Source organism: Spiroplasma endosymbiont of Danaus chrysippus, from assembly GCF_902809815.1.
Taxonomy (GTDB): domain Bacteria; phylum Bacillota_I; class Bacilli_A; order Mycoplasmatales; family VBWQ01; genus Spiroplasma_E.
Window position 1 is genome coordinate 1 of sequence record NZ_CADDIL010000001.1, and the last position, 57,671, is coordinate 57,671.

General features: G+C 23.7%; 62 protein-coding genes and 6 pseudogenes (1 of these 68 running past the window's edge). 31 read left to right on the forward strand and 37 right to left on the reverse strand.

Annotated elements, in window-relative coordinates; translation table 4 throughout:
- Together SPIRDC1_RS00005 and SPIRDC1_RS00010 are read left to right on the forward strand one after the other, a co-directional pair.
- On the forward strand, positions 1-1,857 hold a 1,857-nt coding region (locus tag SPIRDC1_RS00005; RefSeq protein WP_174479898.1), incomplete at its 5' end, for a hypothetical protein.
- A 54-nt stretch (positions 1,858-1,911) separates the two neighbouring features.
- Positions 1,912-2,163, forward strand: a complete 252-nt coding sequence (locus SPIRDC1_RS00010; protein WP_174479899.1) for a hypothetical protein — start codon at positions 1,912-1,914, stop codon at positions 2,161-2,163.
- A 168-nt stretch (positions 2,164-2,331) separates the two neighbouring features.
- On the opposite strand, the gene SPIRDC1_RS00015 is transcribed toward SPIRDC1_RS00010, so the two are convergent.
- From SPIRDC1_RS00015 to SPIRDC1_RS00025, 3 genes are all read right to left on the reverse strand, one after another.
- The gene (locus SPIRDC1_RS00015; RefSeq protein ID WP_174479900.1) at positions 2,332-4,641 is read right to left on the reverse strand and encodes a ribosome-inactivating family protein; all 2,310 of its coding nucleotides are present in this window, start codon (positions 4,639-4,641) and stop codon (positions 2,332-2,334) included.
- 197 nt (positions 4,642-4,838) lie between these two features.
- Complete coding sequence (locus SPIRDC1_RS00020) at positions 4,839-5,015, reverse strand: hypothetical protein (RefSeq protein ID WP_174479901.1); 177 nt, start codon at positions 5,013-5,015, stop codon at positions 4,839-4,841.
- 3 nt (positions 5,016-5,018) lie between these two features.
- The gene (locus SPIRDC1_RS00025; protein ID WP_174479902.1) at positions 5,019-5,666 is read right to left on the reverse strand and encodes a hypothetical protein; all 648 of its coding nucleotides are present in this window, start codon (positions 5,664-5,666) and stop codon (positions 5,019-5,021) included.
- 210 nt (positions 5,667-5,876) lie between these two features.
- On the opposite strand from SPIRDC1_RS00025, the gene SPIRDC1_RS00030 reads away from it, so the two are divergent.
- Complete coding sequence (locus SPIRDC1_RS00030) at positions 5,877-7,115, forward strand: IS256 family transposase (protein WP_174479903.1); 1,239 nt, start codon at positions 5,877-5,879, stop codon at positions 7,113-7,115.
- Here the strand turns inward: SPIRDC1_RS00030 and SPIRDC1_RS00035 are convergent.
- The 6 genes from SPIRDC1_RS00035 to SPIRDC1_RS00055 all read right to left on the reverse strand — a co-directional run bounded on the left by SPIRDC1_RS00035 (position 7,102) and on the right by SPIRDC1_RS00055 (position 9,091).
- Complete coding sequence (locus SPIRDC1_RS00035; RefSeq protein WP_174479904.1) at positions 7,102-7,764, reverse strand: ERF family protein; 663 nt, start codon at positions 7,762-7,764, stop codon at positions 7,102-7,104. The genes SPIRDC1_RS00030 and SPIRDC1_RS00035 overlap by 14 nt on opposite strands.
- Positions 7,765-7,778: 14 nt before the next feature.
- On the reverse strand, positions 7,779-7,949 hold the full coding sequence (locus SPIRDC1_RS00040) for a hypothetical protein (protein WP_174479905.1): 171 nt from the start codon (positions 7,947-7,949) through the stop codon (positions 7,779-7,781).
- A 65-nt stretch (positions 7,950-8,014) separates the two neighbouring features.
- A complete protein-coding gene (locus SPIRDC1_RS00045) occupies positions 8,015-8,170 on the reverse strand; it encodes a hypothetical protein (RefSeq protein ID WP_174479906.1) in 156 nt (51 codons plus the stop codon).
- Between the two features lie 2 nt (positions 8,171-8,172).
- Positions 8,173-8,355 carry a hypothetical protein gene (locus SPIRDC1_RS00050; protein ID WP_174479907.1) on the reverse strand — a complete coding sequence of 61 codons (183 nt, stop codon included), beginning with the start codon at positions 8,353-8,355 and terminating at the stop codon, positions 8,173-8,175.
- Positions 8,345-8,467: a hypothetical protein gene (locus SPIRDC1_RS10120; RefSeq protein WP_255495881.1), complete on the reverse strand. Its 123-nt coding sequence runs from the start codon at positions 8,465-8,467 to the stop codon at positions 8,345-8,347. Before SPIRDC1_RS10120 ends, SPIRDC1_RS00050 begins: the two co-directional genes overlap by 11 nt.
- Positions 8,468-8,602: 135 nt before the next feature.
- Positions 8,603-9,091, reverse strand: a complete 489-nt coding sequence (locus tag SPIRDC1_RS00055; RefSeq protein ID WP_174479908.1) for a hypothetical protein — start codon at positions 9,089-9,091, stop codon at positions 8,603-8,605.
- Between the two features lie 364 nt (positions 9,092-9,455).
- Between SPIRDC1_RS00055 and SPIRDC1_RS00060 the strand changes: the two genes are divergently transcribed.
- Entirely contained in the window at positions 9,456-10,382 is a 927-nt protein-coding gene (locus tag SPIRDC1_RS00060; RefSeq protein ID WP_174479909.1) for an IS3 family transposase, read from the forward strand.
- 138 nt (positions 10,383-10,520) lie between these two features.
- On the opposite strand, the gene SPIRDC1_RS00065 is transcribed toward SPIRDC1_RS00060, so the two are convergent.
- Positions 10,521-11,429, reverse strand: coding sequence for an ATP-binding cassette domain-containing protein (locus tag SPIRDC1_RS00065; protein ID WP_174479910.1), 909 nt, complete (start codon positions 11,427-11,429; stop codon positions 10,521-10,523).
- A gap of 13 nt (positions 11,430-11,442) precedes the next feature.
- A complete protein-coding gene (locus SPIRDC1_RS00070) occupies positions 11,443-13,164 on the reverse strand; it encodes an ABC transporter permease (protein WP_174479911.1) in 1,722 nt (573 codons plus the stop codon).
- A gap of 337 nt (positions 13,165-13,501) precedes the next feature.
- Between SPIRDC1_RS00070 and SPIRDC1_RS00075 the strand changes: the two genes are divergently transcribed.
- The 4 genes from SPIRDC1_RS00075 (at position 13,502) to SPIRDC1_RS00090 (ending at position 18,037) form a co-directional block, all read left to right on the forward strand.
- Positions 13,502-13,714: a hypothetical protein gene (locus tag SPIRDC1_RS00075; RefSeq protein WP_174479912.1), complete on the forward strand. Its 213-nt coding sequence runs from the start codon at positions 13,502-13,504 to the stop codon at positions 13,712-13,714.
- Between the two features lie 198 nt (positions 13,715-13,912).
- A complete protein-coding gene (locus tag SPIRDC1_RS00080; RefSeq protein ID WP_174479913.1) occupies positions 13,913-14,194 on the forward strand; it encodes a hypothetical protein in 282 nt (93 codons plus the stop codon).
- A 533-nt stretch (positions 14,195-14,727) separates the two neighbouring features.
- A complete protein-coding gene (locus SPIRDC1_RS00085) occupies positions 14,728-16,338 on the forward strand; it encodes a hypothetical protein (protein ID WP_174479914.1) in 1,611 nt (536 codons plus the stop codon).
- 457 nt (positions 16,339-16,795) lie between these two features.
- Complete coding sequence (locus tag SPIRDC1_RS00090) at positions 16,796-18,037, forward strand: DEAD/DEAH box helicase (RefSeq protein ID WP_174479915.1); 1,242 nt, start codon at positions 16,796-16,798, stop codon at positions 18,035-18,037.
- Positions 18,038-18,100: 63 nt separating this feature from the next.
- Here SPIRDC1_RS00090 and SPIRDC1_RS00095 read toward each other — a convergent pair whose 3' ends face one another.
- The 3 genes from SPIRDC1_RS00095 to SPIRDC1_RS00105 form a co-directional block, all read right to left on the reverse strand.
- On the reverse strand, positions 18,101-18,256 hold the full coding sequence (locus SPIRDC1_RS00095; protein WP_174479916.1) for a hypothetical protein: 156 nt from the start codon (positions 18,254-18,256) through the stop codon (positions 18,101-18,103).
- 159 nt (positions 18,257-18,415) lie between these two features.
- Positions 18,416-20,587: a hypothetical protein gene (locus SPIRDC1_RS00100; RefSeq protein ID WP_174479917.1), complete on the reverse strand. Its 2,172-nt coding sequence runs from the start codon at positions 20,585-20,587 to the stop codon at positions 18,416-18,418.
- Between the two features lie 196 nt (positions 20,588-20,783).
- Positions 20,784-21,644: a ribonuclease HIII gene (locus SPIRDC1_RS00105; protein ID WP_174479918.1), complete on the reverse strand. Its 861-nt coding sequence runs from the start codon at positions 21,642-21,644 to the stop codon at positions 20,784-20,786.
- 131 nt (positions 21,645-21,775) lie between these two features.
- Here SPIRDC1_RS00105 and acpS point away from each other — a divergent pair, with 131 nt between their 5' ends.
- The 6 genes from acpS (at position 21,776) to SPIRDC1_RS00135 (ending at position 27,040) form a co-directional block, all read left to right on the forward strand.
- A complete protein-coding gene (gene acpS / locus SPIRDC1_RS00110) occupies positions 21,776-22,096 on the forward strand; it encodes a holo-ACP synthase (RefSeq protein ID WP_174479919.1) in 321 nt (106 codons plus the stop codon).
- A 28-nt stretch (positions 22,097-22,124) separates the two neighbouring features.
- On the forward strand, positions 22,125-23,432 hold the full coding sequence (locus tag SPIRDC1_RS00115) for a thymidine phosphorylase (RefSeq protein WP_174479920.1): 1,308 nt from the start codon (positions 22,125-22,127) through the stop codon (positions 23,430-23,432).
- 74 nt (positions 23,433-23,506) lie between these two features.
- Positions 23,507-24,823: a hypothetical protein gene (locus SPIRDC1_RS00120; protein ID WP_174479921.1), complete on the forward strand. Its 1,317-nt coding sequence runs from the start codon at positions 23,507-23,509 to the stop codon at positions 24,821-24,823.
- 160 nt (positions 24,824-24,983) lie between these two features.
- Positions 24,984-25,736: a segregation/condensation protein A gene (locus SPIRDC1_RS00125; protein WP_174479922.1), complete on the forward strand. Its 753-nt coding sequence runs from the start codon at positions 24,984-24,986 to the stop codon at positions 25,734-25,736.
- Positions 25,729-26,310, forward strand: a complete 582-nt coding sequence (gene scpB, locus SPIRDC1_RS00130; protein ID WP_174479923.1) for an SMC-Scp complex subunit ScpB — start codon at positions 25,729-25,731, stop codon at positions 26,308-26,310. Before SPIRDC1_RS00125 ends, scpB begins: the two co-directional genes overlap by 8 nt.
- A complete protein-coding gene (locus tag SPIRDC1_RS00135; RefSeq protein WP_174479924.1) occupies positions 26,303-27,040 on the forward strand; it encodes a pseudouridine synthase in 738 nt (245 codons plus the stop codon). The genes scpB and SPIRDC1_RS00135 overlap by 8 nt, the downstream gene beginning before the upstream one ends.
- A 21-nt stretch (positions 27,041-27,061) precedes the next feature.
- Here SPIRDC1_RS00135 and SPIRDC1_RS00140 read toward each other — a convergent pair whose 3' ends face one another.
- On the reverse strand, positions 27,062-28,198 hold the full coding sequence (locus SPIRDC1_RS00140; protein WP_174479925.1) for a ribosome-inactivating family protein: 1,137 nt from the start codon (positions 28,196-28,198) through the stop codon (positions 27,062-27,064).
- A 410-nt stretch (positions 28,199-28,608) separates the two neighbouring features.
- Between SPIRDC1_RS00140 and SPIRDC1_RS00145 the strand changes: the two genes are divergently transcribed.
- The 7 genes and pseudogenes from SPIRDC1_RS00145 to SPIRDC1_RS00175 form a co-directional block, all read left to right on the forward strand.
- The gene (locus SPIRDC1_RS00145; protein WP_174479926.1) at positions 28,609-28,977 is read left to right on the forward strand and encodes a hypothetical protein; all 369 of its coding nucleotides are present in this window, start codon (positions 28,609-28,611) and stop codon (positions 28,975-28,977) included.
- Positions 28,978-29,191: 214 nt separating this feature from the next.
- Positions 29,192-30,148, forward strand: coding sequence for a rolling circle replication-associated protein (locus tag SPIRDC1_RS00150; protein ID WP_174479927.1), 957 nt, complete (start codon positions 29,192-29,194; stop codon positions 30,146-30,148).
- A gap of 222 nt (positions 30,149-30,370) precedes the next feature.
- Complete coding sequence (locus tag SPIRDC1_RS00155; protein WP_174479928.1) at positions 30,371-30,646, forward strand: hypothetical protein; 276 nt, start codon at positions 30,371-30,373, stop codon at positions 30,644-30,646.
- A 60-nt stretch (positions 30,647-30,706) separates the two neighbouring features.
- Positions 30,707-30,910 (forward strand): hypothetical protein, encoded by a 204-nt coding sequence (locus tag SPIRDC1_RS00160; RefSeq protein WP_174479929.1) that lies wholly within the window; start codon positions 30,707-30,709, stop codon positions 30,908-30,910.
- Between the two features lie 217 nt (positions 30,911-31,127).
- Positions 31,128-31,991 carry a hypothetical protein gene (locus SPIRDC1_RS00165; RefSeq protein ID WP_174479930.1) on the forward strand — a complete coding sequence of 288 codons (864 nt, stop codon included), beginning with the start codon at positions 31,128-31,130 and terminating at the stop codon, positions 31,989-31,991.
- A gap of 1 nt (position 31,992) precedes the next feature.
- Positions 31,993-32,226, forward strand: coding sequence for a hypothetical protein (locus SPIRDC1_RS00170; protein WP_174479931.1), 234 nt, complete (start codon positions 31,993-31,995; stop codon positions 32,224-32,226).
- A 94-nt stretch (positions 32,227-32,320) separates the two neighbouring features.
- Positions 32,321-33,127, forward strand: a pseudogene (locus SPIRDC1_RS00175) (IS256 family transposase); the annotation flags it as partial.
- 22 nt (positions 33,128-33,149) lie between these two features.
- On the opposite strand, the pseudogene SPIRDC1_RS10125 reads toward SPIRDC1_RS00175, so the two are convergent.
- Positions 33,150-33,299 (reverse strand): annotated as a pseudogene (locus SPIRDC1_RS10125) (IS256 family transposase); the annotation flags it as partial.
- Positions 33,300-33,510: 211 nt separating this feature from the next.
- Here SPIRDC1_RS10125 and SPIRDC1_RS00185 point away from each other — a divergent pair.
- The 7 genes from SPIRDC1_RS00185 (at position 33,511) to SPIRDC1_RS00215 (ending at position 36,995) form a co-directional block, all read left to right on the forward strand.
- The gene (locus SPIRDC1_RS00185; RefSeq protein WP_174479933.1) at positions 33,511-33,798 is read left to right on the forward strand and encodes a hypothetical protein; all 288 of its coding nucleotides are present in this window, start codon (positions 33,511-33,513) and stop codon (positions 33,796-33,798) included.
- Between the two features lie 209 nt (positions 33,799-34,007).
- Positions 34,008-34,199, forward strand: coding sequence for a hypothetical protein (locus SPIRDC1_RS00190; protein ID WP_174479934.1), 192 nt, complete (start codon positions 34,008-34,010; stop codon positions 34,197-34,199).
- Positions 34,200-34,201: 2 nt separating this feature from the next.
- Positions 34,202-35,053, forward strand: coding sequence for a hypothetical protein (locus SPIRDC1_RS00195; RefSeq protein ID WP_174479935.1), 852 nt, complete (start codon positions 34,202-34,204; stop codon positions 35,051-35,053).
- Entirely contained in the window at positions 35,028-35,261 is a 234-nt protein-coding gene (locus SPIRDC1_RS00200; protein ID WP_233214947.1) for a hypothetical protein, read from the forward strand. The genes SPIRDC1_RS00195 and SPIRDC1_RS00200 overlap by 26 nt, the downstream gene beginning before the upstream one ends.
- A 13-nt stretch (positions 35,262-35,274) precedes the next feature.
- Positions 35,275-36,186: a hypothetical protein gene (locus tag SPIRDC1_RS00205; protein WP_174479937.1), complete on the forward strand. Its 912-nt coding sequence runs from the start codon at positions 35,275-35,277 to the stop codon at positions 36,184-36,186.
- A 76-nt stretch (positions 36,187-36,262) separates the two neighbouring features.
- A complete protein-coding gene (locus SPIRDC1_RS00210; protein ID WP_174479938.1) occupies positions 36,263-36,733 on the forward strand; it encodes a hypothetical protein in 471 nt (156 codons plus the stop codon).
- 22 nt (positions 36,734-36,755) lie between these two features.
- Positions 36,756-36,995, forward strand: a complete 240-nt coding sequence (locus tag SPIRDC1_RS00215; protein WP_174479939.1) for a hypothetical protein — start codon at positions 36,756-36,758, stop codon at positions 36,993-36,995.
- 354 nt (positions 36,996-37,349) lie between these two features.
- Here the strand turns inward: SPIRDC1_RS00215 and SPIRDC1_RS00220 are convergent, their stop codons facing one another.
- On the reverse strand, positions 37,350-38,588 hold the full coding sequence (locus SPIRDC1_RS00220) for an IS256 family transposase (RefSeq protein WP_174479940.1): 1,239 nt from the start codon (positions 38,586-38,588) through the stop codon (positions 37,350-37,352).
- A gap of 94 nt (positions 38,589-38,682) precedes the next feature.
- On the opposite strand from SPIRDC1_RS00220, the pseudogene SPIRDC1_RS00225 reads away from it, so the two are divergent.
- A pseudogene (locus SPIRDC1_RS00225) lies at positions 38,683-39,428 on the forward strand (IS256 family transposase); the annotation flags it as partial.
- Positions 39,429-39,473: 45 nt separating this feature from the next.
- Here SPIRDC1_RS00225 and SPIRDC1_RS00230 read toward each other — a convergent pair.
- Positions 39,474-40,711: pseudogene (locus SPIRDC1_RS00230) on the reverse strand (IS256 family transposase).
- A 96-nt stretch (positions 40,712-40,807) separates the two neighbouring features.
- Here SPIRDC1_RS00230 and SPIRDC1_RS10130 point away from each other — a divergent pair.
- Positions 40,808-40,957: pseudogene (locus SPIRDC1_RS10130) on the forward strand (IS256 family transposase); the annotation flags it as partial.
- 43 nt (positions 40,958-41,000) lie between these two features.
- Here SPIRDC1_RS10130 and SPIRDC1_RS00235 read toward each other — a convergent pair.
- The 8 genes and pseudogenes from SPIRDC1_RS00235 to SPIRDC1_RS00270 all read right to left on the reverse strand — a co-directional run.
- Positions 41,001-41,336: pseudogene (locus SPIRDC1_RS00235) on the reverse strand (transposase); the annotation flags it as partial.
- A 126-nt stretch (positions 41,337-41,462) separates the two neighbouring features.
- Positions 41,463-41,774: a TraM recognition domain-containing protein gene (locus SPIRDC1_RS00240; protein WP_174479942.1), complete on the reverse strand. Its 312-nt coding sequence runs from the start codon at positions 41,772-41,774 to the stop codon at positions 41,463-41,465.
- A 150-nt stretch (positions 41,775-41,924) separates the two neighbouring features.
- Entirely contained in the window at positions 41,925-42,686 is a 762-nt protein-coding gene (locus SPIRDC1_RS00245) for a WD40/YVTN/BNR-like repeat-containing protein (RefSeq protein WP_174479943.1), read from the reverse strand.
- The gene (locus SPIRDC1_RS00250; RefSeq protein ID WP_174479944.1) at positions 42,686-43,057 is read right to left on the reverse strand and encodes a hypothetical protein; all 372 of its coding nucleotides are present in this window, start codon (positions 43,055-43,057) and stop codon (positions 42,686-42,688) included. Before SPIRDC1_RS00250 ends, SPIRDC1_RS00245 begins: the two co-directional genes overlap by 1 nt.
- Positions 43,050-43,331, reverse strand: a complete 282-nt coding sequence (locus SPIRDC1_RS00255) for a S1 RNA-binding domain-containing protein (protein ID WP_174479945.1) — start codon at positions 43,329-43,331, stop codon at positions 43,050-43,052. Before SPIRDC1_RS00255 ends, SPIRDC1_RS00250 begins: the two co-directional genes overlap by 8 nt.
- 88 nt (positions 43,332-43,419) lie before the next feature.
- Entirely contained in the window at positions 43,420-43,641 is a 222-nt protein-coding gene (locus SPIRDC1_RS00260; RefSeq protein ID WP_174479946.1) for a hypothetical protein, read from the reverse strand.
- The gene (locus SPIRDC1_RS00265) at positions 43,641-44,642 is read right to left on the reverse strand and encodes a P-loop NTPase fold protein (RefSeq protein ID WP_174479947.1); all 1,002 of its coding nucleotides are present in this window, start codon (positions 44,640-44,642) and stop codon (positions 43,641-43,643) included. The genes SPIRDC1_RS00260 and SPIRDC1_RS00265 overlap by 1 nt, the downstream gene beginning before the upstream one ends.
- 67 nt (positions 44,643-44,709) lie before the next feature.
- Entirely contained in the window at positions 44,710-45,525 is an 816-nt protein-coding gene (locus SPIRDC1_RS00270; protein WP_174479948.1) for a replication initiation protein, read from the reverse strand.
- 366 nt (positions 45,526-45,891) lie between these two features.
- Between SPIRDC1_RS00270 and SPIRDC1_RS00275 the strand changes: the two genes are divergently transcribed.
- Positions 45,892-47,166 (forward strand): hypothetical protein, encoded by a 1,275-nt coding sequence (locus SPIRDC1_RS00275; protein ID WP_174479949.1) that lies wholly within the window; start codon positions 45,892-45,894, stop codon positions 47,164-47,166.
- Here the strand turns inward: SPIRDC1_RS00275 and SPIRDC1_RS00280 are convergent.
- From SPIRDC1_RS00280 to SPIRDC1_RS00330, 11 genes are all read right to left on the reverse strand, one after another.
- Positions 47,156-47,764, reverse strand: coding sequence for a hypothetical protein (locus SPIRDC1_RS00280; protein ID WP_174479950.1), 609 nt, complete (start codon positions 47,762-47,764; stop codon positions 47,156-47,158). The genes SPIRDC1_RS00275 and SPIRDC1_RS00280 overlap by 11 nt on opposite strands.
- Before the next feature lie 241 nt (positions 47,765-48,005).
- Entirely contained in the window at positions 48,006-49,505 is a 1,500-nt protein-coding gene (locus tag SPIRDC1_RS00285) for a type IV secretory system conjugative DNA transfer family protein (RefSeq protein ID WP_174479951.1), read from the reverse strand.
- 106 nt (positions 49,506-49,611) lie between these two features.
- Positions 49,612-49,989, reverse strand: coding sequence for a hypothetical protein (locus SPIRDC1_RS00290; protein ID WP_174479952.1), 378 nt, complete (start codon positions 49,987-49,989; stop codon positions 49,612-49,614).
- A gap of 1 nt (position 49,990) precedes the next feature.
- Positions 49,991-50,179, reverse strand: coding sequence for a hypothetical protein (locus SPIRDC1_RS00295; protein WP_174479953.1), 189 nt, complete (start codon positions 50,177-50,179; stop codon positions 49,991-49,993).
- Between the two features lie 22 nt (positions 50,180-50,201).
- Positions 50,202-52,754, reverse strand: coding sequence for an Mbov_0397 family ICE element conjugal transfer ATPase (locus SPIRDC1_RS00300; RefSeq protein ID WP_174479954.1), 2,553 nt, complete (start codon positions 52,752-52,754; stop codon positions 50,202-50,204).
- Positions 52,755-52,769: 15 nt separating this feature from the next.
- Positions 52,770-54,137 carry an Mbov_0396 family ICE element transmembrane protein gene (locus SPIRDC1_RS00305; RefSeq protein ID WP_174479955.1) on the reverse strand — a complete coding sequence of 456 codons (1,368 nt, stop codon included), beginning with the start codon at positions 54,135-54,137 and terminating at the stop codon, positions 52,770-52,772.
- Positions 54,138-54,187: 50 nt separating this feature from the next.
- The gene (locus SPIRDC1_RS00310; protein ID WP_174479956.1) at positions 54,188-54,331 is read right to left on the reverse strand and encodes a hypothetical protein; all 144 of its coding nucleotides are present in this window, start codon (positions 54,329-54,331) and stop codon (positions 54,188-54,190) included.
- Positions 54,332-54,396: 65 nt separating this feature from the next.
- Positions 54,397-54,549, reverse strand: coding sequence for a hypothetical protein (locus SPIRDC1_RS00315; protein WP_174479957.1), 153 nt, complete (start codon positions 54,547-54,549; stop codon positions 54,397-54,399).
- Positions 54,549-54,827, reverse strand: coding sequence for a hypothetical protein (locus SPIRDC1_RS00320; protein ID WP_174479958.1), 279 nt, complete (start codon positions 54,825-54,827; stop codon positions 54,549-54,551). The genes SPIRDC1_RS00315 and SPIRDC1_RS00320 overlap by 1 nt, the downstream gene beginning before the upstream one ends.
- Positions 54,828-55,322: 495 nt before the next feature.
- On the reverse strand, positions 55,323-56,096 hold the full coding sequence (locus SPIRDC1_RS00325) for a hypothetical protein (RefSeq protein ID WP_174479959.1): 774 nt from the start codon (positions 56,094-56,096) through the stop codon (positions 55,323-55,325).
- A 2-nt stretch (positions 56,097-56,098) separates the two neighbouring features.
- Positions 56,099-57,671, reverse strand: partial view of a ligand-binding sensor domain-containing protein gene (locus SPIRDC1_RS00330; RefSeq protein WP_174479960.1) — the 3' portion only. It continues 1,208 nt past the right edge of the window; 1,573 of the gene's 2,781 nt are visible here — the last part of the coding sequence; its start codon lies off the right edge, out of view; its stop codon occupies positions 56,099-56,101.

Below are 57,671 nucleotides of genomic sequence, written 5' to 3' on the forward strand. Positions count from 1 at the left end.
ACTGGATTTACTCATTATGATACATGACAAAAATTTTTAGAAGCAAGAAAATTTGATATGTTAGCTCAAAAAGATTTTCAAGGAATATTAACATGTAATAAAGAATTAGCAATTAAAAGTAATGGTGATGCTATTGGTAAAGCAAAATTCTTTTGAGATAGTGAATGAAATATAAATAATTTACAAGGTGAATATAATGTTGATATGAGTAGTAATTTTAAATATAAAGACCCAGATACTGGATTAGTTATTGGTTCACCAACTGTTGATTATAAAAAAATATCACAAAAATATATGTCAGCAATATTAAATTTTAATAGTGTAGTATTTAGTTCATTAATTCAAATGCCTTATGATAGTGTACAATGATTACCATTTGCTTTAAGTTCAATTCCATTAGTAGGTAAATTATTAAATGCTTTAACATTAGGTATTCCAGTAGGATTTATTATTACTCAAAATTCTCAACAATATAAAAATATGCCATTTTTTAATGGTTTTATGTCAGCATTTTTTGCTTCAAATTTATCAAGTATTATTGGTAATAATGATACAAATTGATTTATACCTTTAAATGTATTTAGTAATTCAAGTGAGTTTGCATTAGGTAAAATGTTAGGTTCACATGTTAGTACAACTGCTATGACTATGAAATTAAGTGATAGAGTATCAGTTTATCCATGAGACCCTAGTTCTGGTAAGAAATTAACTGTAAAAGAACAAATAAGTACCGTTGATTTATCACAAAAGAAAAATAATAAAGTATATATTTTAGCAGAAGATACTGAGTTTTTAGATATAGCAAGTCCTTTTACAAATGAAGATAAAGATTGTCAATGAAATCCGACAAGTAATGGAGTTATTGATGGTTCAAATTATGCTTATATTATTGATACAATTGTAACTCAATCATTACATCAAGGTGAAGAAAGACATACATTTTATAGTGATAATCCTTTTACTTATCAAGGTGATTATAATGAAATATCAGTTGCTCAATTTCGTTATAATAATATGGGTGCTTTAACTGGTAATGCTTTTAATTGAACAACTTTATATAAATTAAATCATGATGAATATGAAGAAAGTGAAGAAACTACTTTTAGTTATCCAACAAAAATATTACCACCAAGTCCTCAAAATATTGCAAAATCAATAATTATTATTCCAGATTTAAAAGTAGAATTAAATTATAAAGATATACCATTAGTCACAACTCCTAATAAATCTATTACTGATAATACTGATGAATGATTTAATAATAATAGTGCAGTTTCTAAAAACATAGATATTGATATTAAATCAAAACTAGATCCTACATTACTAATTAATACTTTTAATGATTTAAAAAGATTTTATAAATCAGTAACTATTTATTATAATTATAATGTAAACTCTGTAAGTGATAAACATGGTGGTGGTTATGATACCAAAGAAAGTTTTAATCCAGCAAAAGAATTAAATAGTTCAATTGAGATTAATTTAAATGATTTAATATTTTCAAAGTCAATACCTAATATTGATAAAAAGAAACATTTTGAAAAAGGTAAAATTGGTAGTCATTCTTCTGGATATGCTTATGCTTATTATCAAGGTAATAAATCACAATATAATTTAGTAACTTATGAATTCACAGTAATTGCTGGTACTGAAGCAAAAATTAGTAATAATAATCCGATTGGATTTGATATATTAAGTAATTCAAACGATAATTTAAATTGAAAAATTAATATATTTGTTACACCTTGTAAAGGTCATGTAGAAACTATTATAGATTTTGGTGAAAATTCTTATGCTAAAATATATACAAATCAAGAAGTAGCAAGTATTTATAAAATAATTTTAAATGCAAGATAAAAATAGTATATAATTATAGTAATTTAAAATATTATGATATGGAGAAGTTTAAATATGATTGAACTATGATTAGCAGATGTAATAATACTTTCAGTAATGTTTGGATTAGTATTTTTATTATTAATTACATGTAAAGGTCATGATTTATGTCATAGACAAAAAAAAATGGGCGTACTTCTTATGTTCATATCTTTAAACTTTTTTGGTTTATTTTGAGCAAATAAAATATTTAAAAAAGAAAATCCACATTTTAAATTTTTAGATATTTTCAAAACAAAACCTAAACAAAATAATATTTCTCCATAATCTTAAATATTAATGTATTTTCTATTAAATTAAGATATAATAATGTGACTTACTTATGTAAGTATATGAAATAAAAAAAGTTCTCAAACTTATATTGTTGTTAGGTTGGCACCTAATTAAAAAGTTACCATTTAGGTAACTTTTTTTATTTATATTTTTAAAATTTAATTATAAACTTGTTATATTATTTGTAGAAAAATTAGATTTATTATCAATTGGTAAATGTTGTTCATAGTTTATATCTTTTGTAAATTCATCAGTTCATTTAGTAATATTTTTTAAATCATTTTTTTCTTTTAAATCTTTTATATTAAATATTTCTCTTTTATTTATATTTAATTTATAACTTTCACAATCTTGAATATAATCATATAATTTAATTCCCTTGCCAACTCCAATAAATCCAGAACCACTGCCAGAAATACTATAATGTTTATAAAATTGATCATATAAAAATTGTAAGTAAAATTCATAATTTTCTTCATATCAAGTTAAACCAAAATATTGTTTTCCTTCAACATATTGGGTTCCAAGATAATACTGTGTTGGAAGATTTTGAACATTAAGATTACTATATTTACGTATATAATCTTTATTTGATTCAAAAATCTTATAGTTACCAGCTATATCTTTAAAATTTGATTTATTTCAATCAGTTAGTAATTTTCTACCTTCAGTAAATTTTCAACTTCCTCAACTTGTTCTTGTTCAATCAAAATGTTCACCAATAAAATCTATTTTTTTATAACATAAAGGATTCAGTTTTTTTAACATAATTGTTTTTCAAAGGTGAACATTTGTGTTTCTATCTCCAAAAAATCAATTATTTTCAATTCAAAGATTATCATGATTATCTTCATAATAAATTTTTATTTCTTCTTCTAAATTAAAACTTTCAATATTTTTTAATTTTTCAGAACCTCAACCTACTAAATTTAAGTGATAAATTTCAGATCTGTCATTAGTTACATAAGCACTACCTTTTCCATCTAATTTAATATTAGTTATTGGGAAATTTAAATTATCAAATCGATGAACTTCATCTTCAGGGTAAATTAAATATACACCGTTTTCAGTTCCAACATATATAGTACCTTCTTTTAAATTGCTACTTTTATTATTTTCATCTAAAATTTTTATTGCAGTTATTTTTCCTTGAATTTTATCAATTTGTGGTTTTAAATCACAAAATTTTTCATGTCAAAATTTATTTATTAGTTCTCTTTTTCCTCTACGACAATTTACATTTCCTCCATTATTTCTTAATCTAAAATTAATATAGCCAAGTAAAACTTGAACTGACGGTGAATTTAATTCTGTTATAAGATCTAACATTGTGAAACCATTTCAGTTTGGATTATTAACATTATTAATAGCTTCTATTAGTCTTTGTTGAAGAATATTATTTCTTGATCTTTGACTTCAACTAACTAAAATTCTATAAATTTCACTTCTTCGGTTAAACTCTAAATTTTCATTTCTATTAATTAAATGTGTTACAATACGGGCATAAATATCTGGAAATCTTATTGCTTCTGCACTCATAAAAACAACTTGTCCCAAAGATATGGCTAAATTTCCTAAACTATGCTCTTCAGAAACATTAATATCATTAGTTAATACTATAAAAGAATTAACAACACTATTCCAATTAATATTGTTATTTTGAGTTGGTATCATATCTCTATAATCTGGACTAATTCCAGTTAACTGTCTACTTTGCATTCCGTCAATGTTTAATAAATGTGGAACTGTTCCATCTTGAACAGCTCTGGGTTGCATATTTGGATTAATATTGTCAAAATTAAAATGATAATAAGTAGAAATTTCTCCTATATGAGAACCTCTTTCAGTAACTATAAAACCTTGAATATATAAATTATCGGTTCTTAAAACTAATTCAAAATTTCTTTGAAGACTTTGTTCATTTTGTTGTCATCTAATTACAACTGGAAGCCGAAAATAACCATAATTTTCAGTATTTAAAGTAAATATTCTATTAATTTCTCCTCAATTTGCATTTTCGGTATTATCAAAAACAACTCTTAATATATTATTTCTTACTAATGATGCAAGAACTGATTGAAAACTATTTCTATATTGTTGGCGATTATTACTATCAATAGTTAATTGTTCAGTTAATTGAAAAATTGCTCTTCGATTTGGATTTGGTTGTCTTTTATGTCTGTTTCTACTTTTTTCATGTCTATGTTTATGATTACTTGTTTCTAATTCTGTTTGATAAAAAGGGTTTATATTTTGATTTGTTGGACTTAAATTATATGGTTGATAATTACTAGTTGAATTTGTAAAACTTATTTCTTGATTTATTAAATCTAAACTGGTATTGTTGCTAGCTCAATCTTTAATCTTTTTATTATTAATTGACATAGCATTAATACCTTTAGTTTCATCATTAAATAATGGTGCACTTAATAATCATAATTTAAATCAATAACTTGGACTAAAATATTTCATAAATATTTCCTTTCATTAATAAATATGTGTTAAAAACAAAAAAGAAGAAAACTACTCTAATTTCAACGAATTAAAAAGGCTCTTCTTTTTATCTTACTTTTCTATTTAGATAAAAATAATTTCATTTAGTTTTTAACAATTTAATTATACATATAAAAATTTTAAAATGTGAAAATATATTTTTTTATTTAATTTAATTATTTTTTAATTTCTTTTACTTTATTTTTAAATTGTTTTTTATGAAAATAACACATATTAAAAAATTGAATTACACTATCTTCAATATTTAAAGTTTTTAAAGTAACTAATACTTTAGTATTACAATCTTTAACAATACATTTTAATAATACTTTTTCTTGCTTTTCTTTTTGCATTATTTACTCCTTATTTAAATAATATCAACCAATTAATAAACTATCTGCTTCATCATGATTTGATATTGTTATATTTCAATTATTTTGTTTAATTAAAAAATTACATAGTAATATTGATAGTTCTTTACTTCATTTAACAGTAATATAAGTCATATCAGTTTTTAATTCAATTTTAAGTAATTTTATTAAATCATCTTTATATTCTTTTAAATATCAATTTTGTCATTGTTTTGGTAATACTCCATGTTTTTCTGGATTATAATATTGATATAATAAACTAAAAATATGGCCTCTTAATGCTTGCATTTTTTCTGAACTACGAGCATTTAAATTATTATTAAATCCACGTTCTATAATTACATCAAAATCTTCTAATCAATATCTATATTTAGAGCATTTATAATGAAAATCATCTTCACTTGCTTTTAAAGTTAATGGTTCTATAACTTTCTCTATAAAATCATAATGTTGATATTTATTAAAATCATAACTAATAATTAAAACTGGAATAGCAATATTTGGTAAACATTCTTTATCAATTAAAACATTACATTCTTCATTTCAAGATTTATTATGTTTACAGCAAGGTTTTCATAAAGTAAATCCAGTATTTTTTATACTTGGGTCAATTGAAAGTAAATAATTATTCATAATTTATATACTCATTTTTATTATTATTTTTTAAATTTTTAAATCTTTCACGAATTTCTTTAAATTTATCAAATAATACTTTTAAATAATTTTCACCCATTAATATTAAAAAATCGGGAATGTTTAGTAATCTGTGTGACTTACAAAAATAACTATGTTTAATTAATTCTAGTAAATATAATTTATATATCTAGAAAGAGTGAGTTACAGATGGCTAAAAAAGATAATCTTAATAACAATGATCCAATATCAAAAGCAGTAGATTTATTATTAGAAAATACTGAGGATTTAACAACACTTTTTAAAGAGGGAGGCTTATATAAAGAATTAACTAAACGATTGGTAGAAAAAATGTTGAATTCTGAGATGCAAAATTATTTAGGACACGAAAGAAATCAACGCAGTAATAATGACAATGTTCGTAATGGTACAACATCAAAAAAATTAATAACTCAACAAGGTAAAATTGAAATTGATGTACCAAGAGATCGTAATAGTAATTTTGAACCAGTAATAATCACAAAAAGACAGAGAAGATTTGATGGTTTTGATCAACAAGTTCTTTCACTATATGCAAAAGGTATGACTTTATCAGATATTAGAATGCAGTTGCAAGAGTTATATGATGGCGCAGATATTAGCGAAAGCGTAATTAGTCAAATTACTGATGATGTCATTGATGATGTCAAAGCATGGCAAAATCGTCCATTAGATAGTGTTTATCCAATCATTTATTTTGATTGTATCGTAGTTAAAGTACGTCAGGATAAACGTATTATTAACAAATCAGTTTATATAGCTTTAGGAGTTGATTTAGAAGGTAAAAAAGATGTTTTAGGTTTATGAATTAGTGAAAATGAAGGTGCTAAATTCTGATTAAATAATTTTACAGAAATGAAAAATCGAGGCTTAAATGATATTCTTATTGCTTGTAGTGATAATTTAACAGGCATGTCAGAGGCAATACAATCAGTTTATCCTAAAACTGAACATCAATTATGCATAGTTCATCAAATTAGAAATAGCTTAAAATATGTTTCATACAAACATCGAAAGTCTCTAGTTATCGATTTAAAGCCAATTTATACAGCATGTAGTGAAGAACAAGCAATGCAAGCTTTAGAATCATTTGAAAGTAAATGAAATAAACAATATCCACAAATTGCTAAATCTTGATATAAAAATTGAGAAAATTTAATGGTTTTTATTAGTTATCCAGCAGAAATTAAAAGGGTAATTTATACTACAAATGCTATTGAATCTGTTAATAGCCAATTACGAAAAGTTATTAGAAATAAAAAAGTTTTTCCTAATGATATGGCAGTTTTTAAAATTTTTTACTTAGCAATTGAAAATATCACAAAAAAATGAATATTGCCTATTCAAAATTGAAATACAGCAATTGCTCATTTTATGATAAAATTTGAAGACAGAATTAATCTGAACTAGTACTTTGTAAAACAAAGAAACACAGATTACTAAAAAGCCTCAAAAAATCTTTATTATTATTTGGATTTAATCTTTCCATATCTTCTCTTATACATTCATCAAATAAAACTGTATTTGTAATCATATATTTTTCAAAATAATCTAATTGTTTTTCACTTGGTTCTCATTTTTCATTTTGTATTTTTACATTATTAATATAATTATTTTGTTGTTTATTATTTTGTATTAAATTAACATTATCATTATCTGGGTCAAGTTCATCTTCACTTAATAATAATAAATTCATTAAAAAATATCTATAAGCATAAGTTTCTGCACTACCTTTTGCTTTTGCTATATCTGTATTTTTAGCACAAGCCAGTATATCAAAATATTTTATTTCTTTATCATTATCTAAATCAATAATTGTATATCTTTTAAAATAAGTTATTTCTACTTCTTTAGTATCTAAATAATTTATTTTTCTATCAGTTGTTAATATATCTTCATGTGTAATAACAATATTTAATTCTTTACATAATAATTTAAATTTATTAAAAATATCACTTAATAATCAATATTTATAATTTCCAAATTTATTAAAACCATTTTTAGGTGTACTACCAATTTCTAATTGTAATTTAAGTATTTTTTTATATAAATTATTCATTATAATCACTCTTTCTATTTATTTATTGCTTTTTTAATTAAACTTCTTATAAATCCATTAATTTTCATATTTTTTTCTTCACAAATTTCTTTTAATTTTTCATAATCTTTTTCAGTAAATCTTAAATGAATAATAATTTGTTTAATCATTAAATCTTCTGGTTTCTTTTTAGGTGCTGCTACCATATTTATTCATCTCCTTTAACCTTTAAAAATTCTTTTATAATCAATAATTACTTGTTCTAATTGATTTACATTTTTATAATTAAATAATCACAACTAATTTTTAAATCACCATCATTATCAATTTCAATTTCTAAATCTTCATATTTACTATTAAATTCTTCTTGTAATTCTTCAAATTTTTCTATTAATTTCATTGCATTTTGTAATTCTAATTGATTCATTTTTACACTCCTTTAAAATTTTCTAATTGTAATTCATTAATATAATATTCATATAAGTAATCTCAATTATTTGATGTTAAATACATATCTTCTTCAATCATGTCATTAATACATTTATTACAATAATAACTATTATCTAATTCACTAATTCAAATATATTTTTCATTATGAATATTACATTTCATTTTTTTCACCTATTAATTTATAAAAACATTTATTACAAGTTCTGTTTCCATATGATGAATTTTTATGACAAATATCACATGAACCTTTAATTCTATATTCTCTACATTCCATAATTATTAATCCCTTTCTATAATTTTTAATATTTCTTGTATTTCAATATATTTTTTATTTTTAAGTAATTTTTCATTACATAAATTTTTAATTAATTCTATTTTTTCAACATTAAGTAACATAATTTATTCTTTTTTAATAATTTAAATAAAATATTTTTTCATTATGAGTTTCTATATTTTTCATTGGTGTAACAATATAATTAATTGCTAAATCATTATGTTTATATGGATTATTGATTTTAAAACTTTTCATATCTTGTTCTCATGTAATGTTATATTTAAAACATTCTTGATTTTTATCATTTTTAAAAATATAATAACCATTATATTGTTTATAAAATTCACAAGATATTAATTCATTTTCATTTCTAGTAATATTTGGAATATTTTTAATATATTTTAAAATATCACTACCTTTAACACTTTCAATATCTTTTGTTATTGATTTTTTACCTAATTTATAATTAAAATCTTCAATTATTTTTAATGCTATTTTTTTATTTTTTTCATCAATAATAGTATCTTTAATAGGAAATCATGTTTCATATTCACCAATTTCTAATAACATACCTTTAGTTGTTTCTTTAATTTTATTTTTAATATCTAAATTAACATTAATCATTACGTATCCTTTCTATGTATAAGCCTTATCACCTACAGTGATAAAAGGCTTATATACTACTAACTAAATACTTACCTACTACTTACTATACGTATAGGCTTATTGCTACTATAGGTAGCAAAAGCCTTGGGGGTAGGAGGTCTGGAGGGAGGGGGAGAAAAAAATCTTAAATTTTTAAAGACCAGCAGAAAAATTACTATTTGCAAATTCCTATACAATAGCTTTTATAATTTTTATTAAATTTGGAATAATTAATTACTTTAATAAAGTATAGGTTTAATAAAATAATTAATTATAATTGTTTAACAATTAAAAATGAGAGTATTATCTCTCATTTAAGTTCTTATTAAATCTAACCATTAACTTGATACGCCCAATTATTGATGATAGCAAAAACCAATATTCAATTAGATATCTTTGCCAACATCTTCAACTAAACCGATCAACATATTATTTTGTAAAAAACAAACAAAACCCTATTAAAAAAGAAAAAAATCAAATTAGTAATTGTACACATAAATATCAAGAATTATGCCAACTTTTACTTGAATTTCATTTTACAAGAAAAGGACAAATTTATGGCTATTTACGAATTTTTTCAGCATTTAAAGAATGATTAAAACAATACAAACATATTATTTTAAATCTAGAATTATCAACAAAACAAATGCGAAAAATTATGAAAGATCACAATCTTCAAGGATTAAAACAAACTAAAAATAACTATCCTAAAAACAAAAAAAATCCAAATAAGTGAATACCTACAATGGATAAAGTAAACAAAGATTATAAAAGTACAACCTCTTCAAATCAAATTTGATCAATGGACACTAAACAAATAAATACTAAAGAAGGTTGATTATATCTTTTTGTAATTATTGATTTTTATTCAAATAATATTGTAAGCTATAATACATGTTCAAACAAATCCTATCAAGATTTAATCCTTCCTGCACTTGAAAAAATAAATCAACAATTCTCTTGAAACCAAGTAAAAAACGTTATTTTACACTCAGATAACGCCAACGAATTTTATTGTCAAGACATCACAAATTGAGCTGCTGATAAGCAAATAATTTTAAGCAAAAAACAACCTTATGATATTGGTGGCAATGTAATATCTGAAAACTGATTTTCTCATTTATCTCAAGAATGACTACCTAAAGGTTCAAATCAATATTTTTCTCTCAATGAAGCTATAAATGATGTAAACCAATATATTATGTTTTATAATTACGAAAGAATACATTCTAAATTTCTAAAACCACCAATTTCACAAATAAAAATTTAAAACTGTCTATCCAAAAGTGGTCCAGTATTTAGGGCTAACCACCAAAATAATTAAACTTATATTAAGTTTATAAATAATTATACTATGAGAAATTAAAAAGATTAGAAATTTTATAGTTAAATTTTTGTTTTTTTTATTTTATAAAAAATTTTTTAAATGTGATAAATCTATTTCTTTTTCATAAAGATTTTTAATACCAATTTTATATTTATTTAAAATTGAACTAAGATTATCAATTTTTTCTTGTGTATCTAAGCGAATTAAGATTTCATTTAAATCTTTAAGATATTTAAATTGATATTGATATTTTGTTAATATAGTGGCTGTTAATGGTAAATTGTTGGTAGTTAAAATAAAAATTTTGCCAACATCAAATTTTGCTATTGGTCCACTATAAAGCATTTTTCCCAAATCAATAATAGTACAATCATCAATAATATCTTTAACCTCGTTAATCATATGAGTTGTTAAGAAAATAGTTTTACCTTCTGCTTTTAATCTTTTTAATACATTTGTAAAATATTTTCGTGACTCTGAATCTAAGTTTGCACCAGGTTCATCAAGAATTACTAGTTCTGGATCATGTGCTAAGGCTTGAATTAGCATAATTCTATTTTTCATTCCTGAAGAGAAAGAATTTAAACCCTTATTACGATGTTCTCATAAATTAAAATTATTTAATAATTTTTGTAAATTAACTTCTAAAGCACTATCGGTAATAGTAGTTGTTTGTCCTAAATATTTTAGAAAATTATAAGCTGTTAAACCTTGTGGAAAGTTTTCTAAATTTAAGGAATAACCTAAGCTTAATTTTGATTTTGCACTTCCTGCTTTGTAATCATTAACCTTAATTGTACCACTGTATCTGTTACTGGGCATTGCACCAATGATAGACTTTAATAAAACGGATTTTCCGCTACCAGATTGACCAACCAAAGCATGGATAGTTCCTTTAAATACAGTAAAATTTATATTACTAATATTAAACTTTTTAAATTTTTTGTTATAGTTTCTGACACTAATCATAATGTCTTCTGTAGTTCCCATAATAAGTTTTCTCCTAACTAACAATTTTTCGATTATACATTAAATAAGAAAGTAAGAATAAAAAGATAGAAAATCCACAATATATTTCAAGAACTGATTTATTATTTTGAAAATAATCAATGTTATCGGTTTTTATTTTTTTATTATTTAATGTTAGTTTAAAATCAGGATAACTAAATAAAGTATTTTTTTGTGTATCAAAATCGATACTAGATATTGCATAAGGTTCAAATCAAAAATCACCATAGTAGTCCATAAAATAAGTCCAAATTTGATTTCAATGTTCAATAAAATTTATTGCATTGATAAATTGATAACTATTTGTAATACTAATGTAATTTTTATAATTTTTATCATTAGTAACAGAATTATTAGTAATCTGACGATAAATATAAATTTGATTATAAATATATTCTTCGGTTGTTCTAACTAAAAAATAAACAGGATTATAAAAAATTTTATTAAATTCATTACGAAAATCGAATTTATATGCATATGTATCAATAAAAATATTTTTAATTTCCTTGGGTGATAGTGGAACGGGTTGTTCTAATATTGGACCTGTAATTTGTATATAAGTATTATTAATGTCAGTATCGTATGTTAATAGTGAAGGTGCTTTACCACTTTGCAGATCCATAAATGAATCAATATTATATTTGTTATCATAATCATTAATTATATTAATTAAGTCTTCTGTAATTTGATTATTATCAACATTGTTTTTTAATTCATCTAAGTTTTTAAAATAACTATTAAAAGTAATTTTCATAAATATATTTTTATTTTGAAATTCAGGTGGTTTTCAAGAAGTTGTTTTGCCAATAAGAGTTTTAACAGTAGGATTTGTTTTAATAAATCCTAATTTTTGATAAAAATCAATACGCTTATTAATAACATTATTTTCTTTAATATCCTTTAATTCTTGATCACTAAGATTAGAATAAAAATCAAAAATAGCTTTTGTTAAATTTGGATATTTAATTAATCCTTTTTCTAAATTTTGTTTAAATAAAATTGCTTCTTTGATTTCACTAACAGTATATTGGATATTATTTTCAAAATTAATTTTAATAATGTCACTATTTATTTTGGTTAATGAGTAAGGCAAACCACCTAATAAAAATAGACTACAGAAAATAACAAAAATTAAAAAAACTGTTTGTGATGGAGTAAAAGCTAACATTGTTACTACACCAACAGTAACTAAAACAGCAAATAAAGAGCAAAAACCAAAAAACTTTAGGATCGTTAATACGTAAAAAGTTAAATAAGAAACTTTTATAATAATTCCGCAAATCCCGCCAAAGATTAATAAAGCAATAATATTTATGAAAATAAAAGTTAAACTCATAAAAAATAAAGCAGCGTATTGAGTTAAAATAATAACATTTCTTGTATAAGGTTTAGTAAGTAATAATAAGAAAGAACTATCTTCAAATTGAGTACCAAAAATTTTTATAGCATTTAATAAAATAAAAATAAATAAAAATATACTATAAAAAATCATAATATAATATTCTAAATTAATAATAAAATCTTCTATTGATAAATTTAAAAAAAACAAAACACTAATGCTCAATACCGAAATTACTATTGAAAATAAAAATAAAAATGCTGTAATAAAACTGTAACTAATTTTAATTATAATTAATCTAAATAATTTAAATCAACTTGCCTTTTTGGTTTTAGTTTTTTCTATAGTTTTCGGTGTGGTTTCTAGTAATCTGTCCATTATTTTTTCTCCTTTACATATTATCAATTATAATCAATTATTTTTTTTGTTTATAAAATATAATTTAATGAAAATGAAAAATTATTGAAAAAAGATTCTAAACACTAATATTTATGTTAGTAGTATATTACCTAAATATTAGTGTTTAACCTATTTACTTTAAAATGAAAGTAAATAGGTTTTATATTTTAAAGTAGAAAGTGAGAAAAAATATGCGAAGTGGAAATAAACAAGAAAAATCAAAAAAAAACAAATAATTAAAAAATATGCGAAAAATGGTGTTGTTGCTGGTGGTGCTATCGGCGCTGGTGTTGGGTTTGTTGCTGGTATTGGTTGTGTGGTTATCTCACCACCTAGTCCAGGTGAGGTTATTGCTGGTGCCACTATTCTTGGTGTTGGTTATGGTGTTGGTGCTGTAAAAGTAGTCATAGATGAGATAAAACAAAAAGCAGTAAGACAACAAAGAGAACCATTTAACTCTTTTCAAGTAAATGCTATGGATTTACAAAATCCAATTTCAACAAGCAGAAATCAACCACCAACATTATAAAAACTAAACATTACCGATTAATGTTCTAAACAGGTTCTAAGAAGTATGAGTTTTAAGGAATAAAATTAATAAAATTTAAAAGATATGTTGAAAAAATTGATTAATTTTATTTAATTATTTTAGGATTTTATTTTTTTAATCACAAAAATACCTATTGTTAGGTGTTTTTTTATGTTTTAATTGAAAGGATGGAAAATTATGAATAATATTTTTAACTATTCCATTGATTACGAATTTAAGGATTCCTATAATGGATTACATTCTAATTTTACAGATAGTTCTAATACATATAAATTACTAAAATGAAGTACTTTTTCTAATTCCTGAGATAATTTTACAGAAAAATATAAAACATTTCATTTTAATAAATCTCTTAATAATTTTTCTGTTAGATTAGCAAACGACACAAATAGTATTGCAAACTTAGAAAAATCCATTAATACAAAAAAAATTGCAAAATATGGGGACAGGAAACGGTAATAGTATATATAATATAAAAATATACACAATTGATAGTGCTGGTCGTGGAAATAGTATAAATGTTTCTTTAAATATTTGACACGATAAGGATTATATTTATTTTAGATGATTTTTATCAAATTATGCAAATTTTGGAATTGATTCATTTTTTCACATCAAAATTTTTTCTATCATTTTAAATTAAAGTATATTGTTTTAGTAATAATGCCTATTTATTCAATATTTTAATTAACTAAAATATTTTAAAACTACTCAATTTGAGTAGTTTATTTTTTCTTTTTAAAAATTTAAATATTACAAAAATTATAATAAATTAATTTATATATAGAATATGAATAGTTTAGGTTCTTATAATATATTATTAATACTTATAATATATTATAATTAGAAAAATAATCAAATTATTAGTTTACATAAATATTAAAATTAATATATTCACAACATTTTAATTATAAATATTATACAATGTACTAAAACTTTAATAAAAGATATTAAATAAAAGATATTAAAAGAAATTTTAGGAGGATACTAGAGTGAAGGGAATATTAAAATTATTAGCAATTTTTGGATTAACAGCACCATTAGCAGTAAATGTAGTGGCATGTGGAAATGGTAATAGTTCTGATACTGATGATGAAGTATCGGAAAATGCTGATGTACAAGAATTATTAAAAAAAGCTAAAGAGCAAATTAGTTTAGGACTTGCAAATTTAATTAGTGAATATAAGAATTTAACTTTTGAAGATGAATTTGGTGAATCTGGAAAAGATATTACTAATAATTTAAATATTTTATCTAAAGATAGTGACACTCTGGTTGATAGTAAAATAAAAGATATATTTTTAACTAGGCTTCAAAAAGATATTACAAATCTTATTATTGAGGATTATTTATTACAACCATCTGATTTAAAACCATTATTTAATAATATAACTACTAGTGAAATTTTAAAAATTGATTTTAATGAAACAACAATGACAAATAAACAATTCAATTGAACTAAGGAAAATGCTGATTTTGGTATTGAAAATTATGATCCAGCAACGTATAACATAACAATGTGATATAAACTTACTGCAGATTTAAAATTAAAATTATCTTATAAAGATGAAAGTAACAAAAAGACAGAAATTGAAGTATCTAATATTATTTTTGATTTTAATTACGCTAATACTGGTGCTAATTTAAAGGCTTTAGTTGAAGTTTCAACTGGTAATGTAACAAAAGTATTAAAAGATTTTATGATACAAATGGAAAACACCACTACTGATAGTGAAAGTTTATTACAAAAAGCAAAAGAATTAATTACTGGAAAACTTAATAACAATAAAGTTAATATTACTAAAGTTGATATTAATGCTCAATCAGAAGTTCTTCAAAAAAATGATGTTTATGCTAGTGGTGATCATATGTATGAAGCGCTTACTAAGCCTACAATTGATGAAGCAATTGATTCTTTGAAAAATTATTTATCACCAACAGCAACAGCTTTTTCAGATAAGATTACTAAGTGACTTGTTGGAAAACAAGGAGTGCCTGAAGAAAGTAAAAAGAAAATTAATGTTTTTGGAAAAATCACTATTAGTGATTGAAGCATTTCAGGCTTAAGATTAACACCAATGTCTTTAGATTTTATTAATACTAGCCCTAATCAAACGCAAGGTGAATGAGCAGAGGAAACAGCAACAGCATTAGGTAAAATATTTTATACAAAAAGTGCATTTGCTGAAGGGCGTATTGATATAACTACTGATGATAACTTAACAATATATATGAATCCTAGCGATTTTGATGATTTTGTTCAAAATAATAAAACAATGAGTGATATTAGTGACTATATTAGTTCAAAAATAAATTCTAAAGCTACAACCGAAGCTCTTATTAAAGGTAATATTTCAGTTGCTTTAAATGGTCTTTGAAGAGGAGCAAAAAATCCGACTTTAAGTGATAGAACTAGTGTGGAAAAAGTAAATGATAATACATTTAAAGTTAAAAGAAATGCGGGTGGTATGCATGGTTATAATTATTTAACTATTCGTTATGCAAACACTAGTTTTTTAACTGGAATGATTAAGAATCATAAAAATAATCATATTTTATTTGAAAATTGAATTATTAAAAAAGCAGATACTGATGTTTGATAATTTATATTATTTTTCAAATTTTTTTGTTATGATAAAAAATTTCTAATATAATTTAAATTTTTAAATTGATTAAAATTAAAAATTTGTATAGTATTTTAATTATTATTTTTATATTTTCATTTCTAAAAATTTATCTTTACATTTAATTAAAAATAGTGTATTATATTTAAGTTGTTGATTAATTCGCAATTTTCTTTTAAGATATGATTGATAAAAAAATATCAAAAAGTTGTTAATGATGTCAAAGAAATAAATAATATCATGAAATTATTTGACAACTTTTAATTTTAGAAAAATTAGATGAATTAATACTTTAAAATGTAAGTAAGTATATTATATATAAATAATAAATAAAACTAATCCTTTTTTAAAATAATCCTCTTTTAGAGGTTATTTTTCAGGTTATAATTATCATTTTTTCTAAATTTATTCAAAATTTATTTTTAAGGAGAAATATATGAGTTTTACAGAACTAAATTTAAAACAAGAATTAACTGCTGCTATTGCTAAATGAGGTTATACTACCCCAACACCAATTCAAAAGAAGACAATTCCAGTTTCTTTACAAAAAAAAGATATTATTGGAAAAAGTCATACCGGAAGCGGAAAAACTGCTGCTTTTGTCTTACCTATATTACATAATTTAGATATAAAATTATATCGTAATCAAGCCATTATTGTTTGTCCAACTAGAGAATTGGCAATCCAAGTTGCTAAACAAGTAAAAAAATATGCTTATTTTTTAAATGGTGTTAATGTTGCTTTATTATGTGGTGGTGTTAATATTAGAAATCAATTATATGATTTAAGAACTAGTAATATAGTTGTTGGAACACCAGGAAGAATTACTGATCATATTAATCGTGGTAGTTTAAGATTAAATTCAATTAAAACATTAGTTTTAGATGAAGCAGATGAAATGTTAAAAATGGGATTTAAAAAAGATATTGATTTCTTATTTGAGAATTCACCACAAAATATTCAAACTGTCCTTTTTTCAGCAACAATGTCAAAACCAGTTTTAAAAATTGCTGATGATTATCAAAATAATCCAGTTAGTATTACTGTTGAAGATGAAAGTCAAAAATTACAACAAGCAAATATTAAACAATATTATTTTGATTGTCGTAATATAACAAAAGAAACTGCATTAGTTACTTTATATCAAAAATTACAACCACAATTAAGTATTGTTTTTTCAAATACAAAAGCTTTTACTAACAAAATTGCACAATTATTAGAACAAAATAATATTAAATGTGCTGTTATTAACGGTGATAAAAGTCAAAGAGAACGTATGGAAGCAATGAGACAATTTAAAAATGGTAAGGTTAAAGTATTAATTGCTACTGATGTTGTTGCTAGAGGAATTGACATTAATGGCATTGATTATGTTTTTAATTATGATATTCCACGTGAATATGAATACTATACTCATCGTATTGGTAGAACAGCTCGTGCTGGAGCACAAGGAACTGCTATTACTTTAGTAAGTAATAGAGTTCAATATAATGAAATTCAAGAAATTCAATATTATCAAAATCATGAAATTACTTTACTAGATACTACAGGTTGAGATTTACCTAAAAATGTTGTTAAAGTACCAACTAAATTAAATTTTTCATCTCATAATAATAGAAATGATTTTAAACGTAATGTTGATAATAATTCAAAATGAAAAAGAAAACCAAAATATTAAAATTAATCATTTTTATAAAAAAATCACTTAATAATTAAGTGATTTTTTCTTTAAATATTAATTTTATAAAGTTTTTTTATTTTCATTTTTTTTCTTATTTTCGATTTCTTGTTGTTGTCTTTCTTTTTCAGCTTTTTCGGATTCTTTTTTTAATTTATTAGCTGCAATTTTTTCTTTTATTCTTGCTATTTCTTTTTCTCTTTTATTTTTTTCATCCATAAAAATCCCTTTCTTACTACTTTTTTTGGCATATTTATTCTTATACATCTAAAATAACCAAAATAAGTGTACATTTTTTAGAAAAAAAATAAATATAAAATATTAAAAAAGTCACTCTTTTTAAAAGAGTCACTAAAAAATTAAATTTAAATAGAGCTTTTAATTGAATGGCATTGGAGGGTATATTCCTGTACTTGTTGATGGTTGATTATTTATATCATTTGCAAATTGATATGGATTGTCAATAGGAAATTCTTCTATTGATGTTTTGTCATCAGTTTCTTTTTCATTTGATGATTTTTCTGATTCTATTTGTTGTGATAAAACTTCTTCAATACCAGAATCTTCAAATTCTTCTTCCTGATATTTTTTAAACAATTCATCAAAAGTTGTGAATTTCCCATTGTTTTCTAATTTTTCTAAATGTTTTTCAAGAAAAACTGCTTCTTTTTTAGTAAAACCACAACAACTAGTTAATATTTCTGTTATTTTTTTTATAGTTATTGGTTGATTAAATACATCTTTATAAAAATCAGAAATAGCAAAAGCAATCATATCAATTGCTGTTACACCAATTGAAAATCCTAATGTTGTTCATCTAACAAATTTTTCATAAAATAATTTTGTGGCTTTTTGAAATCCATATTCAGTAACTAATGCAGCTTCTGTTTTAACAGCATTAACAGTACAAGTGACTGATAAAAATAAAGGGATTGCCATTAATATTTTTTTATATCTAGTTTGTTTTTCAACTCATTTTGAAAGTTTTTCAGGACAAAGATTAGTTGGAATTCCTAAGTTTGTTAAACCCGATTTAAAAATATTATTAATTGGTCTCATAACAAAATAACGACTTATATTTGCTGCTAAAGCACCTGTAGTAAAAATGTCTTTCGTGATTCAATCATGTAAATTAAAATCTTCTTTAGAAGTATTTTCTGATGAACCAGTTAGAATAATATGACTACCTGCCCATGTTAGTGTTTCTAAAGTTAAATTAACTAAAAGATTACGTCCTCAATTAGTTACTAATGTTATTGGTTTATTATTTTGTTGTTCCATAGTTTTAATTGTTTTATTTGCTAAAGATATTACTTGTTTAATTTCAATATCATTATTAGCATTATTATTTTCATTTTGTGAATTAATAATTAGTTTTTTAATTCGTTCAATTTCTTTTTTAAAATTTGGATGATATTCAAATTCTGTTTCTACACAATTTTCAATTTGATTAAATTTTTGTATTAAATCATTAAGTATGGAAATATTTGAAGAATATTTCATTAATTTTTGATGGTCTTCTTCAAATAAAAGTGTTTCAAATATTTCTTTATATTTTTCAAAGTCACTGGTATTAAATTGATTGATTTCAATGGGATTTGTTTTGTTTTTTTTATTAAAAAAAACATCTCGTGATCAACTTGAAGCTGCTGAAGTAAAAAATGTGCCAAGTGCAGTATCAAGTAATACCATAACATAATTTTGTCAATTTCAAAATATAGCATCAATATAATCTTGGGATGTGTGTTCTTTACCATCAATGGGAAAATTAGAAACTACTCTTTGTAAATTTTTACCAGTAAGTCCAATATAAATTTCTAATAATCCTAAAAATTTATATGCAATATTTCTTATTATTTCTGGTTTTGTTTGATCAATAAAATTTTGTATTATTGTTAAATATTTATATAGTTTTAATAAAACATTTAAATCTCTATTATTAGAATTTTCTTTAAATAATTTTAATTGTTCATTAAGTGAGTTGGTATTTGTTATAAATTTATTAAGATTATTAATAGTTTTTATAGTAATACCTTCTAAGAATTGATCTTCAAGTGATAATTTTCTTTCTTTTTTTTGAAAAGTTTTTAAATCTAAATTATCATCAATATATTCATCAACATCATTGTATTCTTTTTTATATATTTCTATTGTATTTCTATTAAAGTTTATTTTTAATAATTCTAAAATCACTATAATTACTGTTCCATTTTTTTCAACAAATGTTACTTTTTGTCAGTATTGATTGTTATTAATGGTAATAGTGCTTTCATTAAAAAAAGTTAAACTATCAAAGTTATTTCTAATTTGGGTTTCATATTTTCAATTTCCATTATCATCGAGTTTTTTTTGTGTTGTTCCTCCATAACGACTACTACAATTTATTCAATTATTTTCTTCACTATCTTCTATTTCGATGATTGTACTTGAACTATTAAGACTTTCAGTGCTACTTGAATTACTATTATTTATAGAAGGTTGTTGCTGGGTAATTCCATAATTAGTATGTTTATTTTTTTCTAATAAAGGTTTTTTTTCTTCTTTTGGCATTTTATTTTCTCCTTTAAGTATAAAAGTCCTATTTTGTTTTTATAAACAAATAGGACTTAAAAATATATTTAAACTAAAAATATATTTAAACATATATTTAAACATATATCTGATTTGGATTATATCATTTATTTAATAGTTTTTAAATAAAAAATATCTTTTTATATATAGTTAATAAAAATTAAGTTCTAATTATTTATTTAAAAAATTCAGTAAATGATTTTTTGCTATGACGTTCAAGAAATTTATTAAATTCAATTGTTTTTTCATTTTTAATTTTTTCTAAAAATATATTAACTTCTTTTCCAGTACCTAATGGAATTGTATTAGTGTCAATACCTTTTATTTTTTTAATTTCTTCTAAAAATAAATAACGACTAATAATAGTACTACAAGCGATAGCTAAATACTTATTTTCTGCATTAGTAACAAATTGAACTTTATCTTTAATAATTTTATTACGATTATCTTTCATATTTTCAATGTATTTGTAATATGTATCTTCATTAATATATTGATCAATAACTATAGTATCATATTGAATTCTATGTTGTAACATACGAACTAATGCTTGATTTTCTCCTCAGGTTTTAATAATATTGGGGCTATAACCCGCATCAATTCATTGATTATATTTACGATTGTTAATGATTACTGACTCAAAAATAATTGTTTTCATAATATCTTGTGCTAATTCAATAAATTTACTTTGTGATAAGTCTTTATAATCGCGAATGTTAAGTAAACGTAATTTTTCTAAATTACCCGAACCAATATAAGAACTAATAATAACAAGTGGACCAAAAAAATTATTAATACCAAATTCAGCATTGCCAATGACTGGTGATTGATTTTCATCAAGTTGATTTCAAATTCTACGATATTCTGCAATAATATCCTCTTTAGTACCTTTAAAAATAACTTTTTCTTGATAAATTTCAATTGTTATATTATGATATTGAAATAATTCATAACTACTATTTTTATTATCAACTTTATAGTTTTGGTAGTGTTCTTTAATTAATGATTTTTGTTTTTGATTTAAGTAAAATGTCATTAATATACCACCATCTTTTCAAAATTTATTTGATTTATTGAAATTAATATCACACTTTCTTTCATATTAATTATATAATAAAAACAAGGATTTTAGGGTTTTAACCTTTTATTTTATATAAGGAGTTAACAATGCGTAGTGTAGGTATAGATATTATTGAAGTAAATCGAATAGAAAATATTGAAGAATTTGCTAAAAGAATTTTAAGTAAGAAAGAAATTATACTTTTTAATCAATATTCTTTACAACGTCAACAGGAATTTTTGGCAGGAAGATGAGCATTAAAAGAAGCAATTTTTAAGGCATTACCACAAGAAAAGTTAACATTTAAAAATATTGATATTAGTTATAATCAATATAATCAACCAATAACTATCATTAAGAATTATCAATTACTTTTATCTTTATCACATAATGAAACTAATGCAATTGCAATTGCAATTGTTATTTAATAAAAAGAAAGTAAGGTGTTTTATTAAAATGTATATGATTGATTTAATCTCTAAAAAGAAATTAGGACAAAGTTTAAATAAAGAAGAACTAAAATTTTTAACAGAAGGTATTGTCAATGAAACAATACCAGACTATCAAATTAGTGCTTGAGCAATGGCTGTTTATTTTCAGGGAATGACTAATGATGAATTAGTAGAATATACAAAAGCTGTTATTAATAGTGGTGAAACCATGGATTTATCACAAATTACTAGTTTTAGTGTTGATAAACATTCAACTGGTGGTGTTGGTGATAAAACTAGTTTAGTATTTGGTCCATTAGCTGCTGCTTGTGGATTAAAGGTTGCAAAAATTTCAGGAAGAGGATTGGGTATTACTGGTGGTACTATTGATAAACTGGAAATAATTCCAAATTTTAAATGTGATTTGGCAATATCAGATTTTATTAAAGTTGTTAATAAAGTTGGTATGAGTATTATTAGTCAAACTAGTAATTTAGTGCCTGCTGATAAAAAATTATATGCACTACGTGATGTTTCAGGAACGGTTGATTCATTACCATTAATTGCTGCTAGTGTTATGTCTAAAAAAATAGCGATGGGTGCTGATTTAATTTTACTAGACATTAAATGTGGAAAAGGTGCCTTTGTTCAGGATATAGTAACTGCAAGAAAGTTAGCAAAATTAATGGTACATATTGGTAAAGCTTTTAATAAAAAAATTTATGCTATTATTAGTGATATGAATAAGCCTTTAGGACAAACAATTGGTAATGCACTAGAATTACAAGAAGTTATTTTAAGCTTAAAAAATAAAGGGCCAGAAGATTTGAAAATTCTTGTTAGTAATTTAGTAGCTTTAGCCTTATTGGGAGCTAAAAACGTAAAAACCTTAAAAGAGGGTATTGATAAAGCTAATGCTATGTTTACTAGTGAAAAACCACTACAAATTTTTTATGATTTTGTTAAAAGTCAAGGTGGAGATACTAAATATCTTGATAATATTTATAAATTACCACCAGCTAAATATATTATTAAAGTTAAGGCACAATTATCGGGCTATTTAGATGTTACTAATAATTATGCTTTAGGTGAATTATCAGTAATATTAGGAGCAGGAAGAACTACTAAAACTGATATCATTGATCCAGTGGCAGGAATTTATTTAAAACAAATTCATGGTCAAAAAGTTGAAAAAAATAGTGTAATTATGGAACTCCATACTAATAAAGATCAACATTTTCATCAACAATTTTTAGATTTGGCAATTTCTACATTTCAGATTACTAATAAAAAATACGATATTAAACCAATAATTTTAGAAATAATAATGTAATTTAGTTTAAAATTGTTTATAATGTTACAGTATTTTAAAAATATTAATTAAATGAAATGATAAGGAGCGTTTTTGTGAAATCTTTATTAAAATTACTGGGCACACTTGCTTTAGCAACAACACCAGTTGTAACAGTTGTTGCTTGTGGTAGTGAAAATAATCAAATGACTCCAAGTGATATTCTTAATTTTGCTGCCTCTTTTGTTACTGATAGTAGTGTGCAAATTAAGGCTGATCTTAATTTATCAAATGATACCAATATAGGAGAAATGAAAGGTAAAATTTTTAGCGAATTAGATACTTCTGTGAAAACAGCTATTGGTAACTTTTTCTCTAGTAAACTTAAAGAAAGTACCAATGAACATCCAACAAATTGATATCACCCTGATGCACATGTCAAAATTATGGACTATGTTCCAAAAAAAGATAATGATAATGATGAAAAAGACAAACCTAAGTTTGTTTTACCAACTGGTAGTGAATTAGTCAATGGTTATTTATGAGTAAAAGCAGAAATCTCTTATTTAAATTTACCATCAGTTACTAAAGATATTAAAATTACAATTAATAATGATACAAGTCATACTAGTGATCAAAAAAAAGCTGTTGCAATTAGAGACTTTATTAAAGAAGAAATTACTAAAGGTAATTTAAATATTAATGTTGAAAATTTACCAATTGATGGAAAAATTGATGCACCTTCAAAAGAAGAAATTGCTAGAACTCAGTTATCATATATTAAACAAAATTTAAATGTTGCCATTAAAGATAAAGTTCAATATTCTGGTTTAAGTTTAAGTTTTGAATTTTCAGGTGATTTTTCAAATGATGCTAAATCAACTTTATTTAAAATGACAGATCCAACGGTGACCAATAATGATGATAAATCAATTGTATTTAATGGTAATGTTAGTAATATTACTATTGATTTCTTAGTTGGTAATGATGGTAAATCTACTTTTAATACTGGTGATATTGAAAGTACTACTGCTATTAAGATTAACCAAACTTTTGTTGATGCAACAACACAAATTTCAAAAATATTTTCTGAGTGAACAGTTGATACAGTAAAGGAATTACCAAAAGCTTCAGATAAGTATTCAGATTATGACAAAGATGGAAAAATAAAAGAACAAGTTATAACAAATGGTTATTTTGCTAAAATTAATAAAATTTATACTATTCTTGCTTCTAAATGAAATGATAGTGTAATAACTATTACTAATCCTGAAAGTGGATTTAATCTTAATCCTAATGAAAAAAATGGTTATTTTAATTTAAACTTTAAATTAGAATATGATCTAAGTAAAGACTTTCCAGATATAAAGACAGCTTCAAAATTTGAAATATCTGCCGAAAATATTCATATTACGTTACGTGAAGTTAAATAATAATATTTAAATATATAATAACTTTTAAAACTTATTTTAATCATTAAAAAATTAAAAATAAGTTTTTTTTATTTATTAAAGATTAATCAAGTACTATACTATTAAATTAAGTTATAATTAATATTAATAAGTATAAAATGATATTGAGGGAACGAGAATAATGTTACAACCAGTAATTACAATTGAATCTTTTCAAGGACCAATGGATTTGCTTTTGCATTTAATTAAAGAAAAAAATATTGATATTTTAGATTTAAATCTAAATGATGTTACTAACCAATATGTTCATTTTATTAATGAAGAATTAATTAAAAACATTGATTTAGTAAGTGAATATTTACCGATTGCTGCTTATTTATTAGAATTGCAATCAAAACAATTATTACCAAAACAAGAACTAGTAGTAGATAGTGCTTATGAAAATGAAGTTAATCGTCAAAAATTAATTGCTCGTTTATTAGAATATAAAAAATTTAAAGAAATAAGTAATTATTTTAAAGAACAGGCTGTATATAGAACCCAATTATTAACAAAAGCACCTAGTGATTTAAAAACATATTTAGTTGATGAAATTACACCAATTTTGGTAAAAAATAATGTTAATAAACTAACACAAGCAATGTTAAACTTATTTAATAGACTGCAAAATGAAAATAAATTACCAGTTAATTTAGCATTAAACTTAATTTCAGCTGAAGATCGAGCTAAAGAAATTAAACAGTTACTGAAAAAAAATCCCAAGCAACACTTTACTTTAGAACAATTATTTTTTACTAAAATATTAACTTTACATTATTTTATTATTACTTTTATTGCAATTTTAGACCTTGCAAATCATCAAATGTTACATATTATACAAACTAATACTTTTACTGAAATTACAGTAATTTATCGAGGTGAGAAAAATGAATAATAGCAATTGAAAAACAAACGAAAGATTAGCAGTTTTACAAGGTTTATTATTTATTGCTGGTAATGAAGGCCTTGATTTATTAACACTTGCTGAATATTTAGAATTAACAAAAAAACCAAAAACTGTTGAAAATTTAATTGCATCTTTACAAATGAAATTAAATGATGATGATACCAGTGGTTTAAGTTTAATTAAAGTTGGTAATATTTATAAATTAACAACAAAACCTATTCATTATAATCACTATCAAGTATTAAAACAACAACCTTTAATACGTTTATCACAAGCAGCTTTAGAAACATTAGCTATTATTGCTTATAATCATCCAGTTACTAAACCACAAATTGAAGATATTCGTGGTGTAAATTGTGATTCTATTATTTTTAAACTAAAAAGTTTAAATTTAATTACCGAGATCGGTCGTAGTGAATTACCAGGAAAACCAATTTTATATGATTTAACTGATGAATTTATGGATCATTTTAATATCGAATCTTTAACTCAATTACCAACTTTGCCCCAATTTAATAACCAAAATGATGAACAAGAAATCTACAACTTTACTAATGAATAATGATTTAGAACGCTTGCAAAAAGTTATTGCTAATTCTGGAGTATGTTCACGAAGAAAAGCAGAATTACTAATTATTAATGGGCAAGTAACAGTTAATGGGCAAATTATTACAACGTTAGGTTTTAAAGTTACAAGTAGTGATGTTATTAAAGTTAATAATCAAATTATTAAGAAATCTAATCATATTTATTTAGTATTTTATAAACCACCCAATTGTTTAACAACAGTAAGTGATCCTAAAAATCGACCAACGGTAATGAATTATTTTACTAATATTAATAGTAGAATTTACCCAGTCGGTCGTTTAGATTTTGATACTTCAGGTTTGTTGTTAATGACTAATGATGGTGAATTTACTAATGCTATTATTCATCCTCGTTATAAAATAGATAAGGTATATGAATTATTGGCAAGTGGTATTTTGTCATCAAATGCTATTAAAAAACTACAAGACGGTATTATTTTATCAACTTCATTTACAACTTCTCCTGCTGTTGTTAAAATAATTTATAAAAATATAAAAAAAGAAAATACTTTACTACATCTCACTATTCATGAAGGACAAAATCAACAAGTTAAACGTATGATTAAAGCAGTAGGAAGTAGAGTAATTACTTTAAAGCGTTTACAAGTTGCTAATATTACTTTAAAAGGTTTAGCAATGGGTGAATATCGTTATTTGACAGAAGAAGAAGTAACAACATTGATGAAATTGAGTCAAAAGAGTTAAAATAAAAGAATAATTTATTTTTTAAATATAACAACTTTTTATATTTTCTGGGTTTGTCTTTATATCAAAAACCTTATTTATTTCAATAATATTATCAGCAAAATCTTTTGCTGTTTTTATTTCGTCTTGTAATTTTTTATTTGTAATAATATCATTTTTAAAATTTTTCAGTATTTCAATAAGATTATTTAAGTTTTGAAATTTATTTGTTTCTTTAGCAATAGCGTATTTTTGTTTTTCACAGATTTTAATACCGGTATCTATTCAATCTTGTAATTTTTTTATTTTTCATTTTTGTTTTGGAGTTATTAATGGTGGATTTTGATAATTGTTAATTGCATGATACATGCTTGTGTTAAAAACCATTATTCTTAATCCATTATTACTTAATTCTTGGTGAAAATATTTATTTAAGTTACCTTTATTATTTAAAAGATAATTAATAGCATTATGTGTTCCGCGATCTCAATTTCTTATGATTTTTTGAAAAAAAACTCAACTTTGTATTATTGGATTTATAGATCTTTGACTTTGAAGAATAAAATATTTAACACTTCTGAAACGAATACTTTCTGATGTAGCTAGAATTACTCCTATTAATGAGCATTTAATTTGATTTTCATTTAAGTTAGAATTTGTTAATAATAAAAAATCATTATGTATTGTTTGTCAAGAATAATTATTATGTGCCTGGAGTCCATTACTTGCTACATAACTTCCTACAAAATATAAAGATTGGTAAATAATATTTTTTATATTAGGATTTATTAATGTGCTATCTTCAAAATAATAATAAGTTGTTTCAAAAGTAAATCCTTGTAGGTATAAACTTTTTGAACAAAAAAATAATTTTAACGTTTTTTGTTCAATATTTACAGTAATTGAAAAGTAATCATATTGTGCTTTTTGATTTATATAATAAAACTCTGAGTTAGCATTTGAACCATATGTATTTGGCATTTTTAATAAAATAGTTTCTATATATAATTCTTTAATAATATGATTTAATTTTTTAAAAAATATTATAGGATTATCATTTAAAACTTCTAAAATTGTTATTGTATGAAAAATACTTGAGTGGATTATTTCTTCTTCATCAAATTTTTCTTTTTCTTTTTCTTTTCAATCTTTTTTTTCAAAATTTGATTTTTTTGGCATATTTAATTTCCCTTTCAAAATAAAAACCCATTTACTTTTTATGAAAGTAAATGGGTTAAAAACTAATATTTAGTTATATACAGTATAGAAAATAAAAAAATTTGTCAACTTTAGAATCTTTTATATTATTTCAAAATAAGTCAAATTTCAAAAAAAGTAATAATAAAAACTTTAATAGTGTTAAAAGCATTTTTTATGTTTTTTAGATAATCATTTATTATTATTATTTATAGTTTATTTTAAAAATTAAAATAAATGAATTTTTTTTGAAAGGAAAAAAATGAAAGAAGAACATTTAAAAGAGATAAATGAAAAAATATTAAATATAAAAAAAATTATATAAACGTAATAATGAAATTTTAAATGAAATCATATTTAATAGAAATAACTATTGTGACGAAGAGATAGATATGATAAAAGATTCAATTTTAGAACAAAATTATAATTTTCAAGAAATAAAAATTCAACTTTTAGAACATCAAAACTTTTTATTAAGTAAAAATATAAATAATGAATTCTTAGTTAATAATCTCGAGTTAGAATTATCAATCAATAAATTCTGATATAAATTTTCTATTAAACTTTATAAAAAAGAAAAAGAAATAGTTAAATATTGAAAAGAACAGTATTTTGAATGTTATAAAAAACAATTTTTTGTAAAGAAAAACTTAGAAAATGATAACAAAATATCAAATTTTGTTATTAAAAAAATTAATAAAGATGTACAAAATATTTCGGTTTCAACTCCTTCATTAAAAGTACATACATTAAAAATGTAAAATATATAACACGCTATTTTTTAATAAAATCATTTAAAAATCTAGAATTTAATTTTTTTTAAATTATGATATAATCACTTTAAATTAATTAAATTAAATTAATTAAGTATCATTTTTGTTTTGTGTTTGCTTTTATAATTTTTTATGTTAAGATTTGTTTGTTATTAAAATGTATAAAATTAGTTTTTAAAAGCTAGATTGTGAAGTTTTATATATGGATATTCAACAAGATTTTTATATCAAAAAGCTTTTTTATGCTTCTTATGTTAAAAACGTTGTTTTACCTATTTCTTTTTTAAATAATGTTGGAAATATTAGGGGTAAATCTTATGTTGGTAATAAACAGAAATTAAGAAATAATACTTCTCGTACTAAAACTAATTTGATACAAAAAGCTTTACATAATTTTTGTGATAGTCAAATGTTAAGTTTTCTTACTTTAACTTATAAAGATAATATGCAAGATATTAGGAAAGCAAAAAAAGATATTCGTTTATTTTTTCTTAAATTAAAGAAATGATGAAATGACCCTAAACGTTCTAAATATTTAGGTGAATTAAAACATTTTTATGTTTATGAATATCAAACTCGTGGAGCAGTTCATTTTCATATATTGTTTAATCGTAAAATACCTTACAGTATGATAATTGATTGATGACCACATGCTGAAAAACAAGGAATTAAGTTAATTGTTGTTAAAAAAGGTACAAATGAGTTTGTTATTAAATATTTAGGTAAATATGTTACAAAAGCATTAGATGATGTTAAGTCTTTAAATCAAGCAGATATAGGTATAAAAGCTTATGCTTTTAGTCGTAATTGTAAAAATCCTATTGTAGTTCGTGGAATTAAAAAAATGAGAATTCAAGATATAATTAAAGCAAGTTTTAATGCAACAAATGTATTTTATTTTAAATCTCAAAGAGATAGTAGTGGTGATACTGTTATGATTGGTGGTATTATTGAAAGTACTGTTGTAAATGATTGTTTTAAAGATTATGAAGATTATGAAAAATATGTATATTTAAGTGCTTTATCGCATAATCATTATTTACGGACTAGTGAAATAGGTTATTTAATTCAAAGAGATAAAGATGTTTTGACTTGGATTGATAAAGTTTTTGGTAACAAAGTTGAGATAATAGATTTTAAGAAAAAAGTTTTACATTAGAAGAAAAACTTAATTTTTTTATAATTTTACTTGTATATATATATATATATATATATAATGGTTAATGAACATTAGTAATTTTCACAATCATTACTGATGTTCATTTTTTTATTTTTATTGTATTTTTATTTTTTTATGATATATTATTATTAAGCGTAGGTTACCCTACTATGCTTAACTTATTAAATTAATTTTTAATGATTGTGAAGGTTAAGTTTTTTTATGTTTAAAACTCAATTAGTTAATATTGAAAAAGATAAGATGATACCCGATAAAAATAATAAAGGTCAAACATTAAAGTTTGATGTTTTGAAGTTTGTAGAAATAAATAAACAAACAAGCGTGCCAACTGGTCAAACACGTGATAAATGATATAATCCAGAATTTGCTAGTGATTTTAATAATTGTTTATCTACTGTTGATTTAAAAGTTGGCAATTTTTATTCACTTGAACTTGATTTAAGCGGTAATATTAAAAAACTTTCTAATTGAAAATAGTTATTTATTAAAAGGGTAATTTTAAATAATTATTAATATGTTAGGACTTAAGTTTAAATTATGGCTAAAAATGATAATTGTTCATGTGAGCAAGCATTTCATTTAGCGATTTATATATGTAAACTTTGTGACCAAGTTATTTGTCCTAAAAGAGTTTTACAAAACTTATATACTAGAAAATATTATTGTCCAAATTGTATATTAGATATTGCTTTAAATAAGGCAATGAGACAGCAAGAAAGTAAGTTAAATTATGAGACATAAGTGTAGTGATTGAACTTATGAACGAGTATGTGGTTGTGAAATGTGTTACAGAGTTGCTAATGAAATGGAACGAATAAGAAAAGAGAATAAAAGAAACAAGTAAAAATTGAATAAGGGGCTTATATATGGATTATATATTTTTCATTAAGCCCCAATGGATTAGATTATAATTCATAAATAAGCTCCTTATTGCTATATAAAGTAAGGAGTTTTATTTATGCCTAATGAGTTAGAACAAACTAGTAATTATACTTTAACTAAAATTTTAAGAACTGGAATAAGTCCATTAAGTGCTATGGTAGGTGTTAGTGCTTATTATGGTCAATATTTAAAAGACCCAGTATTAGGTTCTATAAATTCTTTGTTATTTAGTAAAAAGTTAGGAATTGATATATGGAATATTAATCAAAGACCAACTACTAGAAATAAAGTTATTAATAGTTATAAAAAGATATTTTTAGGTTTAGGAACAATTGGATTAATTAATTATGCTAAGTTTGTTCAGTATGTAAATAAGTCAGTTTCTTTATTAAGAGATGAACCTTGTTTTTGGCCACCTTGTCCTACTGAACCACCTAAACCAACGTATCCACCATTTACAACTGTTAAACCTATAATTGATGTTCCTTTTGTAGATTGAGATACTTATATATCTTTAAATAGTTTTGGTATAGCAAATGTTATTAGTGGTTTAACTGAATTAATACCTAATAGATTTGAAACTATACGTAAAATAGCGAATATGTGGACTGGTGGTTGTTTGATTAGTAGTGGGGTTGCTATGGGAATTAATAATAATTTTAATAATTATTTTGCTATTCCTACGATTATTGCCGGAGCAAGTGAGATTATAAATACTTTATTGTTACCGTTAGGAAATACAGATAATAATACAGAATTACAAGAAGTATTTACAGATGAAAGAGCAAGATTGATTAATGGTAGTGTTAATGATTATCAAAGTACAGATGACGGTATGGTTGATGTTGATTTAAATGATGATAGTATGTCTGAGATTAATTTAGATAGAGCAAGTTTAAATTGGGATTATTCTTATGCTTATACGTTAGGTGGTGTTTAAAATGGATTTTAAGGAGATTATAAAATATGCTTTATATATTGGTGGGTTTTGTCTTATACTTTGATTTTGTCGTAATTGAATACATGAGGGTATACAGAAATTCAAACATAAAAAACATGTAAAGGAAAAAGAAAATGACCCTGATTGTACTTTTTGTCGTAAAGATTTTGAAAAAAAGAAACGTAAATTAGAAATGGAAAAACAACAAAAAGAATTAGAGAAAGGGGGTGATTAGGGAATGTTTAGTAATCTGTGTGACTTACAAAAATAACTATGTTTAATTAATTCTAGTAAATATAATTTATATATCTAGAAAGAGTGAGTTACAGATGGCTAAAAAAGATATTGTTAATAACAATGATCCAATATCAAAAGCAGTAGATTTATTATTAGAAAATACTGAGGATTTAACAACAGTTTTTAAAGAGGGAGGCTTATATAAAGAATTAACTAAACGATTGGTAGAAAAAATGTTGAATTCTGAGATGCAAAATTATTTAGGACACGAAAGAAATCAACGCAGTAATAATGACAATGTTCGTAATGGTACAACATCAAAAAAATTAATAACTCAACAAGGTAAAATTGAAATTGATGTACCAAGAGATCGCAATAGTAATTTTGAACCAGTAATAATCACAAAAAGACAGAGAAGATTTGATGGTTTTGATCAACAAGTTCTTTCACTATATGCAAAAGGTATGACTTTATCAGATATTAGAATGCAGTTGCAAGAGTTATATCATGGCGCAGATATTAGCGAAAGCGTAATTAGTCAAATTACTGATGATGTCAAAGCATGGCAAAATCGTCCATTAGATAGTGTTTATCCAATCATTTATTTTGATTGTATCGTAGTTAAAGTACGTCAGGATAAACGTATTATTAACAAATCAGTTTATATAGCTTTAGGAGTTGATTTAGAAGGTAAAAAAGATGTTTTAGGTTTATGAATTAGTGAAAATGAAGGTGCTAAATTCTGATTAAATAATTTTACAGAAATGAAAAATCGAGGCTTAAATGATATTCTTATTGCTTGTAGTGATAATTTAACAGGCATGTCAGAGGCAATACAATCAGTTTATCCTAAAACTGAACATCAATTATGCATAGTTCAGAGGCTTTTTAGTAATCTGTGTTTCTTTGTTTTACAAAGTACTAGTTCAGATTAATTCTGTCTTCAAATTTTATCATAAAATGAGCAATTGCTGTATTTCAATTTTGAATAGGCAATGTTCATTTTTTTGTGATATTTTCAATTGCTAAGTAAAAAATTTTAAAAACTGCCATATCATTAGGAAAAACTTTTACCAGTTGTTAATACTTTGGTACAAACTATTTATATGCAGTATTTAAGTTCTTTTGCTGGATTACATACTGTGACACTTTTTATTAAGTCGTTTTTTTATGATAGTTTATACACTTTACCTTTGCCTATTCTTGCTTTAATAAATGTTAGTTTTGTATTTTATTTAATTTTAGGATTATTTAGATTTACAAGACATTAGGATGTGAAATTATGTTTATACCTTTTATTACAACAGTTATGCATTTATTTGCTTCAATTTTTATGAAGTTTTTTAGTTTTCCACTTGGTGATTTAGGTTTTAATTTAGGTACGTTAATGATATTTTTAATTTTGCTTAGATTTGCATTTAGGGTTATTTTACCCGAATTAATGTTACCAACATTAGGTTTAGGTTATGGTGTTAAGAAAATTGGTAAGGCTTCTGTTTCAGTTGGTAAAGAAATTGCTAAGGGTCATAAACAAACACAAGATGTTAGTGGAATAAAAGTAGGTAATTAATTATGTCTAATTTTGTTCTTAGTATATTACATTTTATTTTTATATTTTCTAGTAAAGATATTCAAATATTTTTAAATCAACCAAATATTACTAATGAAGTTTATATTTTGTTTAATTTGACTTTTTGATTAGTATTAGGTGTATTTTTTAATTTTATTTATCGTAGTATTAAATTTGTTTTTAGGTCATTGTTTGGGTAGGTGTTAAGTATGAGTGTTTTAGAAATTTACAATAAAATACATCAATGTATAGTTGATTATTGAACTATGTTTATAGGTAATCCAGTTGATGATTTTACTACTATTTTATGAAATTTAGTAGTTTATGGAACACAGTTTTTTATTGGATTTGTTTTGTTTTATGGTTCATGGTGAATTTTAAAATGTTTATTTGGTAAATAATTATGTGATTTAAGTTTGCTAAATTATTTTTTGTTGTAAATACTTCTGTTCAAGCACCCACTAGTTTAATTGTTTCAAATGACCCTAATGTCGTTAATTATGATATTACAAAAGAAATGGTTAAACATGTTAAGTATCATAATTTTGATGATTGAGCAACAATACCATGAAATTCTGCTTATTTTGATGTTGACCAACCGGATTTAAAATTAGTAAGTGGTGAATTTATAGGTAATAATGAAGTTTTATATACGTGTTATTATTATAGTGATACAGTTGGTGTTCCGTCACAAATGATAGATATGGGAACTGGCGTTTATACTTTTAATAGAAAACAATTAGATGAATTTTCACGTATTATGTTTAATCATAATTATGTTGCAAAGAATAATACTAATAATTTAAATTTTGTTAATACTGGTAAAAGTATTATAAATTTTCAAACACAGTTAAATTTTGAAATTGATAAACCTTTGAGTTTTTATATTCAAGGTTTTATGTTTTATTTTGAATATGAATATTTTAAAACTTTTACTGCTAATTTTACTTTTAGTTTTTTAGATTATGTTGGTGATACAAAATATGTTTTTAAAGGTAAAGTGGATAATGATATTTATCAACAAGATTTATATAATTTTGTTACTATGCCTATTCGTGTTCCAAATTTAAGACATTTAACAGTATTTTTTGATGTTCATGGTGAATCAACTAGAGCAACTTTTTCACCACAGTTGAATTTTGGTCAAATTAATATTTTTTCAAGTGAGAAAGTAACACCAGTACCGCCAAATAGTCCTTTTAACCCTGAGTATGAGCGTGTTAGTTGATATGATGTTTTTTGGTCATTTACGTAATGCTTTTAGATGAGTACTTTATGGTGTTGTTGGTAAAGTTTTACCGGTGGAACCATTAAGAGAATTTTTTACTAAACTTGACGGATTATTGAGACGTATTTTTGATGATACTATTAGTTCTGTTTTAAATGTTGATTTTACTAGTGGTTTAGAACAAGTTTTAACATTGTGAGTATTTTTAAAAGCAGTTGGATTTTTAGTTGGTTAGGAGTTGATAAATAATGCCTTGATATGGTTATTTACTTTTAGGAATTTTATTATTAATAATATTATATCCATTTTTAATAACTAGAAAAAATATAAAGATATTACAACGTGTAGGTAGTTATATTATTTCAGCACCACCACGTACTGGTAAATCTGCTCTTGCTTGTTGTTTAGCACAAAAACATAAAGGTAGGGTAGTGAGTCCTATTCCTATTAAAGTACATAATGAATATAGTTATCGTTGTTCTTATGATGATGTTTTTAAATTTAATCAATTAAATAGTAATTATGCTTTTAAAGAGTGTGATATGGTTGTTTTAGATGAGTTAGGTTTGAAAATTAATAGTAATGATTTGTCGCCCGAATTTAAAGAAACACAAGAAAGTTTAGGAATGTTTTGTAAGTTAATAGGTCATAATTTTAATGGAATTATGTATATGATTGAACAACACCCCGATAGAATACCAAAACAAGCACGTGAAAAAGTAGAGTATATTGTTCAAGTTAAAAGAATGCGTATTTTGTTATTTTTAGTTAAGTTTAAACTAAATATTTATACTAATGTTGATGATTATAATAAAGTTGTATTATCTAAAAGACAAACAAAGCGAATAATTAAACGTGGTGGATTAGCACCTAGTTATAGTGGTAAAACTATGACTTTTAGTTTATGATTTCCTAAGTCTTATTTACAGAAATATAATAGTCGTGCTTTGAATTATATTCATTCGTTGAAAAGTGAATTAAGTAGTGTTAAAGACTATGAACAGTCACAAACATTAGATTTTACTGTTGATGATATTAGAGCAGTAGGATTAGATAAGTTGGATAATATATTACAAACTGAAAATACTGTATGTCGTGCTTGTTATTATAGAAATAAATATTCTCAGAAAAATAAGAAAAATGTTAAAATGAAATCATAAAATTAATATAGTTTTTAACCCATTACTTTATTTTTAAGTAAATGGGTTTTTATTTTGAAAGAAAGGTTAAAAGATTATGTGAAATTGAAATAAACAAAATAATGATTCAAATAGAGAACAATGAGAAAAACAAAAAGAAAGAGAAAGAGAAGCAGAAAAACAAGCTAAGCAATTAGAAAAAATAAAAGAATGAGAAAAACAAAAAGAAAGAGAAAGACAAAAAGACCAAGAAAAAAGAAATGAATTAATGAAAAGACAAGAAGAAGAAAAAAGAAAACGAGAATATGAAAAACAAAAAGAAAGAGAAAGAGAAGCAGAAAAACAAGCAAAAGAAATAGAAAGAATTAAAAAGTACGCTGAAGAACAGCAAAGAAAAAGAGAAGCTGAAAAAGAAAGGATAATGAAAGAAGCAGAAAAACAAAAAAGAGCTGATGATTTAAAAGAAAGAGGTAGAAGAGCTGAAGCCGAAGAGCAAAGAAAAAGAGAAGCTGAATATCAAAGAAACAAAGATTTAAAGTCTGGAAAACGTTTTAATCCATTTATGTAAAAAAGAAAGAGGTAAAAAAGTTATGGATACAAAAAATAAATATTTAAAACAAGAAAATAAATTATTTAAACAAAGATTAGAATTAGTTAGAAAAAAATTAGCGCTTAGCAGTAATGAAAATTTAAGTGTTGATGATCAATTAAAATGAAATCAGTTATTTAATGGTAAATCATTTAAAGTTAATATCAATAAAATTAATTCTATGAATTTACAAAATGAACCTTCAACAAGCGAAAATAAACAAAATTCACCTAAAATGTAAATAAACTTATATTATTGGTCGGAGCCAACCAGAACCTTGGTTGGTTGGCCGCGGGGTTTAGCCCCGCTGGGGTGAGTTGCGAAGCAACGAGGGGCAAAGCCCCTATTACTTGGTTATCGAAATATGTTAAGGGGTTAAAATATGACAAGAAGTTTAAAAAAGAAAGTAGATAATAAATTTATTAAAAAGTCAAATGTGATTGTTCGTGCAGTGACAAATGAGTGTGCTGGAATTATAACTCAAAGATTATTTAACTTTGCTATTTTATCAATTAAAAAAGAATACAAAGAATTTAATGGAAAAATTAAGTTTTGAGGCTTTTTAGTAATCTGTGTTTCTTTGTTTTACAAAGTACTAGTTCAGATTAATTCTGTCTTCAAATTTTATCATAAAATGAGCAATTGCTGTATTTCAATTTTGAATAGGCAATGTTCATTTTTTTGTGATATTTTCAATTGCTAAGTAAAAAATTTTAAAAACTGCCATATCATTAGGAAAAACTTTTTTATTTCTAATAACTTTTCGTAATTGGCTATTAACAGATTCAATAGCATTTGTAGTATAAATTACCCTTTTAATTTCTGCTGGATAACTAATAAAAACCATTAAATTTTCTCAATTTTTATATCAAGATTTAGCAATTTGTGGATATTGTTTATTTCATTTACTTTCAAATGATTCTAAAGCTTGCATTGCTTGTTCTTCACTACATGCTGTATAAATTGGCTTTAAATCGATAACTAGAGACTTTCGATGTTTGTATGAAACATATTTTAAGCTATTTCTAATTTGATGAACTATGCATAATTGATGTTCAGTTTTAGGATAAACTGATTGTATTGCCTCTGACATGCCTGTTAAATTATCACTACAAGCAATAAGAATATCATTTAAGCCTCGATTTTTCATTTCTGTAAAATTATTTAATCAGAATTTAGCACCTTCATTTTCACTAATTCATAAACCTAAAACATCTTTTTTACCTTCTAAATCAACTCCTAAAGCTATATAAACTGATTTGTTAATAATACGTTTATCCTGACGTACTTTAACTACGATACAATCAAAATAAATGATTGGATAAACACTATCTAATGGACGATTTTGCCATGCTTTGACATCATCAATGACATCATCAGTAATTTGACTAATTACGCTTTCGCTAATATCTGCGCCATCATATAACTCTTGCAACTGCATTCTAATATCTGATAAAGTCATACCTTTTGCATATAGTGAAAGAACTTGTTGATCAAAACCATCAAATCTTCTCTGTCTTTTTGTGATTATTACTGGTTCAAAATTACTATTACGATCTCTTGGTACATCAATTTCAATTTTACCTTGTTGAGTTATTAATTTTTTTGATGTTGTACCATTACGAACATTGTCATTATTACTGCGTTGATTTCTTTCGTGTCCTAAATAATTTTGCATCTCAGAATTCAACATTTTTTCTACCAATCGTTTAGTTAATTCTTTATATAAGCCTCCCTCTTTAAAAACTGTTGTTAAATCCTCAGTATTTTCTAATAATAAATCTACTGCTTTTGATATTGGATCATTGTTATTAAGATTATCTTTTTTAGCCATCTGTAACTCACTCTTTCTAGATATATAAATTATATTTACTAGAATTAATTAAACATAGTTATTTTTGTAAGTCACACAGATTACTAAACATTCCCAAATTTTTTCACTATATGCAAAAGGTATGACTTTATCAGATATTAGAATGCAGTTGCAAGAGTTATATGATGGCGCAGATATTAGCGAAAGCGTAATTAGTCAAATTACTGATGATGTCATTGATGATGTCAAAGCATGGCAAAATCGTCCATTAGATAGTGTTTATCCAATCATTTATTTTGATTGTATCGTAGTTAAAGTACGTCAGGATAAACGTATTATTAACAAATCAGTTTATATAGCTTTAGGAGTTGATTTAGAAGGTAAAAAAGATGTTTTAGGTTTATGAATTAGTGAAAATGAAGGTGCTAAATTCTGATTAAATAATTTTACAGAAATGAAAAATCGAGGCTTAAATGATATTCTTATTGCTTGTAGTGATAATTTAACAGGCATGTCAGAGGCAATACAATCAGTTTATCCTAAAACTGAACATCAATTATGCATAGTTCATCAAATTAGAAATAGCTTAAAATATGTTTCATACAAACATCGAAAGTCTCTAGTTATCGATTTAAAGCCAATTTATACAGCATGTAGTGAAGAACAAGCAATGCAAGCTTTAGAATCATTTGAAAGTAAATGAAATAAACAATATCCACAAATTGCTAAATCTTGATATAAAAATTGAGAAAATTTAATGGTTTTATTAGTTATCCAGCAGAAATTAAAAGGGTAATTTATACTACAAATGCTATTGAATCTGTTAATAGCCAATTACGAAAAGTTATTAGAAATAAAAAATTTTGAGGCTTTTTAGTAATCTGTGTTTCTTTGTTTTACAAAGTACTAGTTCAGATTAATTCTGTCTTCAAATTTTATCATAAAATTAGCAATTGCTGTATTTCAATTTTGAATAGGCAATGTTCATTTTTTTGTGATATTTTCAATTGCTAAGTAAAAAATTTTAAAAACTGCCATATCATTAGGAAAAACTTTTTTATTTCTAATAACTTTTCGTAATTGGCTATTAACAGATTCAATAGCATTTGTAGTATAAATTACCCTTTTAATTTCTGCTGGATAACTAATAAAACCATTAAATTTTCTCAATTTTTATATCAAGATTTAGCAATTTGTGGATATTGTTTATTTCATTTACTTTCAAATGATTCTAAAGCTTGCATTGCTTGTTCTTCACTACATGCTGTATAAATTGGCTTTAAATCGATAACTAGAGACTTTCGATGTTTGTATGAAACATATTTTAAGCTATTTCTAATTTGATGAACTATGCATAATTGATGTTCAGTTTTAGGATAAACTGATTGTATTGCCTCTGACATGCCTGTTAAATTATCACTACAAGCAATAAGAATATCATTTAAGCCTCGATTTTTCATTTCTGTAAAATTATTTAATCAGAATTTAGCACCTTCATTTTCACTAATTCATAAACCTAAAACATCTTTTTTACCTTCTAAATCAACTCCTAAAGCTATATAAACTGATTTGTTAATAATACGTTTATCCTGACGTACTTTAACTACGATACAATCAAAATAAATGATTGGATAAACACTATCTAATGGACGATTTTGCCATGCTTTGACATCATCAATGACATCATCAGTAATTTGACTAATTACGCTTTCGCTAATATCTGCGCCATCATATAACTCTTGCAACTGCATTCTAATATCTGATAAAGTCATACCTTTTGCATATAGTGAAAGAACTTGTTGATCAAAACCATCAAATCTTCTCTGTCTTTTTGTGATTATTACTGGTTCAAAATTACTATTACGATCTCTTGGTACATCAATTTCAATTTTACCTTGTTGAGTTATTAATTTTTTTGATGTTGTACCATTACGAACATTGTCATTATTACTGCGTTGATTTCTTTCGTGTCCTAAATAATTTTGCATCTCAGAATTCAACATTTTTTCTACCAATCGTTTAGTTAATTCTTTATATAAGCCTCCCTCTTTAAAAACTGTTGTTAAATCCTCAGTATTTTCTAATAATAAATCTACTGCTTTTGATATTGGATCATTGTTATTAAGATTATCTTTTTTAGCCATCTGTAACTCACTCTTTCTAGATATATAAATTATATTTACTAGAATTAATTAAACATAGTTATTTTTGTAAGTCACACAGATTACTAAACATTCCCAAAATTTTTTCCTAATGATATGGCAGTTTTTAAAATTTTTTACTTAGCAATTGAAAATATCACAAAAAAATGAACATTGCCTATTCAAAATTGAAATACAGCAGTTGCTCATTTTATGATAAAATTTGAAGACAGAATTAATCTGAACTAGTACTTTGTAAAACAAAGAAACACAGATTACTAAAAAGCCTCAAACCATCAAATCTTCTCTGTCTTTTTGTGATTATTACTGGTTCAAAATTACTATTACGATCTCTTGGTACATCAATTTCAATTTTACCTTGTTGAGTTATTAATTTTTTTGATGTTGTACCATTACGAACATTGTCATTATTACTGCGTTGATTTCTTTCGTGTCCTAAATAATTTTGCATCTCAGAATTCAACATTTTTTCTACCAATCGTTTAGTTAATTCTTTATATAAGCCTCCCTCTTTAAAAACTGTTGTTAAATCCTCAGTATTTTCTAATAATAAATCTACTGCTTTTGATATTGGATCATTGTTATTAAGATTATCTTTTTTAGCCATCTGTAACTCACTCTTTCTAGATATATAAATTATATTTACTAGAATTAATTAAACATAGTTATTTTTGTAAGTCACACAGATTACTAAAAAGCCTCGGATTATACCATTTATCTCTTACTTTACCAGTTATTCTTCAACTTCGCGAATAGAACCTTTTGAACTTTTCTTATTTTTAGTATCATATTGCTTAGTAATTTTTTCAACTGTTCTTGTTCCAAAAACTTTTGTTATATACTCAGGACTTTCAACATCGCTTACTTTGTGAGCAATTATATTTCCTACATTTCCAAAAATAGTATTTAAAAGTTTTTTCTTGTCTGTTGATAAATCATCTGTAACTTGAAAACATAAAAAGCATTGATAGTTAAAACTTCGAGTCTTATTAATTAAATTGATAATGCTATCACTTGCAAAAACGTTAAATTCATCTAAAAGCAAATTAATGTTTTTATTTAAGAGAGTTATTTGAAAATAGTAATAAAAAAATAATTAATTTACAAATGATGTTGATTTTACGAATGCTAGGAATTGAACTTTCAGCAGTTCAGTCATACAACGAGCATAAACAAGAAAAAGATTGAAAACGAATTATCATTGCTGTTGATGAAGCACACTTACTTGCAAATGAAAACAACAGCGTTGCCTTAGACTTTTTATTTCACCAGTTGTGCCAGTCATTGCTGTAAATGTAATTCCATCAGTACTTTTTCATAAACCACTATAATTTCCAACATAAATATCACCATTTGGGGCAGTTGAAACAGAAGTTATGGAAACATCATTTGGTATTCCAGTTACTTGTTCAAATTTAATTCCATCAGTACTTTTTCATAAACCACTACCCACACCAACTCAAACTGTTCCATCTTTTGAAATATCAATACAATTTGGTGGATTTGAAATTTTGCTAGTTATAACTAATTTAAAATTTATACCATCTGTTGAATTATAAATAGTAACACCAAAACCCTCAATACCAACTCAAACTGTTCCATCAGGAGCAACCGCAATAGAAGTTATGGAAACATCATTTGATAATCCAGTTACTTGTTCAAATGTAACTCCATTAGTACTTTTTCATAATCCTTTTCCATCTGTGCCAGCATAAATTGTTCCATTTGGGGCAGTTGAAACAGAAGTTATGGAAACGTTATTAAGTATGCCATTAATTAATTGCTTAGGTACAAATGGGTTGATATCATTTTCATTTTGAATACTAATATCTTTATTATTTATTTGATTTGATTTAAAACCATTATTTATAATAGTGTTTGTAAACATTGGTTTTAAATTACTTGCACTTGTTCCAACTAATGCACTAAGAGTGATTGTAATTAGTAATTTTTTCATTATTTGTTCTCCTCTTGTTGTAATGATAATTCTAATTTAGAAGAAATGTTAATATTTTTTGATTCAGAAATTTCATTTTTAATATTTTGTTTTTTTACCATTGCAGTTTTTTGATTATTAAATTTCAATAACATTTTATTAGTTTGTAATATTTTTTCTTTAATTTCTTCTATTGTTGATTTATTATGTTTGATTTCGTTTTCAATTTTCCCATTTCAATCATAAAATCCAAAACTTATTATTTTTAAAAAAATATTTTTAAATTTTCCATATTTTTGTTTTTTAAAATTTAATATATTTTGATTACATTTTTCTATAACTTCATTAAATTCTTTTATTTTTTTATGAAGTTGCTTTTCTTTTTTAGTCATTTTTTTTATTCTCCTTATTTTTTGCTATTATATTGAAATTTTTAGTACTTAACGAAAGTTTTTTATTATCATTATCAATACTAATAATTTCAACTTTTATTGTTTCACCATTTGAAAAATAATCTTCTACATTATTTACAAAACTGTTACTTATATTAGAAATATGTATTAATCCTGTGTAATGATTGGGGCATTTACAAAAAACACCAAAACTTACAATATTATTAATGGTTGCTTCAATAATATCTCCAATTTTAAACTGTGCTTGTTCCATTTTGTTTCAACTCCTTAGATTTTTATAAAATTAATTAAATCTGAAATAACTTGACTTTGTGAAGTATTTTTTAACTTTGCAATCTTTTTTAATTTTTCAACATCATGTTTTGATAAATAAAAAGTTGTATAAATTTTTTTTCTCGATTTCCTGATTTAATTATTTCAAGATTACTTTGTTCTTCTAAACTTAAATTTTCTAAATTATCTGTTTCATTAATAACTAACTTATTTTTCTCTTGTTTTGGTTTTAATTCTAAATCTTTATTTCAATTTTTAAAAGCATCTAATTTAGGTTCTTTTTTATTCATTATTCTTCATCCTTTCTTTCTTTTAATAAGTTTAATTCTTTACATAAATCAAAATATATTTTTGAATGAATATTTTTAGGATTGTTTAATATTACTGGTAAATTAAAAAACGTTATAGTTTCAGCTTGTTTTATTGATATTGGTACATTTGTTTTAGTAATAATTATTTTTTCTTTTTTCATAAATTCTTGTATATAATCATTAGTTGAAAAATTCATATTTTCTACAAAAAATATATCTTTTAAAGATATACTCACATTAAAAATTTTATCAGTATATTTTTCATTTAAAATATTATCTTTTTGTATTGAAATATTACTAATATTTGCATTTATAACTTCATTATTAGATGAAACTATGAAAAAAATATTAGTTATTTTACAAAATATATTTTTTATATAACTTAAAAATATAATTTGATTAGTAGGAGTACATCTATCCAATTCATCAAAAATTACTACAATTTTATTTTTGTTTACAAAACTGTTTAATTCATTAATTATTTCTTCAATAATTTCTTTCATTAGTTTTTGATTATTAATTTTCTTGCTAGATTCGTAACCTATTCCAGGAGTAAATTCTCAATCATAGTATTTAATTCTTAAACTAAAATTTAATTTTCTAATCTTTGTTATTTCTTGTTGCTTTTTTTGCTCATTAATTTTTGAAAAAGAAATTAATTTATTAGCAATATCATTTATTAAATCAAAATATGGATCTGATGAAGTTTCATATTCTCATAAATTTATTATTAAAAATTTTGGTTTTTCAATAGCATTTTTGTATTGATAATAATTTTCTAAATTATTTACAATTGTACTTTTACCACTACCTCATGAACCATTTATATTCAATATATTAGCAATAATTTCTTCATCATTTAAATTTGTGATTTTATTTAATTTTAAATTATCAAAAAATAATTTAATTCTTTTATTAATTAATTTGATAATTGGTATCATATTCATCTTATCATTAGCAGATTTTAAAATTTTTATCATTATTATTCCTTTTTAGGTATATGCCTTTATTTGGCTCATATTTGCTGTTTTTAGCGATGTTTTGATTTTAATTACTATCAATATTGTCTATAAGCATTTGTGTTTGTTTATCGTTTAAAGATTGGCGTTTATTAGCATTCTTTTTTGTATTATTGTCAAGATATGTTTTGTTTTTTTGAGTTCAAGTAAATTCATAATTTTGAATCTTACCATTTTTATAATTTTTTTTAAATTTAATATAAGTGTTTGTAATATTGTTTATTTCTTCTATGCTGGATTTAATAGTTTTTTTTTCAAAATCAGCACGACTAAACTTATTATTGTAAACATAGTCATCAGTAGACAAACCAAATAATTCTTTTAAATCTTTTGTTGTTATATATCTTTGATTTGTTTTTTTATTTTCATCAGTTCAACTACATAATCATTTATATAAGGTTAGTGTGTGTTTTGATTTAAAGCCTAAAACATTATTCAAATTAATTTTTGTATAATTCTTTACTAACTCTTCGATAAAAGGCATAAATCAATCATTCAATTTAACTTCAAAAAAAGATTCTTTTGGTTGTCAATAAGAACCATATATTACAACTCCCATTAATTCGCCACCTTTTTCATCTATCAACTCAACAAAAGTTTTATTAATTAAACCTCGAATTAACTTACGATATCTGTTATATCTATTTGTACTTTGTAATTCTAATTTATCAAAAAAATCTAATTTATTTAATTTTATAGTTGTATCATTTTTTTCAAAAGAATTAATTTGTTTAAAAATTAAATGCAATGCCTTTTCTTCTTCGAGTGTAAATTTAGTATGCATTCTTGCGATAATATTGGCATAATAAATATTTAAATTTGTTTTTTTTGAAATTTTATTCATATTTACCACTTCCTTAAAACCTATATTTTAAATAATTATAGCACAGGTAGTGCTTAGAAATATTTCTAAGCACTACCTTATAATCTCTCTAAGCACTACCTTATAATCTCTCTAAGCACTACCTTATAATCTCTCTAAGCACTACCTTATAATCTCTCTAAGCACTACTATAAATGAATATATAATGAATATATATGAATTAATTAATGAAGTAAAGTAGAACAAAACATACGTAACAATATTCTAGAAATCACATAAAAATGTTATAATTATATATAACGATATTAAGTTATCGTTATAATTTTAATAATAATATAAAAAAATATAATTATTAAAATTATAAATAAATTTTATAGGTACAAAAATATGAAATATTTTTTAATTTTGTTAAGTAGTATTACAACTTTAACAATTACAAATAACACATTTGCTATTTTTAATCAAAATACTTATTTTACTAATAATTTACAAACAAATAACAACAATACTTTATTATTTAATAATAAATATGGTTATTTAAGTATTACTGATTGAATTACTAATCAATCAACAGCAGATAATAAATTTTATAGTTATGATAGCAAACATGCAGATTATCAATTAAGTAGCGGTATTAATGCTAAAAATGTTTTTTTTGTTGATAATGATGGTAAATTACAGTATGATTCAAAACTCGTTTTAGAAAAAGATAAAACTGATATTGAAAATACAAAACAAGAAATGATTAGTTACAGAAAAATAACTACGATGAAAAGTGACTCATTAGTTCATTATAGTTTTACTGAATATTCTCAAAATTATTTTATTGGTGATAATAATTGACAATATTTGCAACAAGGTGGTTTTGAAAAACATATTGATATTTCCCAACAAGCAGGTGCTGATAAAGTTGAACATAGCAATAGTTTAAGCGAAACATTAGGTTTGTATTATATTTCTAAATCAATATATGAAAACAAAATTAGTCAAAAAATTGGTAACAATTTATCACAATATTTTATTAATCAAAGTAGTCTAAAAGATAAATTAAATGATAAGTTATTAAATAAAATTATTAATTTAATTGTTAAAAACAATAAAGTCTATGACTTTATAAAAAAATTATCTTTTACTAATGATGATAAAAATTTTTCATTAAACTTTATTTTTGATAATAATAATGATCTAATTGAAATTTATTATATTGAATGAAAAAAAATAACTAACATTCAAAATAATATTAATTATCACTTTTATGATAATTTTAATGGTTTTGTCTCAAGTTGAACTGATGAAAGCAATATTTATTCTATTATTAATTGAACTAAATATGCTAAAACATGGAATAATTTTATTAGACTTTATCCTAATTTTATTTTTAATGATTCAGAATTGTTGATTACTTATATTAATGGTAATAATAAATTATCTAACTTATCTAATTCTACTGTTAATATAAACAATGAAAAAACACCTTTGTTTTTTTTAGAAAATAATTATGATGGTGGTAGTGGTAGTTTTCAAAGAATAAAAATAATATTATATATTTGACATGATAATCAAAATATTTATTGACAATGATATGGTTATAATTATTCATCATTACTATTTATTGGTAGCAGTTATAGTATTAGTCTAAAAAATTTAATTTTTATATCTTAAATATTTCAATGTGATGTTGTTCTATTTTTCAATTATATGCTTTGATTTGTTCATCAACGAATTTTCTCATGCTTTCATTTGGAACTAATCAAAGTATGTGAATGTTTTGTAGTAAATAACTGCGTAAGTTATTTAATTTCAATTTGAATTTGTCTTTTGCTTTTCGCGTTCGTTCAAATTCAATAATCATATCTTTGTTTTCGTAATGAACTAATAAGTCAGGATAACCTTGTTTACTTTTAGTATTTCCTCAAACATCTTTTATCAAATGACCCTCTGTTTTTAATTCTTTTTCAGTTTGATATGAAATGATATCATTTTGCTTAGATAGCCATTTAATAAGTAAATTTTGATGAGCTAGTTCGTTGTAATTAATTTTAATTATCTTATTTCCTTGTCCTAGTTTTTGATTTCCTAGACTTGACAGCATATAATAATTCTTTCTTGTTAACTTATCAATTCGAATTAATTTTTTATTTATTAAAACTCTTAATAAAGTTTTAATAGCTTCAGCATTTTTATTTAATAACAAAGCAATTTCTTCTTTATTTAAATATCCCCAAAGATTGATAATATTAAGGATTTTTATTTGTTCCATTTTATCTCACCTCTTAGTGGCTCTTGTGATAACTTTTTGTAAAAGTTTTCTTTTTGAGGAGCGTTTTTCAAACGCGGACTTTTTCTTTTTCAAAAAGAAAAAGTCTTTTTTCTCTCTCCCACCCTTTAAAGGATTTATCAATCCTTTAAAGGGTGGGAGAAAATCAATATTTTACTAAAAACCCTCGGGGGTTACTTTTGGGTTATTATTGGGTTATTAAAAATCAAAAATATTTTTGATTTTATTTCTCTAATTCAGAATTTTTAATATCAATTTTCTTGATAAATTGATTTGCATTTGTTAGTAATATTTTGCAGTATGCTTGTCCTGTTTTTAAACGTTTTAAATCGTTTGGATGAACAATGTATTCTTCAACTTCTCTTATTGAACCTTTTGAACTTTTCTTATTTTTAGTATCATATTGCTTAGTAATTTTTTCTACTGTTCTGGTTCCAAAAACTTTTGCTATATATTCAGGACTTTCAACATCGCTTACTTTGTGAGCAATTATATTTCCTACATTTCCAAAAATAGTATTTAAAAGTTTTTTCTTATCTGTTGATAAATCATCTGTAACTTGAAAACATAAAAAGCATTGATAGTTAAAACTTCGAGTCTTATTAATTAAATTGATAATGCTGTCGCTTGCAAAAACATTAAATTCATCTAGCACTAAATTAATGTGTTGATTTTGTGGTTTTATAGAAGCAAATTCTTTTAAATCTTGGATAAGCAATTTACCTATATTACTTGCAAGCTCGGGATATGATAATGAATTTAAAGAAAACAAAATAACTTTATGATTTTTAACAATTTTTGTTAAGTCATTTTGTATACCAATGCTTTTTTTTAATTGTTCATTATAAATACTTAATCGATAGTAAAGCCCTTTAATATCATTTAATTTAAAACTTGAAAATAGCTCTAAATTTTCTTGATTATTGATATCAATAATCGTTCCAAGTTTTGATAATGAAAAATAATTAATAATGTTTTCTAATGTTATTTGTATATTATTTTCCATTAATGAATTTATTAAAAGTAGAATATAACGATGTGCGACTGCTTGATAATGCGGTTCACTAAAATCAAATAAGCTCATAATTTTATCTGCTAAAATAACATGAGATTTAGAAGCTAAAGGATTATATTCATTATCACTATTAATTGTTCAAATAAAAGCATTATTATCAATAGCTTTGACTTTGTTTATTAAATCACTGTCACCCTTTCCATCAATTATGATGACTGTTTGGTTTAACTTATATACAAGTTGATTGATTATTGATAATGCTGTTGTTGTTTTCCCTGAACCAGTAGCACCAATTAGTAAAGTGTGTTGATTTAGTTTTGATTTAACTAAACCAACTTTTTTATTTAGATTTATTAAATTTGTAGAACCCAATTTTTTAAATTCTTTAATTTGAGATTTTGCTTCATTTTTGAGTTTTGAATTTTTAGGATTTCATTTTTCAAAATTTATATAAAAATAATAAAATAAACAACCCATAAAAATTAAAAAACTAACACCAAATGAAGTTTCTGTCACCCAGCTTTCAAAAATGCTTGCAAATCAATTTTTGAAATTGACACTTGGATAATAATATCAAGCATATAAGATTGCACCAATGAAAGCTACTGCCATTCATAATGCAAGAAAAATCAAACTTCATATCATTGCAAAAATTCAAATTTTATGAAAAATATTTTCTTGTCACTTGTCTTTTATTCAATTTATCATCATTTTTTCCTCCTTTTTAGGTATATGCCTTTAAAACGCTCATATTTGATGTTTTTAGCGATGTTTTGATTTTGAATAGTAAACAATTAATCATGTCTTAGTTATGCTACTTTTTTCTTTTTTTATCTTGATAATCATTACTACATCACAAATCGAGTTCATCATATAAAAACTGCAAAGATTTTTCTTTAATAAGTTTTTCTTTAAATTGGTTTCACTTGTCTTGTTCATTTTTAAAAATTATTTTTCTATATTTTTTGTTCTTTGGTTTAGTGGGTTTAAAATTTATTTTTTCATCTCAACATTTTTGATGAAACATTTCATAAATTTCAATTTCATTATTTTCATTTGTAATAACACTATTATCATAATCATCATGACAATGTATTTTTAGGATGTTTTGATCATAATCATAAACTCTCTTTTCACATCACGAACAATTATCACCAGTTAATGTACAAAAATTTATTTTATTATTTTGCATTTTATTTACTCCTTGAAATTTTTTGTTTTAGTTTTAATACTTTGTATTCTTTTTTAAACTTTTTAAAATTGTTCTTAAAATTGCTGTTTATCATCAACAATGGTAAAAACGGAAATAAAAATATAAATAATATTAAAATTTCAATTACTTTACTTATTGGATTTAAAAATAATTTTTCAAATAATTTCATATTTAGCTTCTCCTTTCATTTTTTATGTATTTCCTACAATTTCTACTTCATCATCAATCTGTAAAACTTGAATTGGTAATTGCTCTTGTTTTGAAATCTTAAATCAAAATTTACCTTGGGTTGCTTTTGCAATGTAAGTTTTAATAGCTTCACTAAGTCCACCAGATTGTTTATACATATCATTTAAATTATTTAAGTCATTTGGTTGCATGCCACCAACTAAGGTATATTGAACATTGTTGATAATGCCAGTAAATTTCTTTTTGACATTTTCACTGCCAGTAAAATCAGCTATATTTTGTGTTGCGATAATTAATGAACTTTTACATTTTCTAATTCTTTTCATTGTGTGAAATAAAAAGTCTAGTGCAACACTGTTATTTTCATTTGCTAGTAAGTGTGCTTCATCAACAGCAATGATAATTCGTTTTCAATCTTTTTCTTGTTTATTTTCGTTGTATGACTGAGTTGCTGAAAGTTCAATTCCTAGCATTCGTAAAATCATCATCATTTGTAAATTGATTATTTTTTTATTACTATTTTCAAATAATTCTCTTAAATCAAAACAGACTATATTTGCTTTGCTTCATTGAAATTTAGTGTGACCATTTCAATATTTAGCGTATGTACCTTGTGTTAGAGCTGTTAGCTTAGATTTTAAATTATCTAACTTTAAAATATTTGATGATGATTTTTCATCTTTAATTTTTTGACAAATATAATTATATAAATCAGTAAATGTTGGATAATCTGTTGCTTTTAACTTTTCAAAATCAGTACTTGGTAAAATATGGTTTTGAAAATATAATTCTTTAATTAATTCTATTAATAGACTTGTAGTTATGTCATCATCATTTAAATTTGGATATAACATAACAAAAAATGCTTCTAGTAATGATAGTTGGTTATTAAATGTGTCTGCATTATCATGACTATCATCTAATTTATAAATTTCTAGTGGATTTATAATATTACCTTTGGCTCCTGAACCATTAACTACTTGTCCATTTAAATATTTAGTTAAATTACTAAATTCACGTTCAGGATCTAAAATAAAGATTTTTCGATCATTTTGATATGCCTGATTTAAAATAATTTTTTTGGTGGTAAATGATTTACCACTTCCACTTTCTCCTAAAATTAGCAAATTATGATTTATTCTTTGCGAGTTCTTTTTAAACAAATCTCAAATTACTGGTTTTCCGGAATTAGTTTCAGCTAGTAAAAATCCTTTTTCATCTTTAAGTGGCATATCAGGAATTGGAAAACTTGTTGCAAAAGTATCACAAGTCATTTCAATTTCAACTTCTTTTGAAATGAATTTTGTTCAATAATAAATTTCAATAAGAGCTTGTTGTTGTAAAAATAATAAATTATTATATTTTCAACTCATAGTATTTGCTAAATCAATTAATTGTCTTTTAGTATTATTTAATGTTGTTTTATTGCCATAAGCAATAATAAAGATTGAAGTATCTTTTAAAACATCAACATCATCAATAACTGCTTGTTGTTGTTCTAAAAAAGCATTATAGAATTGTTCTAATTCAGTTTTTTGACTTGTAGTTAAAGCATATTGTTCATTTGTTTTGATTTTATTTAAAGCATTATCCAACTGTTTTTTTGCTTTTAATTTATTAATGGGATTTAAATTAATACAAATATTTACATTACTTAAATTAAATAAGTTATTTAATCAAAAATAATTTATTTGTTTTGGCAAATCATTAATAGCTCATACAAAACCATTATTATTTTTGCCTTTAAAATTTGAATAATTAGTTTTTATATTTTGTTCATTAAATGTAAAATCAGTTCAAATATTATTGATTATTTCTTGTGATAACTTTTTGATATTTAAACTACTAAATGAATTATTTGTAATTAATGATTGTAATTGTGACAGTGTTCTTTCTTTGTTATCACTACAAAAAAGAATATAAACAGTTGGTGTAGTTAATAATTTAGTTTCTTGAATTGATTTTAATTGTTCAATTTGCAAATCAATTAAATAATTATTTTCATCATTATTTTTCTTTAATTTTTGATTTTTTAAATTATTAATTTGTTCTTCAAAATCATAATTTTGATTTGTTTTTATAATTTTACATGACATTGTGATTGTTCTTAATAAATCAGCAAAGTCTTCAAGTACTGTTGCTTGTTGATTTTCATTTAACAATGTTAAATTTACTGTTTGTAATTCAACACCACAAATAAAAAGATTATCTTTTAAGTATTTAAAAAGAACAATGTTTTTGTCATTTAATAATTCAAAATTAGGATTTAAATTTACAGAAGAACTTTTACCAATCATTGTTAAATATTTAATTCCTCGCACAATTAATTCATAAGTTCTTGTTTCATTTTTTACCTTTTGAATACTAATAAAACCAAGTGCCATTACTATTAAACTTAAAGAAAATTTTAAATAAACATTAACTGATAATAAAAATGCTATTGAAATAGATATACTTATAAAAATTAATAATACTAATAAATCAGTAAAGTTTATACCTCGAAAAATTTGATAATGAATTTTTTTAGTACTTTTTGGTAAATTTACTTTTTCCATTTTTACTCTCCTTTATTATCTTTTTTTTGTACCAATTAACAAATTAGATTTTGTTTTTCTCATAGGTTTTTTACCTAAATTTTTGGTATCAAATCAATCACTTTTTGTTTTTTCAATATTATTTTTAGATTGATTGTCATATCAATTTGGTTGACCATTTTCAAAATATTTATCAACATTTTTCTTTTCTAATTCACTACGTGGTTTATTTTTATATCGTGGTGTTGTACCATGAATTACATTTTTATTTGTTGCACTACCAATAATTGAACTATCAATTTCTTCTTTTTTTAAAGGTTTGTTTTTTAATTGTGTCTTCAATTTTTTATTTAAATTATGTGATTCATGTTTTGATGTACCTTTTGCATATTGTTGTGAACTTTTTGTTTTAACAATACTTGCTAGTTTTTTAGTTGGATTTACAATTGCATGTTTACCTGCTCTTTTTAAACTACCCTTTGCTCCAAATGTTTTATATGTAGCTAGAGAACCACCAATAAATCCAGCAGTAGCTAAGACTGAACCAACAGTTGCTTTGGTAGTAAACTTTGCAAAATTTGCAATTCCACCACTTTGTAATCTATTTAAAACCCCATTACTTTCTCCATCTTGGTTTTTACTTAACATTTTTCTTTTTCCAATAAGTAGACTTTTACCAAGACCAAACATACCAATGGTTCCTGCTTTTAAACCACTACTTGCACCTTTCATTGTTGTTAACATACGCATTCCCTCCATAATGCCAACTGTTTGTCCAACCATGGAAGCAAATAACATTTGAGAATTATATGTTGCAACAGCTCCACCAGTAATAAATAACAATTTAAATGTTGACTGACCTATTCAACTATCACTTACATCATTTCCAGCGTTTAACATTAAAGGTTCTAAGTTTATAAACAAAGTTAAACTTAAAACAATTCCAAGTGAAGAAATAAATCTACCAATTACTAAATCCTTTCATAGATTTATTTTTTGTCATTTAACCCCACTTGTAGCAGTTGAAAAAATAATTGGTGCAGTTATATACAATAAAAACAAATCAAAAATTCTTTGAATTAAACTTAAACCTAAATAGAAAAATATAACCATACAAAAGAAACTACCAAGTGTACCTAAAAACAAATTGTAGTTTTCCATATCGGGATATCCTACATCATAATGTCAGTTTTGATGATTTAATCCATCAGTAAATCCTAATGTACCAACCATATTAGCTAATTTCTCACCATGAACAAACTCAGGCATAATAATGTGAATTATTGAAATAACTGTAAAATTAATTACTCAAAAAAACAATGGAATTAAAAGTAATAACAAAATAACAATTATAGTACGGTTGGCAATACCAGCAATTTCACTACGTATATTTTGATGAACCATAGCATGCAATATGACTCCCCCAGCAAACAACACAATCAACATAATTGCTATTACTTATTTATCTGGTCAAAAAATTGTTGATAAAATTTTTGGAACAAATGGTCACTTTTTAAATATGCCTCCACAATTTTTTGACCAGATAAATAAGTAATAGCATCACCTAAACCATGAACAATGTATAAAGGCCCTTTCACAAAAATGTTATAAAGTATTTGAAAAAAAGCTGTTTTAATTCCTAAAAAATCACTCATTATCATCATTATTTAATACCTGCTTTGCTTTGTAATTTACTCTTTAAATAAACAATTTCTCTTTGACTATGAATGTTGCATAAGTACATATCAAAAATGACTTTTTCGTGTTTTGTTTTTATTACAATGCTTGGCTTTTTATGACAATAATTACATTTCATTATAGTAAACCTAGCATTCTTGCAAAAATAATATGAGCAATACCCGAAGACATTAAAATCATTGAACATCCTAAAACACTTCAAACCATATGTCTTAAATATTCTCCTTTGTTTTCAGGGTCGCTATGAATTTTAAAAGCATACTTGATAGTACTAAATGCTAAACCACAACCACCAATTGCATATAAAATTGGTAACAACACTTCCATTAAATTGTTTAATAATTGTTGGGTTTGTGGGTCAACACTTGATAATAAATTAAATACAGATAAAAACATGTTTATATTTTCCTTTCACTTTTTGTTTGTGATAATATATATTTGATAAGGTATGTATGTTATATATAACCCCCCTTACGGTGTAGTGATTTAAAATATAGATAAAACAGGGGTTGTTGGTTAAGTGCTTCCTTTTGCTTTTACAAATCAATCTCAATTAAATTCACTTAACAATTCTATTTACATCTTAAATGCACACTTTTATCCTGATATAGAAGTATTTACATTTCGTACTCACCATTTGACTTCTACGACAGTGTATTCAGTTTTATAAACTTCAAAAGAAAAAAAACGACATCTAGGTTCAAAATACTAGAATGTCGTTTGCAAAAAATTATAAGAAAATATATAATTAAGATGCAGGTTGAACAGTTACATATGATGAACCTGTCGGCAATAGGGTATTAGTAGTACTGCTATTGCTTTTTATATTTTTAATGTTATGAAGTTGACTTTATTATATACCTTTCTAATTTAAAAGTAAAATTATAACGCTTATTTTATATCATCTATAAATTCTATTAAAGAATAGTATAATTTTTTAGCAATAATTTTTTTTGATAAATCGTTACTTTTATTTCATTCTGTTATTAAATTTTGATTTAAATCTAACATTTTAGGTGATGACTTCGATAAAGTATTACGATATAAATTTACCTTTTGAATAAATTGCAAATAATCATCTATTAAATTTTTAGACAAATTATTTATTAATAATTTTTGTTTCAATATTTTGCTATAACTAATATAATCTAAATTTTTATTTTCTCAAGATAAAAATTTAATGATATATTCATGCATTAATTTTTGTAAATTAAAAAAATAATTACTTCAATCTTGTTCATCTAAAAAAGAACGTATTTTCTCTAATTTTTTTCTTAATTCAATATCACAATTCATTTCTGATACATCAGTAATTATTTTTTTAGGATTTTTATCAAATCAAAAAAATAAATCATCTAATAATGTTTTATTTAACTTTTTTTGTTTACAATAGGGAAATTCATCTCTAATTTTTTTATGATATTCAAAAACATCTTTACTGGATAAAATAATCTCTATTCACTTTTTACCATTTAAAAATTCATTTTTACTATAAAAAATATCATCATAATTTGAAGTTATGATATATTTTTTATTTTCTTTAAATTGATTTTTGATTATTGAATAAGAATTTAAATCATATTTATTAAAATTTGGATATTTATTGTTTTTAGGATTCAAATGAACAAAATTATCAATATATATACCTAATTTTAATCCGTTCATTACTAATTTTCCTTTTTCATATTTTTTTTCATAGATAATTTATTTTCTTTCTTTTTATCATTATCAAATTTTCTTCCTCTTCAATAACCATTATATTTAGGATTTGTACGTGAACGAATTATTCATGCAACAGCAGCTACTACAAGTAACAATGGAATAGCAATACCAAATCCCATAGCTAATTGTCAACCACGAAATTTAATGTTTGCTTGACTTTGTAATCAGTCATGATAACTTTGACCATCTGCAAAATTATTTATTTCATTTTTTGTTTGAGGTTTAGATTTGCCGTTTAAAATTTCATCAATACTATATCCATGTAAATTCAATCCACTTTCAGCGTTTTTAATTGCTTGTTGATATGTTGTGTTTATTTGTGACATATTGGTATTTACTCAATCAATAGTCTCACTTTTTAATTTTTCTAATTTAATATATTGTTGATAATCATTACTTGTACCTTTTAATAATTTATTGTCTTCTCAAACAACACTTTTTAAATAATTTTTAATATTGTCGTTATTTAAAAATTGACTTACTTGTGCTTTGATTTTATTTTCTTGCTCATCAGTTGCAAAACCACGTGAAGCTATGTTTGCAATATTTTTTATTCATGTATCTTTGTTTTGATTTATAAATGTTTGATAGTTATTAATTCAATTTTTATAACTATTTAACGTTGATTGATTTACAACATTACTTGTATCAACATTTAAATTTTTAGGTAATGTATTCAATACATTATTTAAAATTTCCTTAGCTTTATCAGTTATTGTTTTTACTAATAAATCTTTATCAAAACCATCATCAAATTTTGGTTCATTTGCAATATCATATGTCAAAGGTTTTAAAAATGATATATAAGAAATAATTTGATTTTTAATTTCACTATCAAAACCCTTACCATTGGTTTTGATAGTTTCATTAAATTTATTTTTTACAAAATTGTCATATTGCTGTAATCAACCCAATGCTTTTGATTTTTGACTAGGGTCTGTTAAATTGACAGTTACATTAAGTTTTGTTTTAAGTTTATCTAATTCACTATCATCAAAAGTACCTTTTAATTTTCAATTGCTTTCGCCAAGTTCTAAGTAACTATCATAAGTATTACCTACTGTATCGACTAAATGTAAATGATATGTTCCATCATTTTGAATTGATAAAAATTTCAAAAATTTTTGATGTGTTGCAGTTTCTGCAAAATCATTTGAATTATCAACTGTTCCTTGTACAAAATAACTATTTTTATAATCAATTAAAGTATCTTTAAAATCAATATTTATGCTTGCATCATGATTTCCAGTTCCATCTTTGCTTTTTGTTTGGATAATCTCTGCATTATTGGTATTACCAGCGTTAGAAACTAAACCAGTATATAATTGTGTATCATCAATTTTTGTTTGATAATCAATTTTATTTTTATCAATTGAAGTTTTAACTCATAATTTATATGTCACTTGTCCAGTATTAAAATCTCCGCCAAAAGCACTTGCAAGTGCTTTATCTTTTAAAGTTAAAATTAAATTATGTTCACCAACAGGAATATCTAGGTTTGTAGTAGGAACTGTAATT